At 43.1% G+C, this 56,399-nt stretch carries 60 protein-coding genes and 1 other RNA gene; 30 read left to right on the top strand and 31 right to left on the bottom strand.

Features of this window, described 5'->3' with window-relative positions; genetic code table 11:
• Positions 1-41: 41 nt before the first annotated feature.
• The 9 genes from fis to acuI form a co-directional block, all read right to left on the bottom strand.
• Complete coding sequence (fis, locus tag PSF27_RS14480; RefSeq protein WP_004258438.1) at positions 42-338, bottom strand: DNA-binding transcriptional regulator Fis; 297 nt, start codon at positions 336-338, stop codon at positions 42-44.
• Between the two features lie 7 nt (positions 339-345).
• On the bottom strand, positions 346-1,329 hold the full coding sequence (dusB, locus tag PSF27_RS14475) for a tRNA dihydrouridine synthase DusB (RefSeq protein ID WP_206083522.1): 984 nt from the start codon (positions 1,327-1,329) through the stop codon (positions 346-348).
• A 316-nt stretch (positions 1,330-1,645) separates the two neighbouring features.
• The gene (gene prmA, locus PSF27_RS14470; protein ID WP_206083523.1) at positions 1,646-2,530 is read right to left on the bottom strand and encodes a 50S ribosomal protein L11 methyltransferase; all 885 of its coding nucleotides are present in this window, start codon (positions 2,528-2,530) and stop codon (positions 1,646-1,648) included.
• A gap of 116 nt (positions 2,531-2,646) precedes the next feature.
• Positions 2,647-4,086, bottom strand: a complete 1,440-nt coding sequence (panF, locus tag PSF27_RS14465) for a sodium/pantothenate symporter (protein WP_272681736.1) — start codon at positions 4,084-4,086, stop codon at positions 2,647-2,649.
• Positions 4,076-4,318 carry a YhdT family protein gene (locus tag PSF27_RS14460; RefSeq protein WP_206083525.1) on the bottom strand — a complete coding sequence of 81 codons (243 nt, stop codon included), beginning with the start codon at positions 4,316-4,318 and terminating at the stop codon, positions 4,076-4,078. Before PSF27_RS14460 ends, panF begins: the two co-directional genes overlap by 11 nt.
• Before the next feature lie 174 nt (positions 4,319-4,492).
• Positions 4,493-5,839 (bottom strand): acetyl-CoA carboxylase biotin carboxylase subunit, encoded by a 1,347-nt coding sequence (gene accC, locus PSF27_RS14455; RefSeq protein ID WP_206083526.1) that lies wholly within the window; start codon positions 5,837-5,839, stop codon positions 4,493-4,495.
• Between the two features lie 12 nt (positions 5,840-5,851).
• Positions 5,852-6,322: an acetyl-CoA carboxylase biotin carboxyl carrier protein gene (accB, locus tag PSF27_RS14450; RefSeq protein ID WP_206083527.1), complete on the bottom strand. Its 471-nt coding sequence runs from the start codon at positions 6,320-6,322 to the stop codon at positions 5,852-5,854.
• Between the two features lie 18 nt (positions 6,323-6,340).
• On the bottom strand, positions 6,341-6,805 hold the full coding sequence (aroQ, locus tag PSF27_RS14445) for a type II 3-dehydroquinate dehydratase (RefSeq protein WP_206083528.1): 465 nt from the start codon (positions 6,803-6,805) through the stop codon (positions 6,341-6,343).
• 231 nt (positions 6,806-7,036) lie between these two features.
• Positions 7,037-8,020 (bottom strand): acrylyl-CoA reductase (NADPH), encoded by a 984-nt coding sequence (gene acuI, locus PSF27_RS14440; protein WP_272681735.1) that lies wholly within the window; start codon positions 8,018-8,020, stop codon positions 7,037-7,039.
• 607 nt (positions 8,021-8,627) lie between these two features.
• Here acuI and PSF27_RS14435 point away from each other — a divergent pair.
• From PSF27_RS14435 to PSF27_RS14385, 11 genes are all read left to right on the top strand, one after another.
• Positions 8,628-9,671 (top strand): rod shape-determining protein, encoded by a 1,044-nt coding sequence (locus PSF27_RS14435; protein ID WP_047756254.1) that lies wholly within the window; start codon positions 8,628-8,630, stop codon positions 9,669-9,671.
• A gap of 83 nt (positions 9,672-9,754) precedes the next feature.
• The gene (gene mreC, locus PSF27_RS14430; protein ID WP_206083530.1) at positions 9,755-10,717 is read left to right on the top strand and encodes a rod shape-determining protein MreC; all 963 of its coding nucleotides are present in this window, start codon (positions 9,755-9,757) and stop codon (positions 10,715-10,717) included.
• A gap of 45 nt (positions 10,718-10,762) precedes the next feature.
• Entirely contained in the window at positions 10,763-11,251 is a 489-nt protein-coding gene (mreD, locus tag PSF27_RS14425; RefSeq protein ID WP_206083531.1) for a rod shape-determining protein MreD, read from the top strand.
• 37 nt (positions 11,252-11,288) lie between these two features.
• Positions 11,289-11,876 (top strand): Maf family protein, encoded by a 588-nt coding sequence (locus tag PSF27_RS14420; protein ID WP_206083532.1) that lies wholly within the window; start codon positions 11,289-11,291, stop codon positions 11,874-11,876.
• Positions 11,873-13,342: a ribonuclease G gene (gene rng / locus PSF27_RS14415; protein ID WP_206083533.1), complete on the top strand. Its 1,470-nt coding sequence runs from the start codon at positions 11,873-11,875 to the stop codon at positions 13,340-13,342. The genes PSF27_RS14420 and rng overlap by 4 nt, the downstream gene beginning before the upstream one ends.
• A 24-nt stretch (positions 13,343-13,366) precedes the next feature.
• A complete protein-coding gene (gene yhdP, locus PSF27_RS14410) occupies positions 13,367-17,149 on the top strand; it encodes an AsmA2 domain-containing protein YhdP (RefSeq protein WP_272681734.1) in 3,783 nt (1,260 codons plus the stop codon).
• Positions 17,149-18,003: a deaminated glutathione amidase gene (gene nit1, locus PSF27_RS14405; protein WP_272681733.1), complete on the top strand. Its 855-nt coding sequence runs from the start codon at positions 17,149-17,151 to the stop codon at positions 18,001-18,003. Before yhdP ends, nit1 begins: the two co-directional genes overlap by 1 nt.
• A 5-nt stretch (positions 18,004-18,008) precedes the next feature.
• The gene (gene tldD / locus PSF27_RS14400) at positions 18,009-19,454 is read left to right on the top strand and encodes a metalloprotease TldD (protein WP_206083536.1); all 1,446 of its coding nucleotides are present in this window, start codon (positions 18,009-18,011) and stop codon (positions 19,452-19,454) included.
• Between the two features lie 86 nt (positions 19,455-19,540).
• The gene (locus PSF27_RS14395; protein WP_272681732.1) at positions 19,541-20,026 is read left to right on the top strand and encodes a ribonuclease domain-containing protein; all 486 of its coding nucleotides are present in this window, start codon (positions 19,541-19,543) and stop codon (positions 20,024-20,026) included.
• Between the two features lie 13 nt (positions 20,027-20,039).
• On the top strand, positions 20,040-20,327 hold the full coding sequence (locus tag PSF27_RS14390) for a barstar family protein (RefSeq protein ID WP_047757384.1): 288 nt from the start codon (positions 20,040-20,042) through the stop codon (positions 20,325-20,327).
• A gap of 59 nt (positions 20,328-20,386) precedes the next feature.
• Positions 20,387-20,974, top strand: coding sequence for an RBBP9/YdeN family alpha/beta hydrolase (locus tag PSF27_RS14385; protein WP_272681731.1), 588 nt, complete (start codon positions 20,387-20,389; stop codon positions 20,972-20,974).
• Here the strand turns inward: PSF27_RS14385 and PSF27_RS14380 are convergent.
• The 3 genes from PSF27_RS14380 to yjgA all read right to left on the bottom strand — a co-directional run bounded on the left by PSF27_RS14380 (position 20,955) and on the right by yjgA (position 22,526).
• The gene (locus PSF27_RS14380) at positions 20,955-21,287 is read right to left on the bottom strand and encodes a low molecular weight protein tyrosine phosphatase family protein (RefSeq protein WP_206083539.1); all 333 of its coding nucleotides are present in this window, start codon (positions 21,285-21,287) and stop codon (positions 20,955-20,957) included. The genes PSF27_RS14385 and PSF27_RS14380 overlap by 20 nt on opposite strands.
• Positions 21,287-21,517, bottom strand: a complete 231-nt coding sequence (locus PSF27_RS14375; RefSeq protein WP_272681730.1) for a hypothetical protein — start codon at positions 21,515-21,517, stop codon at positions 21,287-21,289. The genes PSF27_RS14380 and PSF27_RS14375 overlap by 1 nt, the downstream gene beginning before the upstream one ends.
• 463 nt (positions 21,518-21,980) lie before the next feature.
• Positions 21,981-22,526, bottom strand: a complete 546-nt coding sequence (yjgA, locus tag PSF27_RS14370) for a ribosome biogenesis factor YjgA (RefSeq protein ID WP_206083541.1) — start codon at positions 22,524-22,526, stop codon at positions 21,981-21,983.
• A gap of 179 nt (positions 22,527-22,705) precedes the next feature.
• Here yjgA and pmbA point away from each other — a divergent pair, with 179 nt between their 5' ends.
• The gene (gene pmbA, locus PSF27_RS14365) at positions 22,706-24,046 is read left to right on the top strand and encodes a metalloprotease PmbA (protein WP_206083542.1); all 1,341 of its coding nucleotides are present in this window, start codon (positions 22,706-22,708) and stop codon (positions 24,044-24,046) included.
• Between the two features lie 200 nt (positions 24,047-24,246).
• Complete coding sequence (locus PSF27_RS14360; RefSeq protein ID WP_206083543.1) at positions 24,247-24,714, top strand: helix-turn-helix domain-containing protein; 468 nt, start codon at positions 24,247-24,249, stop codon at positions 24,712-24,714.
• Between the two features lie 127 nt (positions 24,715-24,841).
• Here PSF27_RS14360 and rnk read toward each other — a convergent pair whose 3' ends face one another.
• The 11 genes from rnk to kdsD form a co-directional block, all read right to left on the bottom strand.
• Entirely contained in the window at positions 24,842-25,252 is a 411-nt protein-coding gene (rnk, locus tag PSF27_RS14355) for a nucleoside diphosphate kinase regulator (RefSeq protein WP_225818527.1), read from the bottom strand.
• A 190-nt stretch (positions 25,253-25,442) separates the two neighbouring features.
• Entirely contained in the window at positions 25,443-25,715 is a 273-nt protein-coding gene (gene npr, locus PSF27_RS14350; protein ID WP_206083545.1) for a PTS phosphocarrier protein NPr, read from the bottom strand.
• A gap of 5 nt (positions 25,716-25,720) precedes the next feature.
• A complete protein-coding gene (rapZ, locus tag PSF27_RS14345) occupies positions 25,721-26,572 on the bottom strand; it encodes an RNase adapter RapZ (protein ID WP_206083546.1) in 852 nt (283 codons plus the stop codon).
• A gap of 119 nt (positions 26,573-26,691) precedes the next feature.
• Positions 26,692-27,159, bottom strand: coding sequence for a PTS IIA-like nitrogen regulatory protein PtsN (ptsN, locus tag PSF27_RS14340; protein ID WP_206083547.1), 468 nt, complete (start codon positions 27,157-27,159; stop codon positions 26,692-26,694).
• Between the two features lie 93 nt (positions 27,160-27,252).
• Complete coding sequence (gene hpf, locus PSF27_RS14335) at positions 27,253-27,540, bottom strand: ribosome hibernation promoting factor (protein ID WP_206083548.1); 288 nt, start codon at positions 27,538-27,540, stop codon at positions 27,253-27,255.
• Positions 27,541-27,562: 22 nt separating this feature from the next.
• Positions 27,563-29,005 (bottom strand): RNA polymerase factor sigma-54, encoded by a 1,443-nt coding sequence (gene rpoN, locus PSF27_RS14330; RefSeq protein ID WP_272681729.1) that lies wholly within the window; start codon positions 29,003-29,005, stop codon positions 27,563-27,565.
• Positions 29,006-29,048: 43 nt separating this feature from the next.
• Positions 29,049-29,774 carry an LPS export ABC transporter ATP-binding protein gene (lptB, locus tag PSF27_RS14325; protein WP_206083550.1) on the bottom strand — a complete coding sequence of 242 codons (726 nt, stop codon included), beginning with the start codon at positions 29,772-29,774 and terminating at the stop codon, positions 29,049-29,051.
• Positions 29,775-29,779: 5 nt separating this feature from the next.
• Positions 29,780-30,343: a lipopolysaccharide ABC transporter substrate-binding protein LptA gene (gene lptA / locus PSF27_RS14320; protein ID WP_206083551.1), complete on the bottom strand. Its 564-nt coding sequence runs from the start codon at positions 30,341-30,343 to the stop codon at positions 29,780-29,782.
• Positions 30,327-30,920 (bottom strand): LPS export ABC transporter periplasmic protein LptC, encoded by a 594-nt coding sequence (gene lptC, locus PSF27_RS14315; protein WP_206083552.1) that lies wholly within the window; start codon positions 30,918-30,920, stop codon positions 30,327-30,329. The genes lptA and lptC overlap by 17 nt, the downstream gene beginning before the upstream one ends.
• 16 nt (positions 30,921-30,936) lie before the next feature.
• A complete protein-coding gene (gene kdsC / locus PSF27_RS14310; protein WP_206083553.1) occupies positions 30,937-31,497 on the bottom strand; it encodes a 3-deoxy-manno-octulosonate-8-phosphatase KdsC in 561 nt (186 codons plus the stop codon).
• A gap of 14 nt (positions 31,498-31,511) precedes the next feature.
• Complete coding sequence (gene kdsD / locus PSF27_RS14305) at positions 31,512-32,480, bottom strand: arabinose-5-phosphate isomerase KdsD (RefSeq protein WP_206083554.1); 969 nt, start codon at positions 32,478-32,480, stop codon at positions 31,512-31,514.
• A gap of 468 nt (positions 32,481-32,948) precedes the next feature.
• On the opposite strand from kdsD, the gene mlaF reads away from it, so the two are divergent.
• The 7 genes from mlaF to murA all read left to right on the top strand — a co-directional run bounded on the left by mlaF (position 32,949) and on the right by murA (position 37,785).
• A complete protein-coding gene (gene mlaF, locus PSF27_RS14300) occupies positions 32,949-33,752 on the top strand; it encodes a phospholipid ABC transporter ATP-binding protein MlaF (protein ID WP_206083555.1) in 804 nt (267 codons plus the stop codon).
• Positions 33,753-33,758: 6 nt separating this feature from the next.
• Complete coding sequence (gene mlaE / locus PSF27_RS14295; RefSeq protein WP_047756206.1) at positions 33,759-34,541, top strand: lipid asymmetry maintenance ABC transporter permease subunit MlaE; 783 nt, start codon at positions 33,759-33,761, stop codon at positions 34,539-34,541.
• 3 nt (positions 34,542-34,544) lie between these two features.
• Positions 34,545-35,042 carry an outer membrane lipid asymmetry maintenance protein MlaD gene (gene mlaD, locus PSF27_RS14290; RefSeq protein ID WP_206083556.1) on the top strand — a complete coding sequence of 166 codons (498 nt, stop codon included), beginning with the start codon at positions 34,545-34,547 and terminating at the stop codon, positions 35,040-35,042.
• 36 nt (positions 35,043-35,078) lie between these two features.
• On the top strand, positions 35,079-35,708 hold the full coding sequence (gene mlaC / locus PSF27_RS14285; protein ID WP_272539230.1) for a phospholipid-binding protein MlaC: 630 nt from the start codon (positions 35,079-35,081) through the stop codon (positions 35,706-35,708).
• Between the two features lies 1 nt (position 35,709).
• Positions 35,710-36,000 carry a lipid asymmetry maintenance protein MlaB gene (gene mlaB, locus PSF27_RS14280; RefSeq protein ID WP_206083558.1) on the top strand — a complete coding sequence of 97 codons (291 nt, stop codon included), beginning with the start codon at positions 35,710-35,712 and terminating at the stop codon, positions 35,998-36,000.
• A 215-nt stretch (positions 36,001-36,215) separates the two neighbouring features.
• The gene (gene ibaG, locus PSF27_RS14275) at positions 36,216-36,470 is read left to right on the top strand and encodes a BolA family protein (RefSeq protein WP_206083559.1); all 255 of its coding nucleotides are present in this window, start codon (positions 36,216-36,218) and stop codon (positions 36,468-36,470) included.
• Between the two features lie 52 nt (positions 36,471-36,522).
• Complete coding sequence (gene murA, locus PSF27_RS14270; protein ID WP_206083560.1) at positions 36,523-37,785, top strand: UDP-N-acetylglucosamine 1-carboxyvinyltransferase; 1,263 nt, start codon at positions 36,523-36,525, stop codon at positions 37,783-37,785.
• Positions 37,786-37,868: 83 nt separating this feature from the next.
• On the opposite strand, the gene degS is transcribed toward murA, so the two are convergent.
• The 3 genes from degS to zapG all read right to left on the bottom strand — a co-directional run bounded on the left by degS (position 37,869) and on the right by zapG (position 41,222).
• On the bottom strand, positions 37,869-38,933 hold the full coding sequence (gene degS / locus PSF27_RS14265; RefSeq protein WP_272681728.1) for an outer membrane-stress sensor serine endopeptidase DegS: 1,065 nt from the start codon (positions 38,931-38,933) through the stop codon (positions 37,869-37,871).
• A gap of 115 nt (positions 38,934-39,048) precedes the next feature.
• Complete coding sequence (locus tag PSF27_RS14260; RefSeq protein ID WP_206083562.1) at positions 39,049-40,443, bottom strand: Do family serine endopeptidase; 1,395 nt, start codon at positions 40,441-40,443, stop codon at positions 39,049-39,051.
• 374 nt (positions 40,444-40,817) lie between these two features.
• Entirely contained in the window at positions 40,818-41,222 is a 405-nt protein-coding gene (zapG, locus tag PSF27_RS14255) for a Z-ring associated protein ZapG (RefSeq protein ID WP_206083563.1), read from the bottom strand.
• A 333-nt stretch (positions 41,223-41,555) separates the two neighbouring features.
• On the opposite strand from zapG, the gene zapE reads away from it, so the two are divergent.
• The 5 genes from zapE (at position 41,556) to sspB (ending at position 45,489) form a co-directional block, all read left to right on the top strand.
• Positions 41,556-42,680 carry a cell division protein ZapE gene (gene zapE / locus PSF27_RS14250; RefSeq protein WP_272681727.1) on the top strand — a complete coding sequence of 375 codons (1,125 nt, stop codon included), beginning with the start codon at positions 41,556-41,558 and terminating at the stop codon, positions 42,678-42,680.
• A gap of 307 nt (positions 42,681-42,987) precedes the next feature.
• Positions 42,988-43,416 (top strand): 50S ribosomal protein L13, encoded by a 429-nt coding sequence (rplM, locus tag PSF27_RS14245; RefSeq protein ID WP_006814213.1) that lies wholly within the window; start codon positions 42,988-42,990, stop codon positions 43,414-43,416.
• 14 nt (positions 43,417-43,430) lie between these two features.
• Positions 43,431-43,823 carry a 30S ribosomal protein S9 gene (gene rpsI / locus PSF27_RS14240; RefSeq protein ID WP_004258235.1) on the top strand — a complete coding sequence of 131 codons (393 nt, stop codon included), beginning with the start codon at positions 43,431-43,433 and terminating at the stop codon, positions 43,821-43,823.
• Positions 43,824-44,345: 522 nt separating this feature from the next.
• On the top strand, positions 44,346-44,987 hold the full coding sequence (sspA, locus tag PSF27_RS14235; protein WP_206083565.1) for a stringent starvation protein SspA: 642 nt from the start codon (positions 44,346-44,348) through the stop codon (positions 44,985-44,987).
• Between the two features lie 22 nt (positions 44,988-45,009).
• Positions 45,010-45,489, top strand: coding sequence for a ClpXP protease specificity-enhancing factor (sspB, locus tag PSF27_RS14230; protein ID WP_206083801.1), 480 nt, complete (start codon positions 45,010-45,012; stop codon positions 45,487-45,489).
• 60 nt (positions 45,490-45,549) lie between these two features.
• Here sspB and PSF27_RS14225 read toward each other — a convergent pair whose 3' ends face one another.
• Positions 45,550-46,956 (bottom strand): FAD-dependent oxidoreductase, encoded by a 1,407-nt coding sequence (locus PSF27_RS14225; protein WP_272681726.1) that lies wholly within the window; start codon positions 46,954-46,956, stop codon positions 45,550-45,552.
• 301 nt (positions 46,957-47,257) lie between these two features.
• Between PSF27_RS14225 and arcB the strand changes: the two genes are divergently transcribed.
• From arcB to mtgA, 3 genes are all read left to right on the top strand, one after another.
• Positions 47,258-49,606 (top strand): aerobic respiration two-component sensor histidine kinase ArcB, encoded by a 2,349-nt coding sequence (gene arcB, locus PSF27_RS14220; RefSeq protein ID WP_272681725.1) that lies wholly within the window; start codon positions 47,258-47,260, stop codon positions 49,604-49,606.
• 232 nt (positions 49,607-49,838) lie between these two features.
• Positions 49,839-50,489, top strand: a complete 651-nt coding sequence (elbB, locus tag PSF27_RS14215) for an isoprenoid biosynthesis glyoxalase ElbB (protein WP_272681749.1) — start codon at positions 49,839-49,841, stop codon at positions 50,487-50,489.
• An 8-nt stretch (positions 50,490-50,497) separates the two neighbouring features.
• On the top strand, positions 50,498-51,220 hold the full coding sequence (mtgA, locus tag PSF27_RS14210; RefSeq protein ID WP_272681724.1) for a monofunctional biosynthetic peptidoglycan transglycosylase: 723 nt from the start codon (positions 50,498-50,500) through the stop codon (positions 51,218-51,220).
• Between the two features lie 63 nt (positions 51,221-51,283).
• Here the strand turns inward: mtgA and dolP are convergent, their stop codons facing one another.
• From dolP to PSF27_RS14190, 4 genes are all read right to left on the bottom strand, one after another.
• A complete protein-coding gene (gene dolP, locus PSF27_RS14205; protein ID WP_206083570.1) occupies positions 51,284-51,859 on the bottom strand; it encodes a division/outer membrane stress-associated lipid-binding lipoprotein in 576 nt (191 codons plus the stop codon).
• Between the two features lie 9 nt (positions 51,860-51,868).
• Positions 51,869-52,459, bottom strand: a complete 591-nt coding sequence (gene diaA / locus PSF27_RS14200) for a DnaA initiator-associating protein DiaA (RefSeq protein WP_004925390.1) — start codon at positions 52,457-52,459, stop codon at positions 51,869-51,871.
• 343 nt (positions 52,460-52,802) lie between these two features.
• Positions 52,803-53,177, bottom strand: coding sequence for a YraN family protein (locus PSF27_RS14195; RefSeq protein WP_206083571.1), 375 nt, complete (start codon positions 53,175-53,177; stop codon positions 52,803-52,805).
• A 47-nt stretch (positions 53,178-53,224) separates the two neighbouring features.
• Positions 53,225-54,901 carry a penicillin-binding protein activator gene (locus tag PSF27_RS14190; protein ID WP_272681723.1) on the bottom strand — a complete coding sequence of 559 codons (1,677 nt, stop codon included), beginning with the start codon at positions 54,899-54,901 and terminating at the stop codon, positions 53,225-53,227.
• 61 nt (positions 54,902-54,962) lie between these two features.
• Here PSF27_RS14190 and rsmI point away from each other — a divergent pair, with 61 nt between their 5' ends.
• Both rsmI and rnpB read left to right on the top strand, forming a co-directional pair.
• Positions 54,963-55,835 (top strand): 16S rRNA (cytidine(1402)-2'-O)-methyltransferase, encoded by an 873-nt coding sequence (rsmI, locus tag PSF27_RS14185; protein ID WP_206083573.1) that lies wholly within the window; start codon positions 54,963-54,965, stop codon positions 55,833-55,835.
• A gap of 93 nt (positions 55,836-55,928) precedes the next feature.
• An RNA gene (gene rnpB / locus PSF27_RS14180) (RNase P RNA component class A) lies at positions 55,929-56,302 on the top strand.
• Positions 56,303-56,399: the final 97 nt, after the last annotated feature.

Below are 56,399 nucleotides of genomic sequence, written 5' to 3'. Positions count from 1 at the left end.
ACAGGAAATGCCTTTAAAAACACTGCATTAACCGACTAGGATTAGTTCATGCCGTATTTTTTCAGTTTCTTACGCAGAGTTCCGCGGTTGATACCCATCATCAGGGCTGCACGGGTCTGGTTTCCACGGGTATATTGCATAACCATGTCCAACAAAGGCTGTTCTACCTCAGCCAATACCAGCTCATATAAATCGTTAACATCTTGATTATTTAATTGAGCAAAATAGTTCTTCAGTGCTTGCTTAACTGAGTCACGTAACGGTTTTTGAGTTACTTGATCTTGTGAATTTACAGTAGCAACGGTTAGTACGTCAGAATTTACGCGTTGTTCGAACATAGTTCTGTCAGCTCTTATCTTTATTTACGCAAAAATTTTCAAAAAATGCTTCCAACACCTCCAGCTGTTCGCTGGCATCCTCAATGGCGTTGAATGAGCGCCGAAACTGGTCATCAGGTGCATGTTCTTTTAAGTACCAAGAAACATGTTTGCGCGCGATACGGGCTCCTTTGCCTTGACCATAAAAGTCGTGCAATTCCTGTACGTGCGCGAGCATAATGCGTTGTACCTCTGCCATAGGCATTGGTGGCAAGAGCTCACCTGTGTCCAGATAATGCTGGATTTCCCGAAAGATCCAGGGTCTTCCCTGAGCGGCTCTGCCTACCATCAAGGCATCCGCCCCTGTGTAGTCTAGAACTGCTCTGGCTTTATGCGGGTCAGTAATGTCGCCATTGGCAATAACCGGAATGGTAACAGTCTGCTTAACTGCCCGAATGTTGTCATATTCAGCCTCCCCATTAAACAGACAGGCTCTAGTTCTGCCGTGAATAGTGAGTGCTTGAATGCCGCAATCTTCGGCCAATTTGGCAATCTCTATGCAGTTTCGCTCTTCAGGTGACCAGCCTGTGCGGATCTTAAGCGTAACGGGAACATCCACTGCTTTAACAACGCCTTCGAGAATCGATTTAACGATGTCTGGATAACGTAACAGTGCTGAACCTGCAAACTTACGATTCACTTTTTTAGCTGGACAGCCCATGTTGATATCGATGATTTGAGCGCCACTCTCAACATTAATTTGAGCCGCGGCAGCCATTTCATCGGGATCATTGCCAGCTATTTGAACAGAACGAACCCCAAGTTCATCACGATGAACCATTCTGAGTCTAGATTTGTCTGTCTTCCAAACTTGAGGGTTAGAAGAAAGCATCTCCGATACTGTCATCCCTGCACCCATGTCATAACAGAGCGACCTAAACGGTTTATCTGTAATGCCTGCCATGGGGGCAGCAATAAGACAGTTTCTCAACTGATATTGTCCGATTCGCATATCTAAATGGGGGCCATACTGTGACTGCAAGGGCGCGTATATTACGCATTTTTTACGAGATATGAAAGGACAAACTTTGAGCAAACGGTTATTTATCACTAATTTTTTTATCTTGCATTTTTGCAATTTTAAAATTAGTTATATTTAACAAATAGTTAAGATAACTACGTAACCATTTATTAAAATAACTGTTATGCTGTTCAAATCTCGTGCAGAACAGATTATCGCCAGCAACTGAGCAATATTTGAGCTATAAGATAATCTATTCTGCGCTTATTTTCAAAGAAATTATTCTCTGATTTTTATAATTTTTCTATTAAAAATGCTTGACACCTGTGATGCGGCACCATTCTTCTTTCTCGGCAATAGGGTCGATTTCAAAGGTTGCGCGGTAAGCATCTGCGACACTTTCTGCCTGTGTTGCGAGAACACCCGAAAGTCCTAGTAACCCACCTGCACGCGGTAGCACGCTTATCATTGGTGCTAATTCACGTAATGGGCCAGCAAGGATGTTAGCGACGACGACATCAGCTTGGAGCTCTTGGGGTTGGTCTTTCGGTAAGTAGAGAGATAAACGCTCTGAAACGCCATTACGTTCAGCGTTATCACGGCTTGCCGTAATCGCTTGAGGATCAATATCGATCCCGATGGCATGAGCGGCACCGAGCTTGAGTGCAGCGATCGCTAAAATCCCAGATCCGCAACCAAAGTCAATCACCGTTTTACCTTCTAAATCAAGGCCATCAAGCCACTGTAAACACAGGGATGTGGTTGGGTGAGTTCCTGTTCCAAATGCTAAGCCAGGATCAAGCATCACGTTTACCGCAGTTGGATCAGGGACATCTCGCCAGCTCGGGCAGATCCACAAGCGCTCACCAAAGCGCATTGGGTGAAAGTTATCCATCCACTCTCTTTCCCAGTCTTTGTCTTCTAACTGTTCGATTTTGTGGGCAAAACCAGTGCCCAATAGAGGGCTATTTTCTAATTGAGCAACAACGAATTTCATCTCCGTTTCTGCATCAAATAAGCCAATTACATCAGTATCACCCCACAGACGGGTTTCCCCAGGTAGCGGTTCGAAAACAGGGGTATCGTGGCTGTCTTGAAATGTTACAGAGACTGCGCCTGTTTCAATAAGTTCATCACCCAGTGCTTCCGCATGTTGGGCTGTGGAGTTAATTTTGATTTGGATCCAAGGCATAGTATTCCTTAAATGCTCACTATGTTTTGGGCTATCGCGTAATTGGTGCAGATAGCCCACACTATTTAGAGCATGAATGTCATATGACGAGACAATGTCAAAAACAGGTCTCTAAATTAATTTGTCGTCAATTGTACTGGATTTTTGCCAAAAAGATTACCGACAAGAAGCGCAATTAGGCTAAAAATCAGTGATGGTACGATGGCGTGGAAATCCATGATTTCGATTTTGAAGCTTGCTAAGATTGCATAGCTTACTCCTCCGACAACCATGCCACTAACCGCGCCCGTTCCGTTGGCTTTCTCCCAATACAGTCCGAGTACCAGTGGCCATAAGAAAACGGCTTCTAACCCACCGAAGGCTAACAGGTTTAGCCAAATGATCATTTGTGGTGGATTCCACGCAGCAATGAGGAGTAATGCGCCCAAGATCAGAGTAGAAAAGCTGGAGATCCGTGCGAGCTTCTTCTCATTTCTTATTTGTTCTGGTGCTGCGTTCAGGTAAATATCTTTGACGATAGTTGCTGAAGATTGCAGTAATTGGGCATTAATGGTGGACATAATTGCCGCCATAGGCGCTGCTAAGAAAATCCCTGCGGCAAAAGGCGGTAGTACTTGTACCATCAAGGTTGGAATGACTTGGTCAGGGATAGTGAGGTCAGGTATGATTGCTCTACCTAATGCGCCCGCAAAGTGCATTCCAAACATCAATACCGCCATCACGATAGTGCCCAAAATAATACCACGGTGAACGGCTTTACTGTCTTTGTATGAAATACAGCGAACCGCAGTGTGTGGTAAGCCGATAACACCAAAGCAAACCAAAATCCAGAATGATGCTAAGAACGGCCCACTTAGAATATCATCGCCTCCTGCTGGGGAGACTAATTTCGGATCAATAGACTGTATTTTTTCAATTGCAGCAGGGAGGCCCCCTGCATTATAAATGATGGCAACAAGTAAAATCACCGTGCCAAGCAGCATGACGAGCCCTTGTAAGGCATCGTTTAATACACTCGCCCGAAACCCGCCAATCGCGGTATATAGCGCGATGGAGACACCGAATATAATTAACCCATATGTGTAGGGAATACCTGCGGCGGTTTCGAGTAGTCTTGCCCCGCCAATAAACTGTACAGTCATTGCCCCAAAGAAGGCAATCAACAGGCTAACACTGGCGAACCAGACTAAAAATCGACTTTGGTAGCGAGCGTATAGCATATCGTTTAGAGTCACTGCATTATAGCGACGTGCCAAGATAGCGAATTTTTTCCCTAATACTCCGAGAGATAACCAAATAGCAGGGAGTTGGATCATAGCAAGGAGCACCCAGCCCAGACCATATTTATACGCTGCACCAGGCCCACCAATAAATGAGCTTGCGCTAATATAGGTTGCTGTAATGGTCATGGCTAGGACAAAGCCGCCCATGGAACGGTTACCTAAAAAGTACTCATTGAGGAATTCCCCTTTCGTCCGTTTTCTATAGGCGTAGACGGATAACAGGAAAACTAGTGCTAGATAACCAATTAAAGGTAGAAGAACTTCAATCTGCATCCTTCTCCTCCAGAGGAATATCTTTAAAAATGATTTTGACCATCATAATGCAGAGCAAAATAAAAATGACGGGGACAATAATGCATGACCACTCAAACCATAACGGTAGACCAGTGATACCACGCGTATTGTCGGGTAGATAGGCACTAATTATCCAGCCTATCATGTATGCGATGGTCAAATAGAGAGACCAACGCGCTTCCTTATTGGATTGAAGAAAACGTTTATCCATCCGTTATTCCTCCTCACTCACAGAAAAATAATCAGGGATTGTACGATAATCCGCAGGTAGAGTGTAAGAAAAGGCAGAATAAAAGTGCGAGAAAAGGTATTTAATGCAAAAAAATGCCGCGAAGCAGGGCTTTGCGGCATTAATTGACGATGAGTCAAACAGACAATTTCAAAATTACTCAGAAATGCCCAGTTTTTTCTCTAAATAGTGGATGTTAGTTCCACCTTTTTGGAAGTTTTCATCGTTCATGATCATTTGGTGCAGTTCGATGTTGGTTTTGATGCCATCAACGATTAACTCATTCAATGCATTTTTCATACGAGAAATAGCAATTTCACGGGTTTCACCATAGGTGATCAGTTTACCAATCATTGAGTCATAGTACGGAGGCACTGTATAGCCTGCGTAGATATGAGATTCCCAGCGTACACCGAAACCACCTGGAGAGTGGAAGCGTGTGATTTTACCTGGGCTAGGAATAAAGGTTTTCGGATCTTCTGCGTTGATACGACACTCAACCGCATGACCGTGAACCACAATATCTTCCTGTTTCACTGATAATGGTAAACCCGAAGCAATACGTAATTGCTCTTTGATTAAGTCAACGCCCGTGATCATTTCAGTCACTGGGTGCTCAACCTGAATACGGGTATTCATTTCGATAAAGTAGAATTCACCGTTTTCGAACAGGAATTCAAAGGTACCTGCACCACGGTAACCGATTTCAATACAGGCATTTGCACAGCGTTCACCGATGCTACGGCGAATTTCAGGGGTGATCCCTGGTGCAGGTGCTTCTTCAACCACTTTTTGGTGGCGACGTTGCATTGAACAGTCACGTTCTGCTAAATAAACCGCATTGCCTTGGCCATCCGCCATAACTTGAATTTCAATATGACGTGGGTTTTCAAGGTATTTCTCCATGTAAACCATATCATTATTGAAAGCGGCTTTCGCTTCAGCACGCGTCAGATTGATGGAAGATTCCAAATCTTTTTCGTTGCGAACCACACGCATACCACGACCACCACCACCACCAGATGCTTTGATGATCACAGGGAAACCGATGCGTTTTGCGATGGTTTTATTTTTTTCGGTGTCATTACCTAGTGGGCCATCAGAACCTGGCACGCATGGAACTCCTGCTTTTTTCATCGCGTTAATCGCAGAAACCTTGTCACCCATTAGGCGGATGGTTTCAGCTTTGGGACCGATAAAAATAAAGCCCGAGTTTTCAACTTGTTCTGCGAAATCAGCGTTTTCAGCCAAGAAACCATATCCTGGGTGAATCGCTTGTGCGCCTGAAATTTCTGCTGCGGAGATAATCGCAGGGATATTTAAGTAGCTTTTTGCAGAGGCTGCTGGGCCAATACAGATAGTTTCATCAGCCAGCAACACGTGTTTTAGATCGCTATCAGCCGTGGAGTGAACCGCTACAGCTTTGATGCCTAATTCTTTACAGGCACGCAAAATACGTAGTGCGATTTCCCCGCGGTTTGCGATGACAATTTTTTCCAGCATGGAGACGCCTCGTTATTCGATGACAACTAATGGCTCGTCAAATTCTACTGCATCACCGTTTTGCAACAGAATGGCTTTAACAACGCCTGCTTTGTCTGCTTCAATTTGGTTCATCATTTTCATCGCTTCAACGATGCAAAGTGGGTCACCAACACTCACAGTTTGGCCAATTTCAACGAATGCTTTCGCTTCTGGGCTTGGCGCACGGTAGAACGTTCCTACCATTGGTGAGCGAACTTGATGCCCTGCAACGGTTGCAGGAGCAGCTGGTGTTGCCATTGCTTCAGATGGTGCAACAGCATTTGCCAGCGCAGGTTGTTGTGCAACAGGTGCTGAGTAAAATTGTTGAGGTGCAGCCATAACTTGAGAAGCAGGAGCGACACGGCTGATACGTACTGACTCTTCACCTTCAGAAATTTCCAGTTCAGAAATGCCAGACTCTTCGACCAGCTCGATCAACTTTTTAATTTTACGAATATCCATGGATATGATTCCGTACTCTTATATTTGGATTGAATTAATTAGGCGCACGCGGTTAACCGCTGCCTGTAAAGCAAAACGGTAGCCATCAGCACCTAGACCACAAATTACACCGACAGCTTGGTCGGAGAAATAAGAATGTTGGCGAAATGGTTCTCTCGCATGCACATTAGACAGGTGGATCTCGATAAACGGGAGACACACCGCCAATAACGCATCACGTAGAGCTACGCTAGTATGTGTGAATGCAGCCGGATTGATGAGAATAAAATCAACATCATGGCGTGCTGCATGAATTCTATCGATCAGTTCATGCTCTGCATTTGATTGAAAATGACTCAATTTTACACCTAACTGGCCTGCTTCAACGCCCAATTTTGCGACGATATCAGCAAGTGTCTGGTTGCCATATTTATCTGGCTCCCGTGTACCTAGCAGGTTTAGGTTTGGCCCGTTCAAGAGTAAAATGTGAATATCTTCTGCCATTATGCTGCTAACTCCGACGATATATCAATAGTCCGACAACATAACGCGATGTTGAGCGTTTGTCATCTTTTATCATAAAAATAAATGGAATTTCTACCGACAAAGGACGCTATTATAATTATTTCGTGGCATATAGCAGCAAAATACTGGTCTTATCAGAGAAATTACCCGAATTTATTTTGTGAAATGTGCGGTAATCCGTATTTTTGCCAGAGAGCCGCACGTATTCGGTTATTTTTCGCAAAGATTGACTAGAGTACGTCCAGTCACTTCATTTTTTAAGAGTTTTTTTGCATATTCTGCAGCTTCTTCCAATTTGATTTCAGAGCATACTTGCTCATAGAAAGCAGCTGGCAGCAATCGTGCAAGGCGTTCCCAGACTTTCGCGCGTTTTGCCGCAGGAAAATAGACTGAATCGACTCCTTGTAGACGCACATTACGTAAAATGAAAGGCATCACACTGGTCGGTAAGTTAAAACCACCAGCCAAGCCACAAGCTGCAATGGCACCATTATAATGGGTTTGTGCCAGCAAGTTAGCCAGCAATTCACCACCAACGGTATCGATAGCCCCAGCCCAAAGCTGTTTATCGAGTGGTTTTGCGGGATGTGTAAAATCACTGCGCGGTAAAACGCGTTTTGCGCCTAGCGTCTGCAAATAAGCGTTATTTTCTTCACGTCCAGAAATGGCGACCACGTCATAGCCTAATAAAGATAACAGTTGAACCGCGGTGCTGCCGACACCACCACTTGCCCCACTGACAACGATTTCGCCTTTATCTGGCGTAATGCCTGCATCTTCTAGAGCCTGGACACACAGCATAGCGGTAAAACCCGCAGTGCCAATAATCATCGCCTGTTTTAAAGAGAGTTGCTCAGGAAGGGGGGTTAGATAATTTGCAGGAACACGGGCTTGTGAGGATAAGCCCCCCCAATGGGTTTCACCGACCCCCCAACCTGTCAATAAAACATGCTGCCCAACTTGAAAACGAGGGTCTTCACTGTGGTGAATGACGCCAGAAAAATCGATACCAGGCACCATCGGGTATTGTCTTACTACACCCGCTTTCCCATTAATGGCGAGCGCATCTTTATAATTTAGTGTGGACCAGTGAATATCGACTATAATGTCCCCGGCAGGTAGCATTTCTGTTGTCAGAGATTGGATATTAGCGGTGATTTTTTCATCGGATTTGTTTAGGACGAGAGCTTTCATCGTTCACTCCTAGTGAAATGATTAAATATGTCATTTAAAATGCCGAAAATTTAAAGGTATTTCATTGACGTAATAACGGTTCTTAAGCTATTAGTAATGTAATTATTTTGTAAAAATTTATTTTTTTCTGGCATAAATAGGCTTTTATCATGCAAAATAACGCATCACGACGAATTCATTTTGCGTACTAATACAAATTTGCCTCATTTTTGGTAGATAATAGAGCGAACACTCGTGAAATTCATCTGATTTGTAGTGAAAATAACCAGTGCGTAGCAATAATAAAAAGATATAAATATTATTTGAACTTGTAGTCACAATTACTTGTCACACTGGGAATACAAACAATGGAGTATATAACAGCCAAAGAGTAGGGGTTATTTTTACGTAATTCTATCTAGTGATGGGAAAAGTGAAATTAATATCTATTTTTGAGGTTTTTATCTGCTTCGTTTCGATAAGAAGCATGTACAGTACGGTACGTGAAAAATAGATGAATTGACCATATTTATAGAAGCAGCTCATTAACGTCTTGAGGCCGCTTCAAGTGGTTGGTAGAGTAGACGGGTTTATATTCGTCCCCAGCTTGCAGGATAACTCTTTCGTTATGTTTAAAAAATTTCGTGGCATGTTTTCTAATGACTTGTCTATTGACTTGGGTACGGCCAATACCCTCATTTATGTCAAAGGACAGGGCGTAAAATTAAATGAACCCTCTGTAGTCGCTATCCGTCAAGACCGTGCAGGTTCGCCGAAAAGTGTGGCCGCAGTCGGTGGTGAAGCCAAACAGATGCTGGGACGTACACCAGGTAATATTTCTGCAATCAGACCAATGAAAGACGGTGTTATTGCTGACTTTTTCTTGACTGAAAAAATGTTACAACACTTCATTAAACAAGTTCATAGCAACAGCTTTTTGCGTCCAAGCCCTCGCGTGTTGGTCTGTGTACCTGTCGGTGCAACTCAAGTTGAACGTAAAGCCATTCGCGAATCCGCCTTAAGTGCTGGTGCGCGTGAAGTCTTCTTAATTGAAGAGCCTATGGCTGCGGCTATCGGTGCGGGTCTTCCTGTATCTGAAGCAACAGGTTCAATGGTGGTTGATATCGGTGGTGGTACTACGGAAGTCGCTGTTATCTCATTAAATGGTGTGGTGTATTCATCCTCTGTTCGTATCGGTGGTGACCGTTTTGATGAATCCATTATTAACTATGTTCGTCGTAATTATGGTTCACTGATTGGTGAAGCAACGGCTGAGCGTATTAAACACGGTATTGGCTCTGCATTCCCAACTGATGAAGTGTTTGAAATTGAAGTCCGTGGTCGTAACCTTGCTGAAGGGGTTCCACGTGGTTTCAAAATGAATTCCAATGAAATCTTAGAAGCATTACAAGAGCCGTTAACGGGGATTGTTAGCGCGGTTATGCTTGCACTGGAACAGTGTCCACCTGAATTAGCGTCTGATATTTCAGAGCGCGGAATGGTCTTAACGGGTGGTGGTGCACTTCTTCGTAATTTAGATCGCTTATTAATGGAAGAGACTGGTATTCCAGTTATCGTTGCAGAAGATCCTCTAACCTGTGTCGCCCGTGGTGGTGGTAAAGCGTTAGAAATGATTGATATGCACGGTGGTGACCTGTTTAGCGAAGACTAAATGGCCAACTATAAGCAGTTAGGTTGGTGCCTAGCTGCTTTGACTATTTTTGATCCTCTGACATTAGCGAAACTTAGCCACACATGAAGCCCATTTTTAGGCGAGGTCCATCCCTACAGTTACGCATTTTTTTTGCGGTAATTATTGCACTTGTGCTGGTGGTGATTGACCATCGATTCGAGCCCTTCAATAAAGTCCGTAACTACTTAGACACGGCGGTCAGCCCATTCTATTTTTTAGCTAATGGCCCACGTCAGTTCCTAGACAATATCTCAGAAAGTTTCTCTTCACGGGAACAGCTGCAATTTGAAAACAAAGCATTGCGCCAAGAGCTGCTACTGAAAAAAGCCGATAACCTATTACTGGAACAACTTAAGCAGGAAAATGCGCGCTTAAGGGAGCTTCTCGGTTCGCCATTACGCCAAGATGAACACATGATGGTGACGCAAGTTATTTCAGGTGCGAACACGCCTTATCGTGATCAAGTGGTGATTGATAAAGGCAGTAATGAAGGCGTTTATGAAGGTCAGCCCGTTATTAGTGATAAAGGCGTTGTCGGCCAAGTGGTGGGAGTGAGTAACTTTAATAGCCGCGTATTATTAATCTGCGATACCACTCATGCTCTTCCAGTACAGGTTCTGCGCAATGATGTGCGTGTCATTGCCGCGGGTTCAGGGTGTGCGGATGATTTACAGCTTGAGCCATTACCTGAAAACACCGATATCCGTGTTGGGGATGTGCTCGTTACCTCTGGCCTAGGTGGGCGTTTCCCTGAAGGTTACCCCGTTGGGGTTGTCTCTGCGGTGAAACATGATACACAACGTGCATATACTATCATTAGCGCCAGACCAAGCGCTGAGCTACAACGTTTACGTTATCTTCTGCTTTTATGGGGTAATGATAGTGACCCGAAAACGCCGTTACAGCCATCAGAAGTGTACCGTGCAGCAAATGAACGCTTAATGAAAGTGCTCCCGCAAGTTTTACCGAATCCAAGTGAAATTCAAGGGCCACCATTGCCACCATCAATGGCACCGCAACCATAGGTAAAGGAAATATTATTATGGTTATGGGTAGGAGGAATGAATTAAATGGATGAATACCGTGGTAATGGACGTGCTATTATCTGGCTGTCCTTTATTATTGCTCTGATTTTGCAAGTCATGCCGTGGCCAGAACAGCTTAATTTTTATCGGCCATCATGGTTGCTGTTGATTTTAGCGTATTGGGTGATGGCGTTGCCACACCGCGTGAGCGTTGGCACCAGCTTTATTTTAGGTATTATTGTTGACTCCATTCAAGGCTCTGCTCTGGGCGTTCACGCGCTTTCCTTCAGTATTATTTGTTATCTCGTCGCCTATAAACATCAATTATTACGTAATATGGCGCTATGGCAGCAAGCGCTCGTCATTATGTTGTTGACCATTATCCAAGATCTGGCGGTATTTTGGGCTGAGTTTTTATCATCTCAGGTATTATTCCATCCGCAAGTATTCTGGAATAGTCTCGTCAATGGTATCCTGTGGCCATGGCTGTTTTTGCTTTTACGAAAAATTCGTCGACAGTTTTCAGTGTGTTAAGGGCTTTAGCTGTCGTATCTGACGGAAAATATTTTTTATGAATTTAATCTATTTGGCATCAGGTTCACCCCGCCGACGCGAATTGGTGCAATATCTTGACTATTCTTTTGAAATTTTACGTCCAGAGGTAGAGGAACAGTGGCAACCGGGTGAGACGCCAGAAGGTTATGTACAGCGACTAGCGTGTGATAAATCCTTAGCAGGTGTTGCCATTGCACCGGAAGATAAGCCTGTTTTAGGGGCGGATACGATTGTGGTTCTGGATGGGAAAATCCTTGAAAAACCAAGGGATGACCAGCACGCTCAAGAGATGCTCAGCGCGTTATCGGGTAAAACTCACCAAGTGATGACAGCGATAGCAATTTCCGATCGCCAACAGACATTACACGAGTTGATTGTGACAGATGTGACATTCAGCGGGTTATCTTTACTTGAAATACAGGATTATATACAGTCAGGTGAGCCTATGGATAAAGCGGGGGCCTATGCAATCCAAGGCCTTGGTGGTCGTTTTATTCGTAAAATTAATGGCAGTTACCACGGTGTAGTGGGTTTACCTTTGGTCGAAACAAATGAATTAATTCAACGATTTTTAGCGTTAGGTGATGGTAAGGGGAAGTCATGACAGCGGAACTACTAGTGAACATTACACCATCTGAAACGCGCGTAGCTTATATTGATGGTGGGATTTTACAAGAAATACATGTTGAGCGAGAAGCAAAAAGAGGACTTGTAGGGAATATTTACAAAGGCCGCGTGAGCCGCGTTTTACCCGGAATGCAGGCGGCCTTTGTTGATATTGGTCTGGAGAAAGCCGCCTTTTTGCATGCATCCGATATCATGCCGCACACCGAATGCATTGCGGGTGATGAGCAAAAAAACTTTCACGTCAGGGATATTGCCGAACTGGTTAAACAGGGCCAAGACCTGATTGTACAAGTGGTAAAAGATCCGTTAGGAACCAAAGGGGCGAGGCTGACGACAGACATTACTCTGCCTTCACGCTATTTAGTTTTCATGCCAGGAGCTTCTCATGTGGGGGTTTCTCAACGCATTGAAAGTGAAGAAGAAAGAGAACGCTTAAAGCAATGTGTTGCCCAATATTGTGATGAAAATGGTGGCTTTATTATTCGTACTGCAGCGGAAGGTGTGGGGGAAGATGAAGTCAAACAAGATGCCGCTTTCTTAAAACGTCTTTGGGCAAAAGTTATTGAGCGGAAAAAACGCAATGTTACCCGAACAAAGATTTACGGTGAATTAGCGCTCGCTTTTCGTATTATCCGTGATTTTGCAGGCGCTCATCTCGATAGAATTCGCGTTGACTCCCGTTTGACCTATACTCAATTACAAGAATTTATCGAAGAGTATGTGCCAGAAATGACGGCAAAGCTGGAGTTATACCAAGGTAACCAGCCGATTTTCGATTTATTTGATGTTGAAAATGAAATTCAACGGGCGATGGACAGAAAAGTTGAGTTGAAATCAGGTGGTTACCTGATCATCGATCAAACTGAAGCCATGACCACCATCGACATCAATACGGGGGCATTTGTTGGCCATCGTAATCTAGAAGAAACCATTTTTAATACCAATATTGAAGCGACTCAAGCGATTGCACGTCAGTTACGCTTACGCAATTTAGGCGGGATTATCATCATCGATTTTATTGATATGACTGATGCTGAGCACCGCCGTCGTGTATTAGCATCGCTGGAACAAGCGTTAAGCAAAGATAAAGTTAAAACGACGATCAACGGTTTCTCGCAACTTGGCTTAGTGGAAATGACCCGTAAGCGGACAAGAGAAAGCCTTGAACATGTATTGTGTGATGATTGCCCAACTTGCCAAGGCCGTGGTACGGTGAAATCAGTGGAAACGGTATGTTATGAAATCTTACGTGAAATTGTGAGAGTTCACCGCACGATCGATGCTGATCGCTTCTTAGTCTATGCATCACAAGCTGTGGTGGATGTGCTCAAAGGGGATGAATCACACGCACTAGCTGAAGTAGAAATCTTCGTTGGGAAGCAAGTGAAAGTTCAGACTGAGCCGTTATACAGCCAAGAACGCTTTGATGTTGTGATGATGTAGCCTGTTTGCTTAAAGGAGAAATAAGTGAAACGACTGCCACGTGTAGTACTGGTGACCACTGCGGTTATTTTATTGCTGTGCGCGCTGGTGCTGACAGGGCTGCGTTTCCTTTTACCGAATATTGATAATTATCGCCCCGATCTTATTGCTTATATCGAAAAAAAGGCCGATGTTTCGGTAAAAATAGGTAAGATTGAAGGGGCATGGCGTTATTTTGGCCCTATTCTTACGTTATCTGATACCACGTTGCAAAATGAAACAACGGATGTAAGTGCCAAGCAAATCCACCTCGAACTGGATATTTGGAACTCGCTTTTTTCCCTGCGTTGGCGCTTTCGCGACCTGACATTCTACCAACTCAATGTCGATTACAAAATTCCCTTTTCTTTTGAAGGCTCCCCCGAAGGTGGGTCATTAGATGGCGTTGAAGAGCTATTTTTACGTCAATTTGACCATTTTACCCTAAAAGACAGTCAATTGACCTTCTTAACGCCTTCAGAGCAAAAGACCACGTTAATTTTGCCAGAACTTTCTTGGCTGAATGAAAATGAACGTCACCGCGCTCAAGGCTTTGTCAGCCTTGAAACCATTAATAAACAGCATGGGTATCTGCAAGTTAAACTGGATGTATCAGATAAAAATGGTGCATTGAGTGATGGCATTTTTTATCTTCAAGCCGACAATATTGATATGCAGCCTTGGTTAAGTCGCTGGTTACGAGATAACACATCATTACGTGATGCGAACTTTAGCCTATCTTCTTGGATCAGTTTAAAAGATAACCGTATTGAAAGTGGCTTGATTCAACTGCGTCAAGGGGAAGCTAACTGGGGGACGGGAGAGTTAGCTCAGAATTTGCAAGTGAATGATTTACTGCTACGAATGAAAAGGCAGGGAGATGGTTGGTTATTTAATATTCCTGAGCTTGATACATTAAAAACCAATGAATTCATTTGGCCGCAAGGTAGTGTGTCGGTGCTGTATTTACCTGCATCGAAAAAATATCAAGATAACGACCATTGGCGTGTTCGAGCAAAGAATATTGAGCTTGAGCGTCTAAGTGAAGTCCTACCAACGTTTTCATTTCTCACACCAGACATGGTGCAAGATTGGCAACACCGACAACCAACAGGGATCGTGAGCGAATTTGCGCTGGATGCGACGCAAAATAGGCCTGAATCTTTGCAAGTTAGCTTAGATTGGCAGGATGTTAGCTGGAAAAAATGGAAGGCGCTTCCTTCTGTGGATCATTTCTCTGGTGTATTGATAGGGGGAATGCAAAGTGGTGGGCTCTCTTTCAACCTGCAAGACAGCGAAGTCGATTACCGTGATGAATTTAAAGCGCCTTTTACGATTTCCACTGCAAAAGGGCAGCTGTATTGGGTAGATAACGACAGTGAATTTAAGCTTTGGAGCCCTGCCTTAGATGTACAAGCCACATCGCTGTGGGCAAACGGCGAATTTCGTTATGCCAAAGCTAAAAAAGGCAATTATGCCGATTTAGCCATTCTATCGGGCATTCGACTGGATGATGCAGGAGATGCATGGCGCTATTTCCCTCAAAAATTAATGGGGCAAGATGTTGCTGACTACCTGACAAAAGCAATTATTGCAGGTAAGGTCGACAACGCCACATTGGTGTATAAAGGTGATCCTGCCAATTTCCCATATGACCATAATGACGGTCAATTCCAAGTGTATGTGCCGCTGAGAGATGCCACTTTCGAGTATGACAGCGAATGGCCAGCGTTACTCAACTTGGACATGGATTTAGATTTTCGCCGTGCAGGTTTGTATATGCATGCGCCAACGGTCAAACTGGCAGATGCAACCGCAACCAACCTTGATGCGATTATCCGTGATTACACCGACGAAATGCTGTATATCGATGCGGATATTAGTGGCACAGGAAAGCAAATTCAGCAATATTTTGTGCACACACCGATGAAACATTCCATAGGTGATACCTTGGAAGAGTTACAAATTGGTGGCATCGTGAATGGACAGCTCAGTTTGTCTATCCCATTAACTGCGGGGAAAGATGTTGTCGCAAAAGGGAAGGTTAACCTTAATAAAAATGATTTATTCATTCAGTCGATTGATAGCACTATTTCGTCGCTAACAGGCAGTTTTAGCTTTAATAATGGCGACTTGATTGGTGATAAGCTACAGGGACAGTGGTTTGGGCAACCTATTTCTGTTGATTTTACAACGTTGATGGGCTCGAAAGATTATCAGGTTGATGTGAACATCGCGGGGAATTGGGCGCTGAATAAATTGGCGATGATCCCTGAAGAAATTAAACAGAAAGTGTCTGGTATCAGTGATTGGAAAGGTCATGTCACGATAAATTTACCTGACTCAGCAAAAGAAAAAGTGAATTTGCAAATTGATGTCACTGCTGGCTTGAAGCAGCTACAAAGCCAATTACCTGCGCTAAATAGCCAGTTACTGGCAGAATTAGGGCAAATTAATGTTCAAGCAAAAGGCGATACTGAGCAATTGACCATTGGTGGTGATATCGGCAAACGTCTTGGCTTTAATACAGTGTGGAACTTGAGTGATAAGCCGTTAAGGCTAGTCAAAGCTCACATTGCCCCATGGCAAAACCAAGCACCTGAATTACCGAAAAATACGGCGATTGTTGTCTCTCTTCCCCCTGTTAAGGCCATGGACTGGGACAAACTCGCTGGGTTGTTAGTTTCATCAAACAGCCGTCAAGGTGGCGTTAATATTCGCCTTCCTGAAGTACTGGAGGTCAAACTGGCTTCTATTTACCTTGGTGGACAGTATTGGAAAGATTTAAACTTTTCGTATGATTTACAACGGGATGACCAAGTTGTTAGCGTAGATAGTGAAAATCTAAAAGGTTCGCTGCAAATTTATGCCAAACAGCCTTGGAAAGTCGAGATTGATTACCTGTATTACAACCCAAATTCAATCGCGGAAAGTACAACGGGTTCCGAGCGCTTTGATTTTAGCCACTGGCCCCAACTGAATGTGGCTTGTAAAGAGTGCTGGCTAGCGGGGCAAAAACTGGGTGAGTTTAGCGCGAATATCATTCCGCAAGGCAATGCGTTGCAACTCACTGGTGGTGTGCTAAACAATAGTGCAATGCAGCTAAAATTGGATGCTATTTGGCACAGCGGTGATGGCAATAAAACCGAAGTGGCGGGCTCCTTAACGGGAGAAGCTTTCGATGAAACGGCGGCTTATTTCGGTATGTTAGTGCCAATTATTGAGTCCCCTTATACGATTGAATTTAATTTAGACTGGGGTAATTTGCCGTGGTCACCAGACATTGCCTCATTAAACGGTAAGCTCTCGGCAAAACTGGGTAAAGGGGCGATAGCGAAGATGGGCGGTGGGCGTGCAGGGCAGATCCTGCGCTTAGTCAGCTTCGACGCCTTATTACGGAAGTTACAGTTCGATTTTCGCGATACGTTTAACAACGATTTCGATTTTGACTCGATTAAAGGGGATGCAACCCTTCACAATGGCGTAATGACATCAAAAAACACAGTTGTGGATGGCTTGGTCGCGGATATTGCTTTAAATGGTGAGGTTGACCTTGTTAAACGTCAAATTAACTTAGAAGCGGTCATTACTCCTGAAATTTCTGCTACAGTAGGGGTAGCAACCGCATTTGTGGTCAACCCATTTGCAGGCGCTGCGGTATTCGCGGCGACGAAAGTGCTCGGTCCATTATGGAGCAAAGTTTCTGTTATCCGTTATCGTGTAACAGGTAGCTTGGACGAGCCAAAAATTGATGAAGTATTACGTCAACTAAAGGAGACTCAAGAGTAATGAAAAATGGTAACGTTGCACTTTTGCAGTTATGTAGCGGAAATAATACTAAGCACAATTTGGCGCAAATCGAGCAACAAATCAAACAGTTGCCAGAGGCTGTTCAGTTAGTTTTGACACCTGAAAATGCATTGCTCTTTGCGGATGCCGCGACTTACCGTAAACAAGCTGAGGTCCAAGGAAAAGGCCCGCTGCAAGACGCTATCAGCAGCATGGCGAAACGGTATAATGTGTGGATCCTCGTTGGGTCTATGCCGATGGTCAGCCGTGAAGATCCCGAACGTATTACAAGCAGCAGCTTATTATTTGATTCCGAAGGCAATATCAAAGCTCGCTACGATAAAATTCATATGTTTGATGTGAATATTGAAGATGAGCAAGGGAACTATAATGAGTCTGTGATTTATCAACGCGGAGAACATATCACGGTGGTGGATACCCCTGTGGGTCGGTTAGGGATGACGATTTGTTATGACTTACGTTTCCCAGGCTTGTTCCAAGCGCTGCGCGAACAAGGTGCGGAGATTATTTCTGTTCCAGCCGCATTTACCCGTTATACCGGTCAAGCACACTGGGAGCCATTATTGCGCGCTCGTGCGATTGAAAACCAATGTTATATTTTAGCACCTGCTCAAGTGGGTGTACATGGAACCCGCCGCACGTGGGGTCATAGCCTTGCCGTTGATGGTTGGGGTAAAGTGATGAAAAAGAACGTGGATGCAGTGGCATCGACGGTATTGAATATTAAAACAGACAGTTTGAGTGTCATGCGTGAGCAAATTCGAGTCGTTAAACATAACCGCTTCAGACCGCAATTGACCTCTCTGATTAAAAAAGACGCAACCAAAGAGTAACGAATATGAGTTTAGCTTCTGTCAGCGAACATTTGCTGGCCGCCAACCGCCTTGGGCAAGAAAATCTGTATGACATTTTAGGGGTATTATCTGAGCGCCATCTGGATTATGCGGATCTGTTTTTTCAATCAAGTTTCCATGAGTCTTGGGTACTTGAAGATAGGATCATTAAAGATGGCTCTTACAATATTGACCAAGGTGTTGGTGTAAGAGCGGTAAGCGGGGAAAAAACAGGGTTTGCTTATGCAGACCAAATTTCACTGCAAGCGCTGATGCAAAGCGCTACCGCAGCACGAAGCATTGTGAACGAACAAGGCTCTGGTAAATCACGCGTTTTAAGCAATGTTGAATACAAAAAACTGTACTCCGTAGTTGATCCATTACAGAGCCTGTCGCGTGAACAAAAAATTGATTTATTGCACCGTGTTGACCAAGTCGCCCGTGCTGAAGACCCGCGTGTTATCGAAGTGAATGCGAGTTTAACAGGTGTTTACGAGCAAGTACTGGTTGCCGCAACTGATGGTACATTGGCGGCAGATATTCGCCCATTAGTGCGCCTTTCGGTCAGTGTATTAGTCGAACATGACGGCAAGCGTGAACGTGGTGCCAGTGGCGGTGGTGGCCGTTATGGTTATGAATATTTCTTAGAATTACATCAAGGCCAAATTGTGGCAGAGCAATATGCCCGTGAAGCGGTACGTATGGCGTTGGTGAATTTATCTGCCGTTGCAGCACCTGCTGGAATGATGCCTGTGGTACTGGGAGCGGGTTGGCCAGGTGTACTGTTACACGAAGCGGTTGGCCATGGCCTTGAAGGTGACTTTAACCGTCGTGGGACATCCGTATTTTCTGGGCAAATGGGGGAGCAAGTGGCTTCGCCACTGTGTACTGTGGTGGATGATGGCACGATTGCGGGTCGTCGTGGTTCTCTTGCTATCGATGATGAAGGGGTACCAGGGCAATATAACGTCCTAATAGAAAATGGTATTTTACGTAACTATATTCAAGATAAACTGAATGCACGCCTGATGGGCGTTTCCCCAACAGGTAATGCACGTCGTGAATCTTATGCGCATCTGCCAATGCCGCGCATGACGAACACTTACATGCTGGCAGGTTCTTCAACGCCAGAAGAAATCATTGCTAGCGTCGACAAAGGCATTTACGCACCGAATTTTGGCGGCGGTCAGGTTGACATCACCTCGGGTAAATTTGTGTTTTCAACCTCTGAAGCCTACTTAATTGAAAATGGGAAAATCACATCGCCAGTGAAAGGGGCTACACTGATTGGCTCTGGTGTTGAGGCGATGCAGCAAATTTCCATGGTAGGTAATGACCTCGCACTAGACAAAGGTGTCGGCGTTTGTGGTAAAGAAGGCCAAAGTGTGCCAGTGGGCGTCGGTCAGCCAACCCTGAAATTAGACAAAATGACGGTGGGTGGTACTGCATAATTTCGCGATATCCCACGTTATAGCGGGTTAAACGGCAGCCTTTGCGCCAGTATGGGTTGCCGTTATTGTCATTATGAAGGTAATAAATGAATAAAAGAGTTATATCACTGGTGTTGATGGCTGTTTTGATTGTACTGAGCCTATACTTTCGTGGCGGTGATGTTCAAGATAAACCACAAGCAGATAAACCAGCGATTCCAGAACAAACAATCGCCCGAGATAATGCCCTTCCTAAAACTATTGACCAACTGACTGATCAACAGAATGTCGTTAGTTATATGCAGAAATATCAAAAACTTCCTGCATTTTATTTAACGAAAAAAGAGGCGAGACAAGCGGGTTGGGATGCCAAAAAAGGTAATCTTTGCGATGTCTTACCTGGGCGGGCAATTGGGGGGGATCGTTTTTCGAATCGCGAAAAATCATTGCCTATCGCAGATAATCGCCAATGGTTTGAAGCGGATATCAACTACCGTTGTGGGCACCGCGGGGCCGATCGTTTGCTATACTCTTCAGATGGGATGATTTTTGTTACCCACGACCATTATAAGAGCTTTAAACAAGTTAATTAAAGGAAGCATCGCGATGAGCAAACAGGTGAGCTTTGATTTTCGCCAGATAAACACACTGAATGATTTTTATCAGCAATTTGCTCAGCAATTTTCGCTTCCAGATTGGTTTGGTCATAACCTCGATGCTTTGTGGGACATGGTTTCTGCAGGCATTGAGCTTCCCGTGACAATTATTTTTAGCCACATGAGTGCAGAACAACGCATCGAATTTTCCGATATTATTGATGTGATGAATGATGCACAAGACATGTGGGAAGACGAATTTGTTTTTGCTTTAGATATAACAAAAAGTGCTAACTGATTTTCCAATCACTCATGGTAAAGTCTAAGCAAGATGACTGAGTTGATAGGAATTCTAAGATGAGCAACTTCACTTCGATGTTACGGCCATTAATAAATCAAAAATTCGTTATTATCCATGGCTATACAGCATCCCCCGAAAAAAATTGGTTCCCATGGTTAAAAAGCCAGCTTGAAGCGCTTGGCGCGCAAGTTGATGTGCCAGACATGCCAGATTCTTTATCCCCTGATCCAGTAAAATGGCAGCAGCGCTTGCAACAGCTTCCTTTTGACATTGATAAAGAGTCTGTGTTGATTGGCCATAGCCTTGGTTGTGTTACCGCATTGCGTTTTTTACAAAATAAGAATCAAGCGGTTAAGGGGTATGTCTTAGTGTCTGGTTTTGATGAAGAGCAACAGACGCTACCTGAGCTGCGTAGTCACACTTTGAGCCCACTCGGCTATGCAACATTAACTGATCTGGCTGATAAGCGAATTTCAATCATATCGACCAATGATGAAATTGTCTCACCATCCTCATCAAGAGTGCTGGCGGAGGCATTAAAAACACAGGTTATCTTAGAAGAGAATGCAGGGCATTTTCTGGATAGAGAAGGCTACACGACGTTTCCCACCTTGCTTGAGGCAATTAAACAGCAGTTTGGTTAAGGATGTGAGGGACTGCATCTTCCAGTAAGGCTATCAGTTCAGGAGCCATATACTGATAATCATCAGGAATATCCAGAACATGGAGGGGCTTGTGTTCAAGTAGGCGTGAAAAATCAGCTTTAAGGCGGTTTTTGTGTTTTTGTTCCATCACAAAAATGACATCAGCCCAACGGATTAAATCGGCATTAACGGGGCGTTTGGCGTGGCGGCTGGTTCCCGCTGAACGGGTGACCCAGCTTGCATGATTGCGCCAGATCTGTTCAGCGGTTGGGCTACGCCATTGATTTTTACTGCAAATGAATAAAATATTCATTAATCTTCTTGTATCTCATCAAGGCTATTACGCACAAGCTTAGCGCTGCTTACTTGCGGGTAGGTCATGCCAAGTTGGGCTGCGCGGATCATTTTTTCACTGCGTCCATACATCTGTTTCCAGTTTTTTTCTGGCGCATAACAGTCGACGAGGCGAGCGTTCAGTTGATCACGTGATTTATTGGTACGAGCTTGGGCTCTGCGCCATGCTCTATTTCGAGTATTATCCATATCTTCCTCATTATTTATCGGGGTTCAGCAGCCGCGATAATACGGGTCAGAGTATGACTAACAGGCGAATAGTACGCCGCTTTACGCGGGCTATCAATGGAAGGGATGCTTTTTAGGATTTTCCCCTAGGGGCTGTTTATCTTTGATGGTCAATTTTTATTCGAATTAAAGCCATTTTAGGCAAGGCGAGAGGTTCGCCGCCTAGTGAACTAGGCAAGAGCCTCTCAACACAGCATCAAATGAGTGAAACGCGCTTTAATCGAACCCGCAGGGCAGCGTTTAAGCACAATAGATAACGTAGATAATAGTCAGTCATCTTGATTGACACATTTATCATTGTTTTAATTGTTTTAATTGTTTTAATTGTTTTAATTGTTTTAATTGTTTTTTGACCTTTTTAGCGGTAAAAATCAGCAGCAAAGATAAACAGCCCCTAGCCCAAAATAGGCGTAGGGGAAAACGATTAGGCGATTTCAGATTGGTCTTTCAAATATTGGAATATTTGACGATACGCTTTTGGCGGTTTGTTGCCTTCACGTTCTTTTTTCGCATTACGCACAAGGGCGCGCAGTTGTTGCCTGTCCGTTGTTGGGAACAGCGTCACCACTTCTTCAATCACATCATCACCCCCTTCCAGCAAACGGGTGCGTAAATCTTCCAATTTATGCAGAATAACGACTTGCTGGTTATGGCGGTTTTTCAGTTTATCAAGGGCTTCGGTAATCGGTTCCACTTCACGTGAACGTAATAACTTACCGATAAGCTGTAATTGTCGACGGCGACCTTCACGTTTAATTTTTTGAGCGAGCTCAATGGCCTCAAGTAGTTGAGTGTCCAATGGAATACGTTCAAGCTCGCTTTTACTTAAATCAACGAGTTCAGCCCCCAGTTTTTTGAGGATCTCAGCATCGCGTTTAATTTCGCTTTTGCTGACCCAAATGATCTCCTCGTCTTCTTCGTCTTGCGGCGCTGGGATGTCATCCAGCCAGTCATCAGGCTGTTTGGCCATATCGATTTTCCTTTTTCCAAACACAGTCGTGAAATTACACGTAATTAATATGATTTACTGCGTTGTGAGTGTTAACATTTGACTATTATCTATTGTAACTGGGAAAACCCCTTTATGACTACCTAGCATTTGCATGTTAGGGCAGAAAAACATTTTCCCCACATTATTGGATTGAATGCATGAGTGTAACCGAACAAGTCACAGAACAACGTAAAAAACTCGAAGATGCAGTTGCGCACGCATTAGAATTTGCAAAGTCACGTTGTGATGCCGCGGAAGTGGCAGTGAATAAAAGCACAGGGATAAGCGTTAGTACCCGTCAAGGCGAAGTTGAAAATGTTGAATTTAACAGTGATGGTGCCCTTGGGATCACCGTTTATCACCAACAGCGTAAAGGTAGCGCATCTTCAACAGATTTAAGCCCTGAAGCCATCGAGCGTACCGTTCAAGCCGCTATCGATATTGCGAATTATACCTCTGAAGACCCTTGTGCGGGCCCAGCAGAAAAATCATTGCTGGCGTTTGAAGCACCTGATCTTAAATTATTCCAAGCGACAGCGCTCTCTCCTGAAGAAGCCATCCGCTTAGCGTCTATCGCTGAAATGTCAGCGCTAAATGCGGACTCGCGCATTGTGAATACCGAGGGCGGTAGCTTTAACGGCCACTACGGTGTGCGCGTGTTTGGGAACTCCCACGGCATGCTGCAAAGCTATTGTTCAAGTCGTTATTCTATGTCGAGCTGCGTTATTGCAGAGCATAATGGTGATATGGAGCGTGACTACGCTTACACCATTGGTCGCAGTGTGGATGCATTGAAATCCCCTGAGTGGGTGGGTCAAGAATGCGCTCGCCGCACGTTAGCGCGTCTATCCCCAAGAAAACTGCCAACAATGAAAGCCCCTGTCATTTTTGCGTCAGAAGTGGCGACAGGGTTGTTTGGTCACCTTGTTGGGGCGATCAGCGGCAGCAGCATTTACCGTAAATCGTCCTTTTTATTAGACAGCCTTGGCAAACAAATTTTACCAAGCTGGTTAACCATTAATGAGCAGCCACATTTAATTGGCGGTTTAGCCTCCTCACCTTTCGATAGCGAAGGTGTACGCACAACTGAGCGTAATATCGTGGAAGATGGCGTTCTACAAACGTGGCTAATGACCAGTTATTCAGCTCGAAAGCTGGGCTTACAGAGTACAGGCCATGCGGGGGGAATTCATAATTGGCGTATCGCTGGGCAAGGGCTTTCTTTTGATGCATTGCTCAAACAAATGGGAACAGGTTTAGTCGTTACTGAGTTAATGGGGCAAGGTGTGAGCGGCATTACAGGGGATTACTCTCGTGGTGCATCAGGCTTTTGGGTTGAAAACGGCGAAATCCAATACCCAGTGAGTGAAATTACTATTGCAGGTAATCTAAAAGATATGTGGGCCAATATGGTCACTATTGCTGATGATATCGAAACTCGCAGTAATATTCAGTGCGGCTCTGTGTTGATCCCAGAAATGAGTATTGCAGGGGAGTAAGGCTTTCCTCATCTAACGAACAACTTTAAGCGCCTAATACTTTTTATTAGGCGCTTTTACTTGGTGATAATATTATCTAATTTATTGATTTATAAACTGTCATGTTATTGTCGTCCCTCTGTCGCTAAGGCGTCGTGGTCAAAATTCTATTGAGTTGACAGTATAGCCATACACGAAGATTGCTAGGTCTAAGGTAGGTTATGATGGAAAACAAAGTCAAGCAGCTCAGATTGGCAAGAGCTTGGTCGCAAGAGCAACTTGCTCAATTGTCATCCCTAAGTACAAGAACGATCCAACGCATTGAAAATAATGAAGTGCCAAGTTTAGAAACGCTAAGTGCACTCGCATCCGTTTTTAATGTGAGTGTATCTGAGCTAACCTCTGAGCCTTTACTCGAAAGTTATGAGTTGGACAGCCGTATAGAAGAGGCGAAAAAGCGGGTTAATGATGAAATAAAATTACTGAAGAACATCATCATTGCGATTATTGTGTGTGCCGTATTGTATACTGTTAACTCTTTTTATACTCCGCAGCGTGATTGGCCAATTTGGGTGATGTCTATTTGGGGTGGGTTATTAGCGATAAAGGTGATTAGGCTCTTTTTATTGGATAAATTTTTTCGCCAGTGGCAACACAAAAGGCTACTGCGTATAACGAAAAAACCGTAGCATCATCTATCAAGATAACTATGCACAAAAAAGGCACTCAATGAGTGCCTGAATATGCCAGAAGACTTGCCTGAGTTTTTCAAGAAAACTTTTTTCGCTAAGCCATCCTTAATTCAGCAAGTCGAAATTAACGGTGAAATTCACCAGCCGCTTCTGGCTGATACACGATTTCAAGAACACGAACGCGTGTTTGCACACCGTTTGGCAGCTCCCAACTAATTTCGTCGCCAACGTGCATACCTAATAGTGCAGCACCGATAGGCGCCATAACAGATAACTGTTCTGCACTGTCTTTTAGTGAGGCAGGGTAAACTAATGTACGTGTGCGCTCTTCATTACTAATGAGGTCTAAAAAGCGAACCGTACTGTTCATTGTGACCACGTCAGCAGGAATTTCTTGTGGGCTAAGAATATCCGCACGGTCAAGTTCATCATTGAGCGCTTCAGCAACAGGGGTGCCTGCGTAAGCTGGCTGTTCCATTAGTGCATCTAAGCGTTCAGCATCTAAATCATTGATAATAATTGTTGGCTTTGTCATACCACACTCCAATAGAGACGTACAAAGCAAACACCCCCCACCCAGAAGGTAGGGGGTGTTGCTATTAATAAATTTGTTTAAAATATTAGGCGCTATGCGCTTTAAAGGGAAGAGATCAGGATCACGATCTCCAAGCCTGCCTTTGTAAAAATACGCATATTGATATTTTTATTGTTAGGTAGAAATAGGCTTACTCTTCATCAAACCCACTCTCGAATAGGTTAACAATTGCGGATAATGCCTGATTTTCATCTGCACCACTCACTTCAATATCAATTTTACTGCCTTGTTCCGAGTCTAACATCAACATTGCGATAACGCTATCCGCCTCTGCCTCAATTTGGCTATTATTCCGCAAAATAACCTTAGAGTTAAATTGTTGAACTAAATCATAAAGTAACATAGCTGGTCTTGCATGCATTCCAAGGCGGTTTTTTAGCGTTATGGTGGCTTTTACAGTCATTTCAGCTACTTGCGTTTTTCGAGAGTCCTGTGGCGCGATTGCACGTTTTTACCACGGGAGCGGAAATAGTCAGCAAGCTGTTCTGCAACATAGACAGAACGGTGTTTCCCCCCCGTACAGCCAATCGCAACGGTTAAGTAGCTACGGTTGTTCGTTTCTAACATCGGTAGCCATAACTCTAAATAGCTACGGGTTTGGTAGATAAAGTTGTGAACTTCAGTGTGCCTATCCAAGAATGCAGCAACAGGGCGATCAAGGCCTGTCATTGGGCGCAGTTTCGGGTCCCAGTGTGGGTTTGGTAAAAAGCGCACATCAAAAACATAGTCCGCATCAATAGGGATACCATGTTTGAAGCCGAAAGATTCAAACACCATTGTCAGCTCACGCTCACGTTTGCCCATTAAACGCGTTCTTAGCATTTCTGCAAGTTCATGCACAGACATCTCAGAGGTATCGATAACTAAATCTGCCCGTGAACGAAGTGGCTCTAGGAGCTCATTTTCTTCGTCAATTGCGCTTTCAAGAGACAGGTTTTTACTTGAAAGTGGGTGCAACCTGCGAGTATCGCTGTAGCGGCGGATCAGGGTGTTGCGATCGGCATCCAGAAACAATAGTTGTGGAGAGAAGCTAGCGGGTAATTTATCAATCGCTTCTTCAAACACTTCTGGATTGTCGGGCATATTACGCACGTCTATACTCACTGCTGCTGAGATGTTACGATCAGCCAGTGAATTGGCTAACTCTGGCAGTAATACGACTGGCAGGTTATCCACGCAATAGAAACCCATATCTTCCAGCGCACGTAAGGCAACGGATTTCCCCGAACCGGAACGGCCGCTGACAATCATCAGCACCATGAGCTTACTCCCTTTCGTTTCCTAATGATGTATTTCTTAATAAACTGTGTTTTGCATGTTTTTAATGATAAAAACCATAGCAATATCATTAATCTATAGCAAGACACATAAATTATCACTTACTCAGTAATAATACTATATAGTTCATCATCACTTTGTGCGCTACGCAGACGCTTACAGAATGTTTTATCGGCCAGCTTTTTGGCGATAAGTGAGAGCGTGTGTAAGTGCGTTTTGCATTGATCAGATGGCACAAGTAGTGCAAAAAGCAGGTCAACAGGCTGATTATCAATCGCATCAAAGGCAATAGGTTCTTCTAAATGCAAAAATACACCAACAGCATGGGAACTTTCGCTTTCATCTAACTTGCCATGAGGGATTGCAATCCCGCCACCAATACCCGTGGTACCGACTTTTTCTCTGGTTAATAACGCTTCAAATACCGTATTTTCAGGTAATTCCAATTCAACGGCAGCCAGCTCACTAATAATTTCTAGGGCTCTTTTTTTACTGGTGCACACAATATTATTACGTGTACAGGCTGATGATAAAACATCGTTTAACTGGATTTCTATATCACTATTCATTTTATTGTTCACTTAGGACTACAAAACCAGATGATGTATGCCACCATCTGGTTTGAAACATTCGTTGGCTAACGAATCAGCCACCTCAATGTATTAATGTTGTCTCAGTTTTTCTTTATGTTTGGTTAATTGGCGCGACAGTTTGTCTACCAGTAAATCGATAGCGGCATACATGTCATTTTCTTCCGCTGATGCATGGAGCTCCGCTCCATTGACTTGCACGGTTGCTTCAGCAATTTGCTGAACTTTTTCAACTTTCAGGACGACTTGGATACTGTTAATACGGTCAAACAGTTGCTCTAATTTACTGAGTTTTTTCTCAACAGTTTCACGCAGTGCTGGAGTAACTTCAATATTGTGTCCAGTAATCTGAAATTCCATACAACCTTCCTTATTTTATCAATTAAACCAGTTGTTTACGCTGGTTTGAGGGCGGAATAGATAACGATTCACGATACTTAGCAACAGTACGACGAGCCACTTGAATACCTTGCTCTGCCAGCATACTCGTCAATTTACTGTCACTCAATGGTTTTGCGGGGTTTTCCGCAGCAACCAGTTTTTTCACCAAGGCCCGAATTGCGGTAGAGGAGGCTTCGCCACCTGTATCCGTGCTTACATGGCTGGAGAAAAAATACTTCAACTCAAAAATGCCTCGTGGGCTGTGGAGAAACTTTTGAGTTGTCACTCGCGAGATGGTAGATTCATGCATGTCCACTTGATAGGCAATATCCGCCAGTATCATGGGTTTCATGTGTTCCTCTCCCAGCTCAAAGAATTCTTGTTGCTGTTCGACAATACAGGTCGCCACTTTTAACAAGGTTTCATGGCGGCTTTCTAAGCTTTTAATCAACCATTTTGCATCTTGCAGGTGGCTGCGAATATATTGTGTATCATCATCGCTAGCTGAACTATTTGCCATCGAAGCATAATGATTGTTAATACTGAGTTTAGGAATGCTATCTGTATTTAACTCAACTTGCCAGTGCCCAGCTATCTTTTTCACTAAAACATCAGGAATAACATATTCCGATTCACCTGTATTGATAGACTGCCCTGGCTTTGGATTTAATGCGAGAATTAAGTCGATAGCCGTTTTTAAAGCATCTTCCTTTAAACGCGTTAATTTACCAAGCTGCCTAAAATCACGGTTAGCCAGTAAATCAATATGGTTGGTAATGATTAACTTTGCTTCTTGTAGACCTTCCGTTTCTTTTGGGTAGAGCGAAAGCTGAATTAATAAACACTCTTTTAAATCTTGTGCCGCGACACCAAGTGGGTCAAAGTGCTGGATGCGTTTAAGTACCGCAATCACTTCTTCTAAACTAATTTCTGGATTATCAATCCCTTCATGTATATCAGAGATTGTTGTTGTGAGATAGCCAGAGTCATCTATGGAGTCAATAATTGCGGTGGCAATCGCACGGTCAGTATCCGTAAACGGCGTGAGATCCGATTGCCATATCAGGTAATCTTGCAGTGTCTGAGTGGTTTCACCTTGGTAAACAGGGAGTTCATCGAAGCTGTAATCGTTGCTGGTACCTGAAGGTGTTCCTGCTGTGTAGATTTCGTCCCAATCCGCATCAAGAGGAAGTTCTTCAGGCATGTCATTGTTTTCTAAGGCGTCTTTGGTATCGAGCTCACTGCTGTCTGTGCTGGCAAGGGAATCAATCGAGTCAGTTTCAGAACCTAACTCTTCTTGCTCAAGAAGCGGGTTAGTTTCCAACGCAAGTTGGATTTCTTGTTGAAGCTCAAGTGTAGAAAGTTGCAGCAGACGGATTGCCTGTTGTAATTGAGGGGTCATCGCAAGTTGTTGACTGACTCTGAGCTGCAAACTTTGCTTCATGAAACTGTTTTCTTCTCCCTAACAATAGAATACGACATACGGTTTATAACCGGAAACCTTCACCTAAGTATACACGTTTCACTTGTTCATTTTCCAATATCATGGTTGGTGTACCATGGGCAATCAGGTGACCTTGGCTGACAATATAGGCTCTTTCACACACATCTAACGTTTCACGGACGTTATGGTCGGTAATCAAAACACCGAGGCCATAGTCACGTAAATGTTGGATAATTTTTTTAATATCCAAGACAGAAATTGGGTCGACACCCGCAAAGGGTTCATCCAATAAGATGAATTTTGGATTAGCGGCGAGGGCCCTTGCAATCTCAACTCGGCGGCGTTCCCCACCAGAAAGGGATTGCCCCATGCTGTCGCGAAGATGTGTGATGCTAAATTCTTCCATTAACTCTTCAGCACGTTCTTTACGTTGGGAAGATGTTAAATCTTCGCGGATTTCCAATACCGCCATCAGGTTATCATAAACGCTAAGGCGACGGAAAATAGAGGCTTCTTGAGGAAGATAGCCAATACCGCGGCGCGCACGTTCATGCAGTGGCAGTAAGCTGATATCTTCACCATCAATTAAAATTTTGCCCGCATCCCGCTGAACAATGCCCACAACCATATAAAAGGTGGTGGTTTTACCGGCACCATTTGGCCCTAACAGGCCAACAATTTCGCCTGATTTAACTTCAAGGCTGACATCTTCAACAACCTTGCGTTTTTTATAGGATTTAGCCAGATTCTCTGCGGTTAGTGTCGCCATAACGATTATTTACTCTTACCCGTAGTTGCTGATGAATTGTTTGCTGCTGGGCCTTTTTCTTGCAATTGCGCTGGCAAAATCACAGTAGTCACGCGCTTGCCTTTATCACTAAAGGCTTCCATTTGCTGTGTTGGCACAACATAGGTGATTTTGTCGCCTTTAATATTGCTGTCTAGCTGCTCTAAATACGCACCGCCCGTTAACGTGACGAGCTGTTTATCAACTTCATAACGCGCTTTGTTTGCATGGCCTTTAATTGGCTTGCCGTCATCTTGTAGCTGATAAAAGGTCACAGGGTTACCAAATGCTTCGATGACGATTTTATCGGAGTCGCTGCTTGGACGTGTTACAACCACTTTGTTGGCTCGAATATCAATTGAACCTTGTTTAATGATGACGTCATCGGTAAATGTGGTGACGTTCTTTTCTAGATCAAGGGATTGCTTAACCGAGTTAATTGTCATCGGTTGCTGGGTGTCACTTTTTAATGCCATCGCTGGGAGGCTAAGAGCCAAAATTGCACTGGCAACCGCTCCTTGAATAAAACGCTTCTTAGTTACTTGATTCATTTTGATGCTCTTCTGGTTGTAACACATAATGAGTTTTCACATCTTCGATTAATTCTGCGGTTCTAGTACGAAGATTTCCCTTCATTTTTAGACCAGTAGAATTAAGGCCATGTCCAATAATGGTCACTTTATCGTCAGATGAAACGTCTTGTGTTGTCAAATTGACAACTGCACTTTCAGTTGTAATTCGTTGAATTTGCGACTCTTTCGTTAAGCTGTCGACTTGAACATCACTGTACAGATAAAGCACTCGATCGTTTGTTAACCTTGCTTTAAAGGCAGTGACTGTCCATGTTGGCACGCCCGCTTCATTATAAGTGGTTAAAACGGGTTTCGAAAACCACGTGATTTTTCCTTCGGTATAATTATCAATTTTATCCGAAACGAGTTTATACGCTAGATTTCCTGTTGGGTTATAGACGTAAGTTACTGAATCATCAGTTTGATAATTAGGTTGCCCATCATTGATTACTTTTTCCTGTGAGTCTGATGTGTCATTACCCGCTAAATTCCAGCCGATAAGCCCCAGCACAACTAAGGATAAAATAATGATTAACCACTTCTTCGCATTGCTCATGAATTCAATCTATTCGTTATATCGATAAGCCTTTTGCTTCTTCCAATTTACCTTGGGAAAGAAGGATCAGGTCACAAAGTTCACGTACTGCACCCTTTCCACCAGCGATGCGTGTTATGTAGTTCGCTTTTGGTAATAGCAGTGGATGTGCATCCGCAACAGCAACAGATAGCCCAACTCGAGCCATTACTGGCCAATCGATAAGGTCGTCGCCAATATAAGCTACTTCGTCTTCTGCTAGCTGTAGTGTATCCAACAGTTCGCGATACGCCAAAAGCTTATCGCTTTGGCCTTGGTAAAGATGTGTAATGCCTAAAGTTTTTGCTCTATCTTCAAGGAGTTTCGCTTTTCTGCCTGTAATAATGGCGACGTCAATATTGGACGTTAATAGACAACGAATGCCATAGCCATCACGTACATTAAAAGCTTTGAGCTCTTCACCACTATTGCCCATATATACCAAGCCATCGGACATCACACCGTCAACATCACAAATTAGCAGCTTAATTTTAGCGGCTTTTTCGATAACGGATGTTGCCACAGGGCCGTAGCAAGTATCCACGTTTTGAGAACTCATGGTATTTCCTTATATTATACAACACCTGCTTGGAGCAGATCGTGCATGTGTAAAACACCGACTAATTTGTTGTCTTGTGCGACTAATAATGAGGTCACGTGTTTTGATTGCATTAAATTAAGCGCTTCAACCGCGAGCATATTGGGCGAAACCCGAATGCCACCTGGCGTCATGAGATCTGCAATTTTCGCGTTATTTAGGTCAATTCCCATATCAAAGATACGGCGCAAGTCACCATCTGTAAAAATGCCCTCAATATTCATATCGTCATCACAGATAACCGTCATACCCAGCTTTTTACGGGTTATCTCGACTAAAGCTTCCCGCAAAGACGCGCTTTTAGGGATATGGGGGATATCTTCACCCGTATTCATTAAATCACGAACTAAGAGTAAAAGTTTGCGCCCGAGTGCGCCGCCTGGGTGAGAAAGTGCGAAATCATCCGCTGTAAACCCACGGGCAGTCAATAATGCGATAGCTAAGGCATCACCCATGACTAAGGTTGCGGTTGTACTGGTCGTTGGCGCGAGCCCTAATGGGCAGGCTTCCTGTGGTACTTTAATGCACAGGTGCACATCTGCATATTTCCCCATATTACTATCAGGGTTGTTAGTCATACAGATTAAGGGAACCTTAATACGTTTTAAAACAGGTAGTAACGCTAAAATTTCCCCTGATTCCCCTGAATTTGAAATGGCTAACACCACATCTTTACTAGTGATCATGCCAAGATCGCCATGGCTAGCCTCACCAGGATGAACAAAAAACGAAGGTGTCCCAGTACTAGCTAATGTTGCGGCAATCTTCCTGCCAATATGCCCCGACTTTCCCATACCCATAACGACAACTTTGCCTTTGCAGCCGAAAATCAGTTGGCAAGCACAGTCAAAATCATGATTAATATATTGTTCGAGGTTTTTTAAGCCGTCGTGTTCGATATGGAGAACTTCTTTACCTACTTTCTGAAAATCGAAGTTTGACATTTCTAGTTCCATGCGTAGCTTTTAAGTTAATCGGATTAGCGAAATCAAATTGTATAACGAATACTTAGTATCAGTAAGTATTTTGTCTGTTAAGCTATTCTTAATGATAGTTTTGCACCTAATCGCTATTTTGTTTATGTTTAAGGTAGATGAAATACGCTGTCATTAGCACCCTAAACCAAAAATGTATTCGCTAATTCACGTATTCTCATGCTAGTAAATTGCAACACTCTAAGAGCTATCTGCTTTTATTAATGAAAGAGTTACCTAACTATAGGTAAATTCCATAGGGAGTTAGCCGCTTTTTAGAGATAAAAAACAGCTACAATATTAACAGTTACCTTTTTGACGCTATGATACTATAAATTCCACTTTGTTGTGATATTTGACGATTTTCAGTTTATCTTTCGGTAATATCTGAACGGATAAATGCATACTCAGGCATGATGTATAACGAGTTATTTAATAATGCAATCACAGACAGACAACTTAATTGAAGTACGGAACATGTCCTTTACTCGAGGCAATCGGAAAATATTTGAAAATATTAACCTGACTGTCCCTCGTGGTAAAATTACGGCAATAATGGGGCCATCTGGGATTGGTAAAACCACATTGCTGCGCTTGATTGGTGGGCAATTACGGCCAAGTGAGGGGGAAATTTGGTTTGATGGTGACAATATTCCGTCGCTATCACGTTCCAAGTTATATCAATCACGTAAAAAAATGAGCATGCTGTTCCAATCAGGAGCGCTGTTCACCGATATGGATGTGTTCAATAACGTGGCATTTCCGCTGCGAGAACACACAAACTTGCCAGAGTCTTTAATTCACACGACAGTGATGATGAAATTAGAGGCGGTTGGGTTACGCGGCGCCGCAAAATTGATGCCATCAGAGCTTTCTGGTGGGATGGCTCGCCGTGCTGCACTCGCACGTGCCATTGCCCTTGACCCTGATTTGATCATGTTTGATGAACCCTTTGTGGGGCAAGACCCAATTACTATGGGGGTCTTAGTTAAATTAATTGATGAACTGAATCAAGCGCTTGGCGTAACGTGTGTGGTGGTTTCTCACGATGTGCCAGAGGTATTGAGCATTGCAGATAATGCGTATATTGTTGCCCAGCAGCATGTTATTGCTCAGGGAACGGGTGAAGAGCTGCGTGATAATCAAGACCCTAGAGTGCGCCAATTTCTTGATGGTATCGCTGATGGTCCCGTGCCGTTCCGTTTTCCTGCCAATGATTATCTGGCCGATTTATTAGGGTAAAATAAGATGATAATAAAGGCGATAGCAGCCTTCGGACGTCGGTGGATTGATATTTTTTCTGCCTTTGGTCGAGCTGGATATATGCTGTTTCGTGCCTTATTGGGGAAACCTGAATTTGGCAAGCAGTGGCCACTTCTGATGAAGCAACTGTATGCTGTGGGCGTACAGTCTTTATTGATTGTGGCCGTATCGGGCTTATTTATTGGCATGGTACTGGGGCTACAAGGTTATCTTGTCCTCACCACATTCAGTGCAGAAGCTAGCCTTGGCATGATGGTGGCGCTTTCTTTATTAAGAGAGCTTGGCCCTGTTGTGACGGCCTTGTTATTTGCAGGGCGTGCAGGTTCGGCGTTGACCGCCGAAATTGGCTTAATGAAAGCTACGGAACAGATTTCGAGCTTAGAAATGATGGCAGTTGACCCATTAAGACGGGTTATTGCGCCACGCTTTTGGGCGGGTTTTATTAGTATGCCTTTGTTATCACTGATTTTTGTGGCTGTCGGTATTTTAGGTGGCGCATTAGTCGGTGTGGATTGGAAGGGGATTGATGAAGGCTTTTTCTGGGCATCAATGCAATCTTCTATCGACTGGCGATTAGATCTGGTTAACTGTGTTATCAAAAGTTTAGTGTTTGCTTTTACGGTGACGTGGATCGCACTGTTTAATGGCTATGATGCAATTCCAACCTCGGAAGGGATCAGCCAAGCAACAACGAGAACCGTTGTTCACGCGTCATTGTCTGTTTTAGGACTGGATTTCGTACTTACCGCACTGATGTTTGGGAACTAAGTCATGCAAAGTAAAAAAAGTGAAATATGGGTTGGCTGTTTTATGTTGTTGGCGATTGCCGCAATTATCTTTTTGTGTTTAAAAGTCGCCGATTTGAAATCAATTGGTAGCCAATCTACCTATCAAATTTCAGCGTCTTTTGAAAATATTGGTGGCTTGAAAGAAGGTTCTCCGATCAAAGTCGGTGGTGTGGTTGTCGGCCGTGTTGCCAGTATCACTCTCGATAAAAAGAACTATGTACCTGAAGTGAAAATCGACTTATTAAGTGAATACGACAATATTCCAGATTCAAGTTCTTTATCCATTCGTACATCAGGTTTACTGGGTGAACAGTATATTGCCATGAATATTGGCCCTGATGATGAGGAGTTAGGGATTGCGATTTTGAAAGATGGCGGACGCCTTGAGGATACTAAACCCGCTATGGTGTTAGAAGATTTAATCGGGCAGTTCTTGTATAAGAGTGGCGATAGCCAAGGTGCAGAGCCTGCATCTAAGTAATGTGAAGCTCCCTCAAAATAGTTAAAGGAATGAATTATGTTTAAACGTTTAATGATGGTTGCCATGTTGGCTATTGCGCCATTTGCGATGGCAGTAGACCAAACTAATCCGTATAAATTAATGGATGAGGCGGCAGCAAAAACTTTTACTCGGTTGAAATCTGAACAGCCGAAAATCAAACAAGATCCTGAATATCTAAGAACGATTGTCCGCGAAGAATTACTGCCTTATGTGCAAATTAAATATGCAGGTGCACTCGTTTTAGGTACTTACTATAAAGGCGCAACACCGGCACAACGTGATGCCTACTTTGCGGCATTTGAAGATTACCTTGAGCAGGTTTATGGCCAAGCATTGGCGATGTACCATGGTCAAACTTACCAAATTGCACCAGAACAACCTATTGGTGATAAAAACATTGTTGCCATTCGCGTAACGATAATTGATACCAATGGCCGCCCACCAGTACGCTTAGACTTCCAATGGCGTAAAAACAGTAAAACAGGTTACTGGCAGGCATATGACATGATTGCTGAAGGCGTAAGCATGATCACCACCAAGCAAAATGAGTGGGGGGATATTTTACGTAAGCAAGGTATTGATGGCTTAACAAAACAGTTAGAAATCAGTGCAAAAGCCCCAATTACGTTAGAAGAGAAAAACTAATATGAGCCAGGTATTGGCATGGGAGAAAACGCAATCAACGTTGTATCTGACGGGGTCATTAGACCGTGACTCATTGATGTCGTTTTGGGACAAAAAGTCCCCACTGCTGGAACATATTGAGAAAATAGATGTTTCTGGCTTAACCCATGTAGATTCAACGGGGCTGGCTATGTTAGTTCGCTTAAAAGGTGAGTTTCAAGCCAAAAAACAGCCTCTGAATATTATTGGGGCCAGTGATAACTTGAATACACTTATTGAGTTATATGGGGTGAAAAGCATCATTCTAGATTAAGGCGATGAGTCTTAAATTTAGTCAAGTTATGTAAAAATAAGCGCCTCTACGTGCATTTGTGCGTAAGAGGCGTTTTCTTTGGTTTAAGTGTTAGGCGTAATCCTTTAGGATAGGCGTTTATGCTCTTTTAATTCGAGTTGTGACTAATTGGGCACATTCAACTAGAATTAGCCAGAGTAAAATTAAAAACCACAAATAATCATAATAGAGTCACTATGGAAACCAACGAAATAAAACAAGTATTGATGGAAAAGTTGTCTCTGGATGAGGCTATTGTTACGGGTGATGGTAGCCACTTTCAGGTTATCGCTGTCGGTGACATGTTTGACGGTATGAGCCGTGTTAAGCAACAGCAAGCAATTTATGCGCCATTGATGGAATATATTGCGGATAACCGCATCCATGCTCTATCAATTAAAGCGTACACCCCTGCGCAATGGGAGCGCGATCGTAAACTTAGTGGCCTTTGATTTCAAAGCCTAAGCGAACAGCCTGTACAATTCGACATACGAGAATACTTGAATGGATAAGTTTTTAGTTAAAGGACCAACCCGTTTATCGGGTGAGGTTACTATTTCTGGCGCGAAAAACGCTGCGCTGCCAATCCTGTTCGCTGCTCTATTGGCTGAAGAGCCAGTAGAAATACAGAATGTTCCTCATTTGAGGGATATCGACACCACCATCAAATTATTGAACCAGCTTGGTACGAAAGTGAAACGCAATGGTTCTGTATTTGTTGATGCGAGCACAGTAAGCACTTACTGCGCGCCTTATGACCTCGTGAAAACTATGCGTGCTTCTATCTGGGCGCTGGCACCTTTAGTGGCACGTTTTGGTCATGGTGAAGTTTCTCTGCCAGGTGGTTGTGCTATTGGTGCTCGTCCTGTTGATCTACATATTTCTGGTTTAGAACAGTTAGGTGCAAATATTGTTTTGGAAGATGGTTATGTGAAAGCTACCGTCGATGGCCGCCTGAAAGGGGCATGCATCGTGATGGATAAAGTCAGTGTTGGAGCAACTGTTTCAATTATGACCGCAGCCACATTAGCTGAAGGCACTACCGTCATTGAAAATGCTGCGCGTGAGCCTGAAATTGAAGATACTGCCAACTTCTTAAACACTCTTGGTGCAAAAATTACAGGTGCAGGAACTGACCGTATTGTGATTGAAGGGGTGGAACGTTTAGGTGGTGGGACATACCAAGTTCTGCCAGACCGTATTGAAACAGGCACATTCTTAATCGCAGCTGCTGTTTCTCGTGGTAAAGTCATTTGCCGCAATGCACGTCCAGACACCCTAGATGCGGTATTAGCAAAACTGCGTGAAGCGGGTGCAACGATTGAAATAGGTGATGACTGGATTAGCCTAGATATGGAAGGTAAGCGCCCTAAAGCGGTCACTATTCGTACTGCACCACACCCAGGGTTCCCAACGGACATGCAAGCACAATTTAGCTTACTTAACCTAGTGGCTGAAGGTGCAGGGCTTATCACTGAAACGATTTTCGAAAACCGATTTATGCACATCCCTGAGCTTATCCGTATGGGGGCTCATGCAGAAATTGAAAGTAATACAGTGCTATGTCATGGAGTTGAGAAATTAACTAGTGCACAAGTGATGGCAACAGATTTACGCGCATCTGCAAGTCTAGTGATTGCTGGCTGTATTGCGGAAGGCACTACAACGGTTGACCGTATTTACCACATTGACCGCGGTTATGAACATATTGAAGATAAACTGCGTGGCTTAGGGGCAGATATTCAGCGTGTTCATTCAGACGACTAGTTTTCTCGTTTATTGAATTGAAACAAAAATGCCGTTCAAACTGAATTGAACGGCATTTTTATATTAAAATTCATTTGGTAGCATCATCCTGCTTGCCCTTCAGGATTTTCTTCTATAATCACATCGATCGTTTTCATTTCACCATCGCGTAATATTTGCACCGACACTTTACTGCCAGGGCGAATTTCTGCAACTAAGTCCATCGTTTCAGCGGCAGAAACTGCAGGTTTTCCATCAACAGATAAAATAATATCCCCTTGCATAATACCCGACTTAGCGGCTGGGCCATTTGGGGCAACTTGGAAAATACGCAGTCCTTGTATCTGATTGATATTATTGTTGTTTGACCTGATTTGCGGTAGTTCACGTGCAGTAATACCAATATAACCACGGATCACGCGGCCATCACGGATCAGCTTATCCATAATTTTTGTTGCAAGCGCGGTTGGGATAGCAAAACTGAGGCCTTCAGAGGTAATGCCTTGCCCCGCGGTAAAGGACAGAGTGTTAATTCCCACTAACTCACCTTCGGTATTAATCAGTGCTCCACCTGAGTTACCTGAGTTAATCGAAGCATCTGTTTGTAAGAAATTTTGCCGACGAGTGGAGCTTAAGCCAACACGACCTGTCGCACTGATAATACCTTGAGTCACAGTTTGACCAATATTGTACGGATTGCCAATGGCTAAGACGACATCCCCCACATGGGTGACACGTTGAGTATTAATTGGGATCACTGGGAGGTTATCGGCATCAATTTTTAATACCGCAAGATCGGTGAGCGTATCAGAGCCTACCAGTAATGCATCAAAAATTGCGCCATCTTGCAGTGCGACTAAAATTTGGTCTGGGTTATCAACAACATGCTTGTTAGTAATTATATAGCCATTCGGGCTCATAATGACACCAGAGCCTAACGATTTAAGTTCACGACCAGACTGGGAGAAGCTACCTTTGGAGCTACTGTAGACATAAACCACGGCAGGGGCTGCACGGCGTACAGCTTTGTTATAACTAACAGGCTCATTATCCGTTTTGCCATACAGTAAATCAGCTAAACCTTGCGGACGCAATGAAGGTACCGCAATGATGATAATCAATGCAGCTAATAGGCCTAGCATGACAGAAATAGTAAGCTTCTTTACCATAAAATATTGGAGATTCAGTTATTTCTTAAACATGTACTGAGCATAACATAAAAAAACAGGCACAGTAGAGTGATACTGAGCCTGTTTTATTGACTTTAAGACCGATTTTTATCAATTAATTACGCATTAATAAATATAAGGTTTCGCCGTCACGTAATACTTTCATTGCCAACACGGGTGGTTTGCCATCGATAATTTTACGGAATTGATCAATAGTTTCAACTCGTTGGTCATTGACGCCAAAGATTAAGTCCCCTTTGACTAAACCAATTGCGGCAGCTGGAGACTTAGGCGCGACGCTATCGACTTGAACACCACGTGTATTGCTAATGGTTGCATTAGAAATAGTTGCACCTAATAATGACTCAGTTAATTTTTCAGCTCTTGTTGCTGAACCTTCATCATTTTCAAGGACGACTTTCACGTCCATCGGTTTACCCGAGCGGATCAGGCCGATAGTAATTTCTTTACCGATTTGGCTAGTGCCGATTTTGGCTCTTAATTCTGCGAAGCTATTGATGCGTTTGCCATCAACAGAGACTAATACGTCCCCAGACTTAATACCCGCTTTCGCAGCAGAGGATTTCGGTAGAACTTCACTGACGAATGCACCACGTTGAGCATCAATATTAAAGGCTTTTGCGATATCAGAATTCATCTCAGTCCCTTTAATACCGAGGATACCGCGCTTAACTTCACCATGTTTAATCAGCTGCTCACTGAGATTTTTTGCCATATTACTTGGAATAGCAAAACCAATGCCGATATTACCACCACCTGGCGCTAAAATAGCGGTATTGATACCAATCAGCTCACCATTTAAGTTGACTAAAGCACCACCAGAGTTACCCCGGTTGATAGAGGCATCGGTTTGAATAAAGTTCTCTAAGCCTTCAAGATTTAAGCCACTACGGCCTAATGCTGAGATAATACCTGACGTTGCCGTTTGCCCCAACCCGAATGGGTTACCAACCGCGACAGCAAAATCACCAACTCGTAACTTATCAGAGTCTGCGATATTAACTGCAGTTAAGTTTTTGATATCTTTATCGTTAGAGATTTTAAGCAATGCAATATCTGTTTGTGGATCTTTACCAATCAGCTTTACAGCGATTTCACGGCCGTCATTGAGTTGAATTTGAATTTTATCTGCACCATCAATGACATGGTTGTTAGTTAAAATATAGCCTTGTTGCGCATCGATAATCACGCCCGAACCGAGGCCTTCAAAAGGACGCACGCTTTGTTGTTGTGAAGGTGCATTTGGGCCAAAGAAGAATTTCAGCTCTTCTGGAATTTGTTGATTTTGCACACGTGTTCCTGACACATGAATATTCACCACCGCAGGCAGAACTTTTTCAAGCATAGGTGCAAGGCTTGGCATGTTTTGGCTTTGCGCTGTTGCTGGTAATGTTGCAGGTAGCGCCGCGCTACTTATCGTTGGGATAGTGGCCAGTGATAAGCCTAAACTCATTGCTACAGCGGTAAGAAAAAAGTTTTTTCTTTTCATAATTCAGTTAATTCTCTCAAGAATAAAGGTTCAATTCACTGTGGAGCCTTTTATTAGGCAAGCACAATGCGTTTCTATTTGGTTGGTATAAGATTCAATTTTACTGATGACTATGACCACAGATTATGCGCAAAAGTTCCACTTACGGATAGCAATTAACCACTCTTTTACATCTATTTACATGTAATTTAAGTAAGACTTTAACTTCTATACGGTAGTTAAATAAATTGTCTAATTAAATTTAGATGGAAATATTGTTCAAGATTATTAAATGATTATTTCACAGCAGATGATGCGAGTTGAATGGGGGGTTTTAGTTAATACAACAAGAAATCACCAGCAAGTGAGACTTACTGGTGATATACAATTAGAAACTATTTTTCTTTCTCTTCGATAGGTCGAAATAAGCCTGATGCGCTATCCGAATAATCTCTTGGTGGCATTTTTACTGGCGCTTGATCGTTATCGGCTTCAGATTCCGTTAAACGATAGTTAAACGGGTTATCTTGTGCTGGCATATCTGGCATTAATTCAGATGAACTTTGTGCCATATGTTGGTAAAGCTGACGGTAATCACGCGCCATTTTATCCAATAATTCTGCGCTACGAGCAAAGTGGCTGACTAATTCTTTACGGTACTCTTCCAGTTCAGTACTTTTTTTGTCTAGCTCAGCTTGCGCTGTTTTTTGTTGGCGAAGTTTTGGATTACCATAGCGGACAACTAATGCACCGATGATAAAACCAACAATCAATCCGATTAATGCATACTCCCAGGTCATGCTGACTCCTTCATTACTTCAATGTTCGCAGAAATTAAGCGTCGTTACCGTTACTATACCTTAAATAATTCAAGTTGCATGTAGACGTCAAGTAAAGCATCTCAACATATTGTAATTTGGCCGTTAAGTGATGATAAAACCCACAGCGCTTGAATCGAGTAATTGTAAAACAATTAACCGCTTTTTTAAGAGTAGAATCTTAAGGTGAATTTCCTTACTCTATGGTGATTCGTTAACCGAAAGTTAAATGGTAACTGAATCTGGTTATAATAAAGGCAGTGTATATCAAATAACGGTAAAAAAACCGAAAATTTTTTAAGGATTATTCAGTTAATGTCACCGATGACCCCTACAATGCGTTATCAACAAGCGCTAGCGGATGGCAATTATCAGCCAGATGACGTGCAAAAGCTTGCCGTAGAACGTTTAGATAAAATTTATCAGCAACTGACTCAAGCTGTTTTAGCTGTGCCAAATAGAAAGAATAACGGTTTTTTTAGCCGATTATTAGGGAAAAACGCGGCCAATAAATCAATAGAGCCTGTTCAAGGCTTATATATGTGGGGCGGGGTAGGTCGCGGTAAAACATGGCTTATGGACATGTTTTATGAAAGCTTACCTGGTGATCGTAAACTTCGGTTGCATTTCCATCGTTTTATGAAGAAAGTGCAGGAAGATTTGATGGCTTTACAAGGGCAGGAGAACCCGCTAGATATCATTGCGGATGAATTTAAAAAGCAAACTGATGTGCTGTGTTTTGATGAGTTTTTTGTCTCTGATATTACTGACGCGATGATACTGGGAACACTGCTAGAAGGTTTGTTTGCCCGCGGGATCACGCTGGTTGCCACGTCAAATATCATTCCTGACAATTTATATCGCAATGGCTTACAGAGGGCACGGTTTTTACCTGCTATCGAACAAATCAAAAAATATTGTGATGTAATGAATGTTGATGCAGGGATTGACTACCGCTTACGGACTTTGACGCAAGCTCACCTCTTTTTATCTCCGATAAATGCACAAAATCGCCAGCACTTGGATGAGATTTTTGTCAAATTGGCGGGTAAGGAAGGTAAGTTAAACCCAGTTTTAGAGGTCAATCATCGGAAAATGCAAGTGCTTCGCTCAGCGGAAGGCGTTTTAGCCGTAGAGTTTAAAGTGCTATGTGAAGAGCCGCGTAGTCAAAATGACTATATTTACTTATCAAACTGTTACCACACGGTTTTATTGTACGATGTCCCTTCGATGGGGTCGAGAGATGAAAATCCTGCACGGCGTTTTCTTGCGCTGGTGGATGAGTTTTATGAGCGTAAAGTGAAATTGGTGATTAATGCAGAAGTCCCGATGGAATCATTATATCAAGGGCAACTTTTGGCCTTTGAATACCAACGCTGTTTATCTCGCTTACAAGAAATGCAAAGCGAAGAATACTTAAAAATTCCACATTTGGCTTAAGTTTTTTTGCTTGCATGCGAGTTTCAGCGCAAAAATAAGCTAAAACGTTTAAATTAAGTACAAATGGCGTTTGATATTCACACAAACGTAAAAAAAATGCATTTGGGGTCGATTTTTGTTTCTGACTTCTCTATAATCTTGCGACCCCACGTTACAGCGCTATTTTTTATTTCCCAAAAAATAACGCATAATGCCAGTTAGGCTGCTCGAAGGGGTAGGTTTACTGGACAAAGAGTCGTGTGAACCTCAGAAAGCTTATGAACATGAGTGTTCACCAACGTGTAACTTCAATATTGGGTAAGTTTTAATGAAAACTTTTACAGCTAAACCAGAGACCGTAAAACGCGACTGGTACGTTGTTGATGCAGATGGCAAAACTTTAGGCCGTCTTGCAACAGAAATTGCTAGCCGTCTGCGCGGTAAGCATAAAGCGGAATACACTCCGCACGTGGATACTGGTGATTACATCATCGTTCTGAATGCAGAAAAAATTGCTGTTACCGGCAAAAAACGCGAAGACAAAATCTACTATCGCCACACTGGCCATGTAGGTGGAATCAAGCAAGCAACTTTCGAAGAAATGATTGCTCGCAGTCCTGAGCGTGTGCTTGAAATCGCGGTTAAAGGCATGTTGCCAAAAGGACCTCTGGGTCGTGCAATGTACCGTAAACTGAAAGTTTACGCAGGTAATGAGCACAACCACGCGGCTCAACAACCGCAAGTTCTTGACATTTAATCGGGATTATAGCAATGGCTGAAAATCAATACTACGGCACTGGTCGCCGCAAAAGCTCATCTGCTCGTGTCTTTATTAAGCCGGGTAGCGGTAACATCACAATCAATCAGCGTACGCTGGAACAGTACTTTGGTCGCGAAACTGCGCGCATGGTCGTTCGTCAGCCGTTAGAATTGGTTGAAATGTTGGAAAAACTGGATCTGTACATCACTGTTAAAGGTGGTGGTATTTCAGGTCAAGCAGGCGCAATCCGTCACGGTATTACTCGTGCACTGATGGCTTATGATGAGACTCTTCGTTCTGATCTGCGTAAAGCTGGTTTCGTTACCCGTGATGCGCGTTCTGTTGAACGTAAGAAAGTGGGTCTGCGTAAAGCTCGTCGTCGTCCACAGTTCTCCAAACGTTAATTTATTGCCCTGTGGGCATAAAATTGATGAAAAAACCCGTCTTTATGGCGGGTTTTTTATTGCCTAAAAATTAATAAACTGACGTTTAAAGATAATTTAAAAAAGAATTAAATATAATTAGCAGAAAAAGACAACGAATTAGTCTAAAATTTAAAATAATCACTCTTTGGTAATAAAAATTGTTTTTTTTATCATATTATTTAGATAACCATGGAGTTAACTTTAAGGTTTATTGTTTTTTAATTTTGGTTAGTTTTGTTTTTTATTTTGATTTTTGTGTGATTGTTCTTCTTCAATGAAATAAACCTATGATTTTTCCTATCACTCCCCCCTAAGCTGTACAAAATCTGTTAGAATATGCCCCTGTTTTTTTATTTCATCATTTCTCGCCTTTCTGTGCGGGAGGGTTGTGTTGACTTTCAGTATGGATAAATGAAAGTAGGACACAGGGGATTTTAAAATGGGTAACGGGTAATTAAAAATTAATTACATTTCGTCCATTTTTGTAATTTGGAGGTTTTAATGGCTGTCGCTCCTAACAAACGTTCGGTAATGACATTGTTCTCAGGCCCAACTGACATTTTTAGCCATCAGGTACGTATCGTCCTGGCAGAAAAAGGGGTTAGCGTCGAAATTGAACATGTTGAACCTGGTCATCCGCCTCAAGATCTCATTGATCTCAACCCGTACCAAAGCGTTCCGACACTCGTTGATCGTGAGCTGACTTTATATGATCCGCTGATTATCATGGAATATCTTGATGAGCGTTTTCCTCATCCTCCATTAATGCCTGTTTACCCTGTCGCGCGTGGAACTAGCCGTCAATTAATGCATCGCATTGAAAAAGACTGGTATTCTCTGATGCACAAAGTAGAAAAAGGCAGTGCTCAGGAAGCGGATAGCGCGCGTCGTCAACTAACGGAAGAGTTAATTGCCGTTTCGCCTGTTTTTGCTGAAATGCCATTCTTTATGAGTGATGAATTTAGCTTGGTTGATTGCTACTTAGCGCCGCTGTTATGGCGTTTACCTGTACTGGGTATTGAATTGAAACCTGCTAATAGCAAACATTTACAGATGTACATGCAACGTGTATTTGAGCGTGATGCATTCTTAGCATCTTTGACGGAATTAGAACGCGAAATGCGTCTGTCAGCAAGAGGCTAAAAGTATGATGGAAATGACAGCAATGTCACCACGTCGCCCTTATCTGTTACGTGCCCACTATGAGTGGCTACTCGATAACGATATGACCCCGCATTTGGTGGTTGATGTCACTGTTCCTACTGTTAACGTTCCAATGGAATTTGCTCGGGATGGGCAAATTGTATTGAATGTTGCACCACGTGCTGTGGGTAACTTTGAAATTACCAATGACGAAGTGCGTTTTAATGCACGTTTTGGTGGAGTTCCTCGTCAAGTGTATGTCCCAATGGCCGCAATTATGGCTGTGTATGCGCGTGAGAATGGTGCAGGGATGATGTTTGAACCTGAAGCAGCCTATGATGCACAAATATCTTCTGATTTTGAAGACGTAGATGATTCGCAAGAAGAAGGGATTTCATTAGTTCAAGATAGCTCATTAGTTGAGCATAGCGCTGAAGAACCTTCGGATGATGAGCCACCAAGACCACCAAAAGGCAGACCTGCGTTAAGAGTGGTTAAGTAGCAAATTCACTTCATGTTGATAGAAAAACAGAGGGATTTTCCTCTGTTTTTTTATGTTCTTCTATACCCCTAAAAAAAGTAAAATACCCTCGGCGGCACTGCGTCCATCGGCAATTGCATTGACAACCAGGTCTGAACCTCGAACGGCATCCCCCCCAGCAAATATTTTTTCATGGGAAGTTTTGAAAGGAAACGGGCTATTGCGATTTACACAAATATGCCCCTGCGAGTCAAATTGTACAAGATTATCTTCAACCCAAGGTTGTTTGTGCGGGCGAAAACCGAAAGCAACAATGACGGCATCCGCTTCAATTGTAAAATCTGAATTTTTGATAGGCTCTACGGCGTTTCGTCCCTCTTTGAGTTCACCATTTTGGGTGCGGACGACAGAAATTCCGCGGACTTTTTGAGCCCCATTCAAAAGAATCTCAGTGGCTTGTAAATGAAAATAAAATTCAGCCCCTTCTTCAATTGCATAATTTATCTCTTTTAGTGAAGCAGGCATACTTTGTTTGTCACGCCGATATATACAGGCCACCTGCGAAGCACCTTGGCGAATCGCTGTTCGCACACAGTCAATTGCAGTATCACCTCCGCCGAGCACAACCACATTTTTTCCCTGTAAATCGATATAAGGTTCAAGAGGTAAAGGTGGGAGTTGCATCAAATGACGTGTGTTAGCTATTAAATAAGGTAGGGCATCATAACAGCCCTGAGCGTCATTCCTGAGCAGTTCACCTTTAATTGCACTGTATGTACCTGTTCCGAGGAAAATCGCGTCATAATCCGTCTCAAGCGTATTGAGATGTATATCCTTGCCAATATCGATGTTAAGTTGAAATTGAATTCCCATTTTAGTGAAAATGTCGCGTCGTTGTATCATGACCTGTTTTTCTAATTTAAATGCGGGTATCCCAAAGGTTAATAAACCACCAATTTCGGGGTGTCTATCAAATACAGTCACTTGTACACCATTACGCGCTAAAACATCTGCACACGCAAGGCCAGCAGGGCCTGCACCAACAATAGCAACACGGAAATTCACTGGCGTGACATGGGAAAGATCAGGCCGCCAACCTAGAGAGAATGCGGTGTCATTGATATAACGTTCTATGTGTCCAATGGTGACAGCGCCAAAGGTATCGTTCAATACACAGGCCATTTCACACAGTTTATCTTGTGGACAAATGCGGCCACAGATTTCAGGTAAGCTATTGGTATGATGAGATAATTCAGCGGCTTCAATAATACGACCCTCCTCTGCTAATTTTAGCCATTTAGGAATGGCATTATGCAAAGGACATTTCCATTCACAGAACGGACTACCGCAGGAGAGACAACGGCTTGCCTGTTGCTGCGTATTGTTGACATCATCAGGCTCATAAATTTCGACGAAATCTATTTTTCGAATATTGACTGCTTTTTTTTGCGGTTCATTTCGCGGGAGACCGATAATTTTGGCATTCATGGTAGTCCTTACTGAACTTAGTCTGATTTTACATCATACAGTGCGCTTTGAAGCCTAAAGCTTAGCACGACAAAAGTCAGTATAAGTCGCACGATTGATCTATTTTTCAAACGATTATGATGAAAAGTAACCCGAGATACATTTTTACTCGAGCTAAAACAAAGAAAATACCTGATTGTTATTTATCATTAATGATAAAAAATGGCTATTGAATGAGCAGGATCGACATTTTGTATTAATAAACATCCGAATCTGCCCTGTTTGATATATGATTCAAAGAGAATTTTACTAAGGGGTGGTTATGAAAGTACTTCGCGGCCTTGCGCAATACTATGTCGATTTGATGATGAAACTTGGATTGGTGCGATTTTCACTATTACTCGCATCCGCACTTGTTGTACTCGCCATGATAATGCAAATGGCGGTCGCTATCTTCTTGCGCGGGCATGTAGATAGTTTAGATATGGTCGGGTCTATTTTCTTTGGGCTTATTATCACTCCACTTGCGGTTTACTTTCTGTCTGTTGTGGTGGAACAACTGGAAGAGTCACGCCAACGATTATCGCGTATGGTGGATAAGCTTGAGGTAATGCGCAAGCGTGACGCTGACTTAAACACGCAATTACAAGGAAATATAGAGCAGCTCAACCTCGAAATACTTGAGCGTGAAAAAGCGGAACGTGCACATTTAGAATTACTTGAACAACTTAAGCAAGAAATGAAATACCGTGAGCAAACTCAAATTGAACTTGAGCAGCAATCGGTATTGTTACGCTCATTCCTTGATGCCTCCCCTGACTTAGTTTATTACCGTAATGAAAATAACGAATTTTCGGGTTGTAATAGGGCAATGGAACTTCTGACTGGGAAAAGTGAAAAACACTTAGTTGGGCTAACCCCTCTAGATATTTATGATGTGGAAATCGCTTCTAAAGTGATGGAAACCGATGAAAAAGTTTTTCGCCATAATGTTTCTCTAACCTATGAACAATGGTTGGTTTACCCAGACGGTAGAAAAGCCTGTTTTGAGCTACGAAAAGTGCCATTTTATGACCGAGTTGGCAAACGTCATGGCCTCATGGGTTTTGGGCGCGATATAACAGAGCGTAAACGTTACCAAGAGGCATTAGAGAGCGCGAGTAGGGAGAAGACCACATTTATCTCAACAATCAGCCACGAGCTTCGTACTCCCCTTAACGGCATTGTTGGCTTGAGCCGAATATTGTTAGACACTGAGTTAACTTCGGAACAATCTAGCTATTTAAAAACGATTCATGTCAGTGCAGTGACATTAGGAAATATTTTCAACGATGTCATTGAGATGGATAAGATCGAGCGCCGTAAAGTTCAGTTGGATAACCAGCCAATCACATTATCGGAGTTTGTGAATGATCTCGAAAATTTAAGTGGCTTATTAGTTCAGCCAAAAGGGCTTAAATTTGTCATGGATGTCGCCCCCGCATTGCCGAAAAAAGTACTAACTGACGGGACGCGCTTGCGCCAAATATTATGGAACTTAATTGGTAATGCAGTCAAATTTACACAACAAGGGGAAGTCAAACTCAGCATCTGGCAAGAGTCTGAAAATAAGTTGTTTTTTAGGGTACAAGACAGCGGGATTGGTATCCCCAAAGATGAGCTAGATAAAATTTTTGCAATGTACTACCAAGTAACAGATTCTGCGGGTGGTAAGCCTGCAACGGGAACGGGGATTGGACTTTCTGTATCTCGCCGGCTAGCACAAAATATGGGGGGAGACATCCAAGTTGAAAGTCAAATAGGCGAAGGTTCTACATTTACGTTATCTATTTCTGCGCCTGTTGTTGACGATGAAGTTGTGGAATTTGAAGAAAATGATGATGATTACCCATTACCTGCTTTGCATATTTTATTAGTGGAAGATATTGAGCTAAACGTTGTTGTGGCGTGCTCTGTATTAGAAAATTTAGGGAATACAGTTGATGTCGCAATGACAGGCAAAGATGCGTTATCCATGTTCGCACCTGGTGAGTACGATTTAGTCTTATTAGATATTCAGCTACCAGATATGACAGGGTTGGATATTTCAAGGCAACTGAAACAGCAATATGACAAGGAGGATTTACCTCCACTCATCGCACTGACCGCAAATGTGCTTAAAGATAAAAAAGAGTACTTTGATGCAGGTATGGATGGCGTTTTAAGCAAACCATTATCTGTTCCAGCGCTGACTCAAGTTATTGAGCAGTTTTGGGGCGAGCAAGCCGCTCACTCTGAAGACGAGGTTCAAAGCGATATCCCTAAATCAACGGTTGATGAATCAAGGTTAGATTGTGAAATGTTGGAGCAATATATTGAATTGGTTGGCCCTAAATTAATTTATGATGGGCTAGACGTATTTGAAAAAATGCTTCCAGGCTACTTAGCAATTCTCGATTCTAATATGGTTGCAAAAGATCAAAAGGGTATCGTGGAAGAGGCTCATAAGATTAAAGGTGCAGCGGGTTCTGTGGGCTTAAGGAATTTACAGAAAATAGCTCAGCAAATCCAATCTCCTGATTTACCAGCTTGGTGGGATAATGTACAAGAATGGGTTGATGAATTAAAACAGGATTGGAAAGACGATATAGAAACTTTAAGAAACTGGGTTGATGTGCGCACAAAAAAATAACCCCAACCGAAGTTGGGGTGCGCGAATACTGCGCCAACACCAGGGAAATCGTTGATTTGCATGTGGTTTTCATTCTAGGCAAATCGTTAAATTAGGTTAATCGCGGTAAGCAATAACATCAAGATACCAAAATTTAGCGAATCTGTTACAAGATTCATTAAAATCTGTGATGAAGATTGATGTTTGCCTGCCTTATCGCTTGAGAGATAATTTACTACAAATGGAGCAAGATATGAAATCAATTGCGGTTATTTTAAGTGGCTGTGGTGTATTTGATGGAAGTGAGGTTCATGAGTCAGTATTAACAATGTTGGCATTGAGTCAAAATAATGCTGAAGTTCATTTTTTTGCACCTGATGAATTACAACCGACTGTTATAAATCATATAAATGGAAAAGAAAAAACAGAAAAACGTAATCAACTAGAGGAATCGGCCCGTATTACACGTGGTAAAATATCCCCTTTGTCCTCTGCGGATGCCTCTAAGCTGGATGCGCTCATTATTCCTGGTGGGTTTGGTGCGGCAAAAAATTTATGTGATTTTGCAGTTAAAGGAAGTGACTGTGAGATTAATAAAGAACTATTAAGTTTAGTTCGCCAAATGCACCAACAAAAAAAGCCTCTAGGGCTGATGTGTATTGCACCTGTTATGCTTCCGAAAATGTTAAATACATCAGTGAAATTAACTATTGGTGATGACAGCGAAACGATTGCTCAAATAGAAAATATGGGAGGAGAACACATCAAATGTTCAGTTGATGACATTGTTGTTGATGAAGTTAACCGAGTTATAACAACCCCTGCTTATATGCTGGCACAATCAATTTCTGAAGCAAATACAGGGATTAATAAACTCGTTAAGAAAGTATTGGAAATGGCGTGATTATTTGAATGCTAACTATTGTTTCTCGATTATGGCGCGGGTTAAAGAAGATCACAATTTCATTACTTCTGGTGTGGTTTTGTACTGTCATTGTCTTTAAATATGTGCCCGTGCCATTCTCAGCGGTTATGTTTGAACGCCAAATTAGTGCATGGTTAAACTTAAATTTTTCTTATGTATCTAGCTCTGCTTGGGTCAGTGAAAAACAGATCTCTCCGTATATTTATTTAGCGGTTATCGCATCTGAAGATCAAAATTTTCCACATCATTGGGGTTTTGATCTTGATGCAATAGAACGTGCTTATAAACATAATGTGAACAATAAACAATCAATTAGAGGTGCCTCAACAATCTCCCAGCAGACCGTTAAAAACTTATGGTTATGGGATGGTAGAAGCTGGGTTAGAAAAGGCCTAGAAACAGTGATGACACCAATAATGGAGCTTATGTGGTCTAAGCAGAGAATACTGACCATTTATCTTAATATTGCTGAGTTTGGTGATGGGGTTTTTGGTGTTGAAGAAGCCTCAAATAAATTCTTTAATAAGCCTGCTAGTCAGCTTTCTATGAGTGAGGCTGCACTTTTAGCAGCAGTTCTTCCTAATCCACACCGATATAGTGCGAAATCACCATCTTCTTATGTGTTGAGACGGCAGGCGTGGATATTGAACCAAATGCACCTTTTGGGCGGTAAGAATTTTCTGAAAGTAAATGATATTTTGTCTGAATAAGAAAAAAGCCATAGTTTTTCACTAATGGCTCTTATTCTTATTCGGATATATTATTGTTTATGATTAATTGAGATAAGTGAAAGCCGTCGTCACTCGACGAACACCATCAGTTTCACTGGCGATTTTAGCTGCAGCATCACCCTCTTGCCTTGTTAATACGCCAAGTAAAAAAACCTCACCATTCTCAGTAATCACTTTTACACTACCCGATTTAACGCTGTCACTCGCTAAGATTTTTGATTTAACTTTAGTGGTTAACCAAGTATCTTTGGAAGCAGTACCTAAATCGACAGGTTCACCGTTACGCACTTCATTATAAACGGATACGGTGCCATCAACATTCGAGGCGATTTGTTTGGCGCGTTCAGCCCATGACATGTCAGGACTTTGCCCAGTTAATAGCACATTACCTTTATATGCAGTGGCAATAATTCGTGCCTTACCCGTAATTTCTTTATCTTTATTGAGCTGCCCGCTCACTCGAGCTTCTAATGTGCCATCATCAACTTGCTGGCCAACGGTCCGTGGGTCAGAAGCACTTTTCGTGGCAACAGCGGCAGAGCCAACAACTGCAGCACCAATACAGCCTTGTAAAAGAATCGTACTGATTACTATGGCAAAAATGGGTATTAATCGCATTTTGTCTCCTTAATCATCCTGATGAGGGAAAAGGGTATTATCTATAAGATCACATAGACAATTTACAGTAAGAAGATGAACTTCTTGAATTCGAACACTGCGCTGAGAAGGAATACGAATTTCAACATCTTGTGGGCCAAGCAGGCCAGCAAGCTCTCCTCCATCGTAGCCAGTAAGAGCGACAATGGTCATATCCCGTGTAACAGCGGCTTCAACAGCTTTAATAATATCGCTACTATTACCATGGGTGGAAATTGCCATTAAAACATCACCATGCTGGCCTAATGCTCTCACTTGTTTCGCATAAATTTCAGTAGGTTGCTTGCTACCTGAAATTGCGGTAAGTACCGCATTATCGGTATTCAGTGCAAGAGCAGGAAGACTAGGGCGCTCAGTTTCAAATCGGTGGATCATACTCGCAGCAAAACGTTGTGCAGTAGCAGCAGATGCGCCATTGCCACAACATAAAATTTTGTTGCCATTAAGCAAAGACTGAACCATCATCATAGCGGCTCTAGAAATCGCATCGGGCAGCGCCTCAGCGGCTGCAATTTGAGTTTGAATACTTTCGGTAAAACAAACTTTTATTCTATCTAGCACTGGTTTTTTCCTGTAAAAATTTACCCGTCATTCTTCGCGCTGTCGCTGTGTTGACTGCAATCGCTAACCCTAATCACATACTTTTGTATGCTCATAGGGATTAGCTCACTTGTCGCCTTACGACAACACGAATTATTTAGGGTAAACCCGTCATGTTCACGCTGTCGCTGTGTTGACTGCAATCGCTAACCCTAATCACATACTTTTGTATGCTCATAGGGATTAGCTCACTTGTCGCCTTACGACAACACGAATTATTTAGGGTAAACCCGTCATGTTCGCGCTATCGCTGTGTTGACTGCAATCGCTAATGATAAAGAATATAATAGCTTACTGACGAATATTAGCCTTCATCATTAAAGGCATTTTGTATCCATTCGAATTGATTACCTGTAATAGCACAAATATCAAATCGACAGGCACTGGTTTCGAAACTCTCTTGTCGCTGTGCAAGCCAAATTTTGGCTGCGGCTAATAACTTTCTACGTTTGTGCCAGTTTACTGATAAAAGCGCATCACCGTAATCACAATTTTTGCGAAATCGAACCTCAATAAATATCCAACCTGTTTTATCACGCATGATGAGGTCAATTTCCCCTCCTCGATTTCTCGCATTGCGTTCAATAAAGGTTAGTCCCTGTTTTTTCAAAAATGCGAGAGCTTGATTTTCGTAATATCGGCCTGTTAACCATCTTAAGGGTTTTTGAATTGCTTTCATGACGTCCTTGTCTGAAAAAAGCCATCATCCTGATGGCTCATCTTTTTTTATTGCGCAGGGACAACTTGCCCTTGTTTAAACTGTAACCATGGCAGTTCTCGGAATACCACGCAGTTAGCTTGTGTACTTAATGTTCCTGATGCACCATTGATTCTCACTTGTCCTGCTTGTTGCAGTTTGTCATAGCTATTCGCTAATGACCATGCATCAATACCCATTGCATACAGGCGGAATAACGAATAGTCATTATTCAGTTTTTGTTGCGCCTGTTTGCGTAGGTTATTATTTGCTCCCGCAAGCAGTGGGATTTCGCTAAATTTTACGCCGTCCATTTCAAAACGGTAGTCTGCACCTGAACCTGCTTGGTTGCTACGAGAACTAGTATAAAGTGCAGGGCGAGAGCGAGAACTGATCGCCATTTCAATCATCGGTTTAATCAGTGTGAGTTCATCACGAGTTGCAACGATATAAACAGAGTCAATTGCATCACTTGTTTCGCCTAGCGGGTTACCTGTGTTAACCGGCGTTCCCGTCATTCGAATTCCTGCACCACGGTTAATGGATTCTTTTAAAGAAGGCACTGAACCGAAGGTTTGCATTAATACCGTACCGCCACCTTTTGATTGCCACCCTTGAGCGAAGGCTTTGGCGATTCTATCTCCAAATGCATTAGCAGGTACTAAAACCAATGGCATTTGCTTGCCTTGTGCTCGCATATACGCAGCAGCATTTTGCGCTTCATCCTCAGGAGAAAGCGAAAAATAGCAAAGATTTGGACGTGGCTGTAATTGGTTAGCATCCAACTCATTCAAGGCTAATACGCTAACAGGTGCACCCATTTGTGCGATAGTTTGAACATCATTTTTCAATAGCGGGCCAACAACGAGGTTGAAACCTTCGTTTTTCGCTTGTTCCAGTAATTGGGGCATTTGCTTGCCTGTGGTATCAAACACTTTGATTGTTTGTGTATTCACAGGTGTAGCATCAATTTGTAGGCTAGAGGAGACGATGTCTGTATCTGCGGGGACGTCGCCTGCGGTATTCGCAACTTCTGCATAAATTTGGTCTAGCACATCGTTGCCGCTACTCGGCTGCGGGGCTGTTCTTGCAGGCGTTGCTGAACCTTGAGGAATGCCTTTTTGTGCATCCATAAATCCTTGCATGATGGCCTGACCAAATACTTTGCCTTGGCCGCTCATTGGGAGAAATAATGCAATTTTGGGGCTATTACCGACGCGCGGTAACATTGCTTGAATTAGCTGAGTTGGGGCTAGCGCAGCACCAGGGTTGTTGGAGTAGCGCATTTTCCAGTCGTTAAAACCCGCGCGGAGGGCATCAGGGTCATCTTGGTTATTTTGATAAATATCGAGCAGATCAACCCAGCCTTGGAGAATATTTTCCTCTGCGCCAATTCCGTGAATCTGATCTGGTGTCAACTGTGTTAACATCTTCCATAATCCATCGATGTTAACTTGGCGCTCGGCAGCTGTCTTTAATAATGGTTCTTGGCTAATGTAGGCACGAAGTGCTTCCAGAGAGGGTTTGCCTTGAGCCGCATCAATGATAGCTTGGTAGCCGCTGGCATCGGACGTGCTTTGCTCAGGTGTTTTTTGGGTGGAAGGAAAATAATCTGAGACAATTTGGCACCCAGAGAGTGCAAATGTGGACAGCATTGCTGTGCAGATTAACCCTTTTTTCAAATGCAAAAAAATTGAAGGACGCATACTGTATCCAATGGTGTATTTTTCAATTGCTTAATTTTAAACCGGCTATTCGGATGAAACAATGAACCAACCTAATCAAGCTGTGGTTATGGCATCCACGCTGTATATCGTCCCAACACCGATTGGGAATATGGGCGACATCACGCAACGCGCGCTGGATGTTCTTAAACATGTTGACCTTATTGCGGCAGAGGACACTCGGCATTCAGGCATTTTATTACAAAATTTTGCGATAAATGCACGACTGTTTGCTCTGCATGATCATAATGAACAGCAAAAGGCAGATCAATTAATTAGCAAACTTCATCAAGGTGATAGTATCGCATTAGTCTCAGATGCAGGTACACCTTTAATTAATGATCCAGGTTATCATTTGGTCAATCGCTGTCGTGAAGCGGGTATTCGAGTGGTACCTTTACCTGGTGCTTGTGCGGCGATTACTGCTCTATCAGCTGCGGGCTTACCATCAGACCGTTTTTGTTATGAGGGTTTTTTACCTGCGAAAACAAAAGGCCGGAAGGACGTTTTACAATCACTCGAACAAGAAACACGAACGCTAATTTTTTATGAATCAACCCATCGCTTACTAGACAGTTTAGCAGATATGGTGGAAGTCTGGGGACCAGATCGCCATGTTGTGTTAGCCCGTGAACTGACAAAAACGTGGGAGTCTATTGAGGGGCGTCCTGTGGGGGAGTTGTTAGCTTGGGTGCAAGAAGATGAAAACCGCCATCGAGGTGAGATGGTGTTGGTTGTAGAGGGTTATAAGAAACCTGAAGATGACTCAGCAATTTCACCTGATGTTATCCGCACTCTCAATTTACTGCAAAAAGAGCTCCCCCCGAAAAAAGCAGCAGCGATTACTGCCGAAATTTACGGTTTAAAGAAAAATATGCTGTATAAATTGATGTTAGATAATCAAGGTGATGAATAACTTTTAAGCAAATAGCGCTATCAAGGGCTTAAGTCGTCAATTGCCTGTTCGAAAGTCTGTACAAGCCGTAGCAAAGTGCCTATAATTCGCCGCGGAGTTGGCCAGACAACCGCTGCTTTATCGTAGTCCCTTCGGGAGACGGGTAGAGGGGAGGAAAGTCCGGGCTCCATAGGGCAGGGTGCCAGATAACGTCTGGGAGGCGCAAGCCTACGACTAGTGCAACAGAGAGCAAACCGCCGATGGCCTGTTTACAGGATCAGGTAAGGGTGAAAGGGTGCGGTAAGAGCGCACCGCGCGACTGGCAACAGTTCGTGGCACGGTAAACTCCACCCGGAGCAAGACCAAATAGGGGTTCATATGGTGCGGCCCGCATTGAACTCGGGTAGGTTGCTGGAGCCAGTGCGCAAGTGCTGGCCTAGATGAATGGTTGTCCACGACAGAACCCGGCTTATCGGCCAACTCCCATTTTTTCGTCATACTTCAAGCTGTGCCTGTGTTGGCGTCATTCGTCAACCCTAGTCACATACTGGTGTATGCTCCTAGGGATTTCCTCATTTTGCCGCC

The sequence above is a fragment of the Providencia sp. PROV129 genome, from assembly GCF_028482245.1.
Classification (GTDB): domain Bacteria; phylum Pseudomonadota; class Gammaproteobacteria; order Enterobacterales; family Enterobacteriaceae; genus Providencia; species Providencia vermicola.
Note: the sequence above shows the minus strand (reverse complement) of the source record. Positions and strands in the feature narration are given on the sequence as shown.

Excerpts from the sequence above, each read along its gene's own strand:
- accC (WP_206083526.1), bottom strand. The coding sequence starts at position 5,839 with ATGCTGGAAAAAATTGTCATCGCAAACCGCGGGGAAATCGCACTACGT.
- mreD (WP_206083531.1), top strand. The coding sequence starts at position 10,763 with ATGGATGAATACCGTGGTAATGGACGTGCTATTATCTGGCTGTCCTTT.
- mlaF (WP_206083555.1), top strand. The coding sequence starts at position 32,949 with ATGCAATCACAGACAGACAACTTAATTGAAGTACGGAACATGTCCTTT.
- murA (WP_206083560.1), top strand. The coding sequence starts at position 36,523 with ATGGATAAGTTTTTAGTTAAAGGACCAACCCGTTTATCGGGTGAGGTT.
- PSF27_RS14435 (WP_047756254.1), top strand. The coding sequence starts at position 8,628 with ATGTTTAAAAAATTTCGTGGCATGTTTTCTAATGACTTGTCTATTGAC.
- ptsN (WP_206083547.1), bottom strand. The coding sequence starts at position 27,159 with ATGAATAGTGATATAGAAATCCAGTTAAACGATGTTTTATCATCAGCC.
- lptA (WP_206083551.1), bottom strand. The coding sequence starts at position 30,343 with ATGAATCAAGTAACTAAGAAGCGTTTTATTCAAGGAGCGGTTGCCAGT.
- rpsI (WP_004258235.1), top strand. The coding sequence starts at position 43,431 with ATGGCTGAAAATCAATACTACGGCACTGGTCGCCGCAAAAGCTCATCT.
- npr (WP_206083545.1), bottom strand. The coding sequence starts at position 25,715 with ATGACTGTAAAAGCCACCATAACGCTAAAAAACCGCCTTGGAATGCAT.
- PSF27_RS14360 (WP_206083543.1), top strand. The coding sequence starts at position 24,247 with ATGATGGAAAACAAAGTCAAGCAGCTCAGATTGGCAAGAGCTTGGTCG.
- PSF27_RS14420 (WP_206083532.1), top strand. The coding sequence starts at position 11,289 with ATGAATTTAATCTATTTGGCATCAGGTTCACCCCGCCGACGCGAATTG.
- nit1 (WP_272681733.1), top strand. The coding sequence starts at position 17,149 with ATGAAAAATGGTAACGTTGCACTTTTGCAGTTATGTAGCGGAAATAAT.
- aroQ (WP_206083528.1), bottom strand. The coding sequence starts at position 6,805 with ATGGCAGAAGATATTCACATTTTACTCTTGAACGGGCCAAACCTAAAC.
- rplM (WP_006814213.1), top strand. The coding sequence starts at position 42,988 with ATGAAAACTTTTACAGCTAAACCAGAGACCGTAAAACGCGACTGGTAC.
- sspA (WP_206083565.1), top strand. The coding sequence starts at position 44,346 with ATGGCTGTCGCTCCTAACAAACGTTCGGTAATGACATTGTTCTCAGGC.
- zapG (WP_206083563.1), bottom strand. The coding sequence starts at position 41,222 with ATGACCTGGGAGTATGCATTAATCGGATTGATTGTTGGTTTTATCATC.
- pmbA (WP_206083542.1), top strand. The coding sequence starts at position 22,706 with ATGAGTGTAACCGAACAAGTCACAGAACAACGTAAAAAACTCGAAGAT.
- kdsD (WP_206083554.1), bottom strand. The coding sequence starts at position 32,480 with ATGTCAAACTTCGATTTTCAGAAAGTAGGTAAAGAAGTTCTCCATATC.
- rpoN (WP_272681729.1), bottom strand. The coding sequence starts at position 29,005 with ATGAAGCAAAGTTTGCAGCTCAGAGTCAGTCAACAACTTGCGATGACC.
- prmA (WP_206083523.1), bottom strand. The coding sequence starts at position 2,530 with ATGCCTTGGATCCAAATCAAAATTAACTCCACAGCCCAACATGCGGAA.
- arcB (WP_272681725.1), top strand. The coding sequence starts at position 47,258 with ATGAAAGTACTTCGCGGCCTTGCGCAATACTATGTCGATTTGATGATG.
- zapE (WP_272681727.1), top strand. The coding sequence starts at position 41,556 with ATGTCACCGATGACCCCTACAATGCGTTATCAACAAGCGCTAGCGGAT.
- PSF27_RS14395 (WP_272681732.1), top strand. The coding sequence starts at position 19,541 with ATGAATAAAAGAGTTATATCACTGGTGTTGATGGCTGTTTTGATTGTA.
- PSF27_RS14385 (WP_272681731.1), top strand. The coding sequence starts at position 20,387 with ATGAGCAACTTCACTTCGATGTTACGGCCATTAATAAATCAAAAATTC.
- elbB (WP_272681749.1), top strand. The coding sequence starts at position 49,839 with ATGAAATCAATTGCGGTTATTTTAAGTGGCTGTGGTGTATTTGATGGA.
- mlaD (WP_206083556.1), top strand. The coding sequence starts at position 34,545 with ATGCAAAGTAAAAAAAGTGAAATATGGGTTGGCTGTTTTATGTTGTTG.
- mlaC (WP_272539230.1), top strand. The coding sequence starts at position 35,079 with ATGTTTAAACGTTTAATGATGGTTGCCATGTTGGCTATTGCGCCATTT.
- PSF27_RS14195 (WP_206083571.1), bottom strand. The coding sequence starts at position 53,177 with ATGAAAGCAATTCAAAAACCCTTAAGATGGTTAACAGGCCGATATTAC.
- mtgA (WP_272681724.1), top strand. The coding sequence starts at position 50,498 with ATGCTAACTATTGTTTCTCGATTATGGCGCGGGTTAAAGAAGATCACA.
- lptC (WP_206083552.1), bottom strand. The coding sequence starts at position 30,920 with ATGAGCAATGCGAAGAAGTGGTTAATCATTATTTTATCCTTAGTTGTG.
- PSF27_RS14390 (WP_047757384.1), top strand. The coding sequence starts at position 20,040 with ATGAGCAAACAGGTGAGCTTTGATTTTCGCCAGATAAACACACTGAAT.
- PSF27_RS14380 (WP_206083539.1), bottom strand. The coding sequence starts at position 21,287 with ATGAATATTTTATTCATTTGCAGTAAAAATCAATGGCGTAGCCCAACC.
- ibaG (WP_206083559.1), top strand. The coding sequence starts at position 36,216 with ATGGAAACCAACGAAATAAAACAAGTATTGATGGAAAAGTTGTCTCTG.
- mlaB (WP_206083558.1), top strand. The coding sequence starts at position 35,710 with ATGAGCCAGGTATTGGCATGGGAGAAAACGCAATCAACGTTGTATCTG.
- PSF27_RS14260 (WP_206083562.1), bottom strand. The coding sequence starts at position 40,443 with ATGAAAAGAAAAAACTTTTTTCTTACCGCTGTAGCAATGAGTTTAGGC.
- lptB (WP_206083550.1), bottom strand. The coding sequence starts at position 29,774 with ATGGCGACACTAACCGCAGAGAATCTGGCTAAATCCTATAAAAAACGC.
- sspB (WP_206083801.1), top strand. The coding sequence starts at position 45,010 with ATGTCACCACGTCGCCCTTATCTGTTACGTGCCCACTATGAGTGGCTA.
- fis (WP_004258438.1), bottom strand. The coding sequence starts at position 338 with ATGTTCGAACAACGCGTAAATTCTGACGTACTAACCGTTGCTACTGTA.
- PSF27_RS14460 (WP_206083525.1), bottom strand. The coding sequence starts at position 4,318 with ATGGATAAACGTTTTCTTCAATCCAATAAGGAAGCGCGTTGGTCTCTC.
- rsmI (WP_206083573.1), top strand. The coding sequence starts at position 54,963 with ATGAACCAACCTAATCAAGCTGTGGTTATGGCATCCACGCTGTATATC.
- mlaE (WP_047756206.1), top strand. The coding sequence starts at position 33,759 with ATGATAATAAAGGCGATAGCAGCCTTCGGACGTCGGTGGATTGATATT.
- degS (WP_272681728.1), bottom strand. The coding sequence starts at position 38,933 with ATGGTAAAGAAGCTTACTATTTCTGTCATGCTAGGCCTATTAGCTGCA.
- tldD (WP_206083536.1), top strand. The coding sequence starts at position 18,009 with ATGAGTTTAGCTTCTGTCAGCGAACATTTGCTGGCCGCCAACCGCCTT.
- yjgA (WP_206083541.1), bottom strand. The coding sequence starts at position 22,526 with ATGGCCAAACAGCCTGATGACTGGCTGGATGACATCCCAGCGCCGCAA.
- kdsC (WP_206083553.1), bottom strand. The coding sequence starts at position 31,497 with ATGAGTTCTCAAAACGTGGATACTTGCTACGGCCCTGTGGCAACATCC.
- accB (WP_206083527.1), bottom strand. The coding sequence starts at position 6,322 with ATGGATATTCGTAAAATTAAAAAGTTGATCGAGCTGGTCGAAGAGTCT.
- PSF27_RS14190 (WP_272681723.1), bottom strand. The coding sequence starts at position 54,901 with ATGCGTCCTTCAATTTTTTTGCATTTGAAAAAAGGGTTAATCTGCACA.
- rnk (WP_225818527.1), bottom strand. The coding sequence starts at position 25,252 with ATGACAAAGCCAACAATTATTATCAATGATTTAGATGCTGAACGCTTA.
- dolP (WP_206083570.1), bottom strand. The coding sequence starts at position 51,859 with ATGCGATTAATACCCATTTTTGCCATAGTAATCAGTACGATTCTTTTA.
- PSF27_RS14375 (WP_272681730.1), bottom strand. The coding sequence starts at position 21,517 with ATGGATAATACTCGAAATAGAGCATGGCGCAGAGCCCAAGCTCGTACC.
- acuI (WP_272681735.1), bottom strand. The coding sequence starts at position 8,020 with ATGAAAGCTCTCGTCCTAAACAAATCCGATGAAAAAATCACCGCTAAT.
- rapZ (WP_206083546.1), bottom strand. The coding sequence starts at position 26,572 with ATGGTGCTGATGATTGTCAGCGGCCGTTCCGGTTCGGGGAAATCCGTT.
- rng (WP_206083533.1), top strand. The coding sequence starts at position 11,873 with ATGACAGCGGAACTACTAGTGAACATTACACCATCTGAAACGCGCGTA.
- hpf (WP_206083548.1), bottom strand. The coding sequence starts at position 27,540 with ATGGAATTTCAGATTACTGGACACAATATTGAAGTTACTCCAGCACTG.
- PSF27_RS14225 (WP_272681726.1), bottom strand. The coding sequence starts at position 46,956 with ATGAATGCCAAAATTATCGGTCTCCCGCGAAATGAACCGCAAAAAAAA.
- panF (WP_272681736.1), bottom strand. The coding sequence starts at position 4,086 with ATGCAGATTGAAGTTCTTCTACCTTTAATTGGTTATCTAGCACTAGTT.
- dusB (WP_206083522.1), bottom strand. The coding sequence starts at position 1,329 with ATGCGAATCGGACAATATCAGTTGAGAAACTGTCTTATTGCTGCCCCC.
- mreC (WP_206083530.1), top strand. The coding sequence starts at position 9,755 with ATGAAGCCCATTTTTAGGCGAGGTCCATCCCTACAGTTACGCATTTTT.